The 57,671-nt window shown below is 48.2% G+C and carries 54 protein-coding genes and 1 pseudogene (1 of these 55 running past the window's edge); 36 read left to right on the top strand and 19 right to left on the bottom strand.

All coding sequences use genetic code 11. The features are described from left to right. The 3 genes in view from BM358_RS17820 to BM358_RS17810 are tightly spaced (at most 18 nt apart) and all read left to right on the top strand, a layout consistent with a single transcriptional unit that may run on beyond the window. Positions 1 to 1,310, top strand: the 3' portion of a protein-coding gene (locus BM358_RS17820; protein WP_028541461.1) for a DEAD/DEAH box helicase. The gene continues 82 nt to the left of window position 1, outside the view; the window shows 1,310 of its 1,392 coding nt (coding positions 83-1,392); its start codon lies off the left edge, out of view; it ends in the stop codon at positions 1,308 to 1,310. Between the two features lie 18 nt (positions 1,311 to 1,328). Continuing rightward, positions 1,329 to 2,075 carry an ABC transporter ATP-binding protein gene (locus tag BM358_RS17815; protein ID WP_013311782.1) on the top strand — a complete coding sequence of 249 codons (747 nt, stop codon included), beginning with the start codon at positions 1,329 to 1,331 and terminating at the stop codon, positions 2,073 to 2,075. A 2-nt stretch (positions 2,076 to 2,077) separates the two neighbouring features. Next, a complete protein-coding gene (locus tag BM358_RS17810) occupies positions 2,078 to 3,301 on the top strand; it encodes an ABC transporter permease (protein WP_028541462.1) in 1,224 nt (407 codons plus the stop codon). Between the two features lie 117 nt (positions 3,302 to 3,418). Here BM358_RS17810 and BM358_RS26665 read toward each other — a convergent pair whose 3' ends face one another. Then, the gene (locus BM358_RS26665; RefSeq protein WP_023990126.1) at positions 3,419 to 3,535 is read right to left on the bottom strand and encodes a hypothetical protein; all 117 of its coding nucleotides are present in this window, start codon (positions 3,533 to 3,535) and stop codon (positions 3,419 to 3,421) included. 206 nt (positions 3,536 to 3,741) lie between these two features. On the opposite strand from BM358_RS26665, the gene BM358_RS17805 reads away from it, so the two are divergent. Continuing rightward, positions 3,742 to 5,019, top strand: a complete 1,278-nt coding sequence (locus BM358_RS17805) for a sensor histidine kinase (RefSeq protein ID WP_028541463.1) — start codon at positions 3,742 to 3,744, stop codon at positions 5,017 to 5,019. A gap of 100 nt (positions 5,020 to 5,119) precedes the next feature. Here BM358_RS17805 and BM358_RS17800 read toward each other — a convergent pair whose 3' ends face one another. After that, on the bottom strand, positions 5,120 to 6,418 hold the full coding sequence (locus BM358_RS17800) for an aminotransferase class I/II-fold pyridoxal phosphate-dependent enzyme (RefSeq protein WP_023990124.1): 1,299 nt from the start codon (positions 6,416 to 6,418) through the stop codon (positions 5,120 to 5,122). A 179-nt stretch (positions 6,419 to 6,597) separates the two neighbouring features. On the opposite strand from BM358_RS17800, the gene BM358_RS17795 reads away from it, so the two are divergent. Then, complete coding sequence (locus BM358_RS17795) at positions 6,598 to 7,383, top strand: helix-turn-helix domain-containing protein (RefSeq protein WP_023990123.1); 786 nt, start codon at positions 6,598 to 6,600, stop codon at positions 7,381 to 7,383. A gap of 185 nt (positions 7,384 to 7,568) precedes the next feature. On the opposite strand, the gene asd is transcribed toward BM358_RS17795, so the two are convergent. Beyond that, the gene (gene asd / locus BM358_RS17790) at positions 7,569 to 8,366 is read right to left on the bottom strand and encodes an archaetidylserine decarboxylase (RefSeq protein ID WP_028541464.1); all 798 of its coding nucleotides are present in this window, start codon (positions 8,364 to 8,366) and stop codon (positions 7,569 to 7,571) included. An 88-nt stretch (positions 8,367 to 8,454) separates the two neighbouring features. Next, positions 8,455 to 9,582: a YheC/YheD family endospore coat-associated protein gene (locus BM358_RS17785; protein WP_023990121.1), complete on the bottom strand. Its 1,128-nt coding sequence runs from the start codon at positions 9,580 to 9,582 to the stop codon at positions 8,455 to 8,457. Between the two features lie 205 nt (positions 9,583 to 9,787). Between BM358_RS17785 and BM358_RS17780 the strand changes: the two genes are divergently transcribed. Together BM358_RS17780 and BM358_RS17775 are read left to right on the top strand one after the other, a co-directional pair. Further along, positions 9,788 to 10,951 (top strand): glycosyltransferase family 4 protein, encoded by a 1,164-nt coding sequence (locus tag BM358_RS17780; RefSeq protein ID WP_028541465.1) that lies wholly within the window; start codon positions 9,788 to 9,790, stop codon positions 10,949 to 10,951. Positions 10,952 to 11,064: 113 nt separating this feature from the next. Beyond that, positions 11,065 to 11,844, top strand: coding sequence for a WIAG-tail domain (locus tag BM358_RS17775; RefSeq protein ID WP_028541466.1), 780 nt, complete (start codon positions 11,065 to 11,067; stop codon positions 11,842 to 11,844). Positions 11,845 to 11,973: 129 nt separating this feature from the next. Here BM358_RS17775 and BM358_RS17770 read toward each other — a convergent pair whose 3' ends face one another. Both BM358_RS17770 and BM358_RS17765 read right to left on the bottom strand, forming a co-directional pair. Then, the gene (locus BM358_RS17770; RefSeq protein ID WP_028541467.1) at positions 11,974 to 13,773 is read right to left on the bottom strand and encodes a M4 family metallopeptidase; all 1,800 of its coding nucleotides are present in this window, start codon (positions 13,771 to 13,773) and stop codon (positions 11,974 to 11,976) included. A 467-nt stretch (positions 13,774 to 14,240) separates the two neighbouring features. Next, positions 14,241 to 16,019 carry a M4 family metallopeptidase gene (locus BM358_RS17765; RefSeq protein WP_023990117.1) on the bottom strand — a complete coding sequence of 593 codons (1,779 nt, stop codon included), beginning with the start codon at positions 16,017 to 16,019 and terminating at the stop codon, positions 14,241 to 14,243. A 559-nt stretch (positions 16,020 to 16,578) separates the two neighbouring features. Here BM358_RS17765 and BM358_RS17760 point away from each other — a divergent pair. The 18 genes from BM358_RS17760 to BM358_RS17675 all read left to right on the top strand — a co-directional run bounded on the left by BM358_RS17760 (position 16,579) and on the right by BM358_RS17675 (position 33,040). Further along, the gene (locus BM358_RS17760; RefSeq protein ID WP_023990116.1) at positions 16,579 to 17,517 is read left to right on the top strand and encodes a glycosyltransferase family 2 protein; all 939 of its coding nucleotides are present in this window, start codon (positions 16,579 to 16,581) and stop codon (positions 17,515 to 17,517) included. Next, positions 17,514 to 18,449, top strand: coding sequence for a glycosyltransferase family 2 protein (locus BM358_RS17755; RefSeq protein WP_023990115.1), 936 nt, complete (start codon positions 17,514 to 17,516; stop codon positions 18,447 to 18,449). The genes BM358_RS17760 and BM358_RS17755 overlap by 4 nt, the downstream gene beginning before the upstream one ends. Beyond that, the gene (locus BM358_RS17750; protein ID WP_028541468.1) at positions 18,446 to 19,246 is read left to right on the top strand and encodes a glycosyltransferase family 2 protein; all 801 of its coding nucleotides are present in this window, start codon (positions 18,446 to 18,448) and stop codon (positions 19,244 to 19,246) included. The genes BM358_RS17755 and BM358_RS17750 overlap by 4 nt, the downstream gene beginning before the upstream one ends. Further along, positions 19,243 to 19,974, top strand: a complete 732-nt coding sequence (locus tag BM358_RS17745) for a sugar phosphate nucleotidyltransferase (RefSeq protein ID WP_028541469.1) — start codon at positions 19,243 to 19,245, stop codon at positions 19,972 to 19,974. Before BM358_RS17750 ends, BM358_RS17745 begins: the two co-directional genes overlap by 4 nt. Before the next feature lie 72 nt (positions 19,975 to 20,046). Continuing rightward, on the top strand, positions 20,047 to 21,507 hold the full coding sequence (locus BM358_RS17740; RefSeq protein WP_028541470.1) for a glycosyltransferase family 2 protein: 1,461 nt from the start codon (positions 20,047 to 20,049) through the stop codon (positions 21,505 to 21,507). Positions 21,508 to 21,626: 119 nt separating this feature from the next. Further along, entirely contained in the window at positions 21,627 to 21,914 is a 288-nt protein-coding gene (locus tag BM358_RS17735; protein WP_013311765.1) for a hypothetical protein, read from the top strand. 29 nt (positions 21,915 to 21,943) lie between these two features. Next, positions 21,944 to 22,276 (top strand): alpha-helical endospore appendage domain-containing protein, encoded by a 333-nt coding sequence (locus BM358_RS17730; RefSeq protein WP_023990111.1) that lies wholly within the window; start codon positions 21,944 to 21,946, stop codon positions 22,274 to 22,276. Continuing rightward, positions 22,276 to 22,626, top strand: coding sequence for a hypothetical protein (locus BM358_RS17725; RefSeq protein ID WP_013311763.1), 351 nt, complete (start codon positions 22,276 to 22,278; stop codon positions 22,624 to 22,626). Before BM358_RS17730 ends, BM358_RS17725 begins: the two co-directional genes overlap by 1 nt. Then, positions 22,574 to 22,933, top strand: coding sequence for a FliH/SctL family protein (locus tag BM358_RS17720; RefSeq protein WP_028541471.1), 360 nt, complete (start codon positions 22,574 to 22,576; stop codon positions 22,931 to 22,933). Before BM358_RS17725 ends, BM358_RS17720 begins: the two co-directional genes overlap by 53 nt. Positions 22,934 to 23,113: 180 nt before the next feature. Beyond that, positions 23,114 to 24,205, top strand: coding sequence for a CgeB family protein (locus BM358_RS17715; RefSeq protein WP_023990109.1), 1,092 nt, complete (start codon positions 23,114 to 23,116; stop codon positions 24,203 to 24,205). 33 nt (positions 24,206 to 24,238) lie between these two features. Then, positions 24,239 to 25,372 carry a CgeB family protein gene (locus tag BM358_RS17710; protein WP_028541472.1) on the top strand — a complete coding sequence of 378 codons (1,134 nt, stop codon included), beginning with the start codon at positions 24,239 to 24,241 and terminating at the stop codon, positions 25,370 to 25,372. 60 nt (positions 25,373 to 25,432) lie between these two features. Beyond that, complete coding sequence (locus BM358_RS17705; RefSeq protein WP_028541473.1) at positions 25,433 to 27,094, top strand: glycosyltransferase; 1,662 nt, start codon at positions 25,433 to 25,435, stop codon at positions 27,092 to 27,094. 121 nt (positions 27,095 to 27,215) lie between these two features. Further along, positions 27,216 to 28,307, top strand: coding sequence for a non-hydrolyzing UDP-N-acetylglucosamine 2-epimerase (gene wecB, locus BM358_RS17700; RefSeq protein ID WP_028541474.1), 1,092 nt, complete (start codon positions 27,216 to 27,218; stop codon positions 28,305 to 28,307). Continuing rightward, positions 28,300 to 29,286 carry a polysaccharide biosynthesis protein gene (locus tag BM358_RS17695; protein WP_025722608.1) on the top strand — a complete coding sequence of 329 codons (987 nt, stop codon included), beginning with the start codon at positions 28,300 to 28,302 and terminating at the stop codon, positions 29,284 to 29,286. The genes wecB and BM358_RS17695 overlap by 8 nt, the downstream gene beginning before the upstream one ends. Next, positions 29,283 to 30,137 (top strand): dTDP-4-dehydrorhamnose reductase family protein, encoded by an 855-nt coding sequence (locus BM358_RS17690; protein ID WP_028541475.1) that lies wholly within the window; start codon positions 29,283 to 29,285, stop codon positions 30,135 to 30,137. The genes BM358_RS17695 and BM358_RS17690 overlap by 4 nt, the downstream gene beginning before the upstream one ends. After that, positions 30,098 to 31,096, top strand: coding sequence for an SDR family oxidoreductase (locus BM358_RS17685; RefSeq protein ID WP_028541476.1), 999 nt, complete (start codon positions 30,098 to 30,100; stop codon positions 31,094 to 31,096). The genes BM358_RS17690 and BM358_RS17685 overlap by 40 nt, the downstream gene beginning before the upstream one ends. Then, entirely contained in the window at positions 31,093 to 31,809 is a 717-nt protein-coding gene (locus tag BM358_RS17680) for a glycosyltransferase (RefSeq protein WP_028541477.1), read from the top strand. The genes BM358_RS17685 and BM358_RS17680 overlap by 4 nt, the downstream gene beginning before the upstream one ends. A gap of 28 nt (positions 31,810 to 31,837) precedes the next feature. After that, positions 31,838 to 33,040, top strand: coding sequence for a glycosyltransferase family 2 protein (locus tag BM358_RS17675; RefSeq protein WP_028541478.1), 1,203 nt, complete (start codon positions 31,838 to 31,840; stop codon positions 33,038 to 33,040). On the opposite strand, the gene BM358_RS17670 is transcribed toward BM358_RS17675, so the two are convergent. Next, positions 33,033 to 33,419 (bottom strand): hypothetical protein, encoded by a 387-nt coding sequence (locus BM358_RS17670; RefSeq protein ID WP_254348680.1) that lies wholly within the window; start codon positions 33,417 to 33,419, stop codon positions 33,033 to 33,035. The two genes, BM358_RS17675 and BM358_RS17670, sit on opposite strands and share 8 nt — an antisense overlap. Positions 33,420 to 33,585: 166 nt before the next feature. On the opposite strand from BM358_RS17670, the gene BM358_RS17665 reads away from it, so the two are divergent. From BM358_RS17665 to BM358_RS26565, 4 genes are read left to right on the top strand one after another with little or no spacing between them, the layout of a single operon-like run. Then, complete coding sequence (locus BM358_RS17665; protein WP_028541480.1) at positions 33,586 to 34,827, top strand: sialidase family protein; 1,242 nt, start codon at positions 33,586 to 33,588, stop codon at positions 34,825 to 34,827. Further along, entirely contained in the window at positions 34,827 to 36,053 is a 1,227-nt protein-coding gene (locus tag BM358_RS17660) for a sialidase family protein (RefSeq protein WP_028541481.1), read from the top strand. Before BM358_RS17665 ends, BM358_RS17660 begins: the two co-directional genes overlap by 1 nt. A 33-nt stretch (positions 36,054 to 36,086) precedes the next feature. Then, positions 36,087 to 37,307 carry a glycosyltransferase family 4 protein gene (locus tag BM358_RS17655; protein ID WP_028541482.1) on the top strand — a complete coding sequence of 407 codons (1,221 nt, stop codon included), beginning with the start codon at positions 36,087 to 36,089 and terminating at the stop codon, positions 37,305 to 37,307. 31 nt (positions 37,308 to 37,338) lie between these two features. Then, complete coding sequence (locus BM358_RS26565; protein ID WP_167348638.1) at positions 37,339 to 37,512, top strand: hypothetical protein; 174 nt, start codon at positions 37,339 to 37,341, stop codon at positions 37,510 to 37,512. 87 nt (positions 37,513 to 37,599) lie between these two features. On the opposite strand, the gene BM358_RS17650 is transcribed toward BM358_RS26565, so the two are convergent. Together BM358_RS17650 and BM358_RS17645 are read right to left on the bottom strand one after the other, a co-directional pair. Beyond that, entirely contained in the window at positions 37,600 to 37,995 is a 396-nt protein-coding gene (locus tag BM358_RS17650; RefSeq protein ID WP_028541483.1) for a hypothetical protein, read from the bottom strand. A 25-nt stretch (positions 37,996 to 38,020) separates the two neighbouring features. Then, positions 38,021 to 38,368, bottom strand: a complete 348-nt coding sequence (locus BM358_RS17645; protein WP_023990095.1) for a hypothetical protein — start codon at positions 38,366 to 38,368, stop codon at positions 38,021 to 38,023. A 244-nt stretch (positions 38,369 to 38,612) separates the two neighbouring features. Here BM358_RS17645 and BM358_RS17640 point away from each other — a divergent pair, with 244 nt between their 5' ends. From BM358_RS17640 to BM358_RS17630, 3 genes are all read left to right on the top strand, one after another. Beyond that, the gene (locus BM358_RS17640; RefSeq protein WP_023990094.1) at positions 38,613 to 39,260 is read left to right on the top strand and encodes a DUF1796 family putative cysteine peptidase; all 648 of its coding nucleotides are present in this window, start codon (positions 38,613 to 38,615) and stop codon (positions 39,258 to 39,260) included. After that, the gene (locus tag BM358_RS17635) at positions 39,253 to 39,879 is read left to right on the top strand and encodes a DUF1796 family putative cysteine peptidase (RefSeq protein ID WP_023990093.1); all 627 of its coding nucleotides are present in this window, start codon (positions 39,253 to 39,255) and stop codon (positions 39,877 to 39,879) included. The genes BM358_RS17640 and BM358_RS17635 overlap by 8 nt, the downstream gene beginning before the upstream one ends. Positions 39,880 to 40,010: 131 nt before the next feature. Further along, a complete protein-coding gene (locus BM358_RS17630; RefSeq protein ID WP_023990092.1) occupies positions 40,011 to 40,943 on the top strand; it encodes an NAD-dependent epimerase/dehydratase family protein in 933 nt (310 codons plus the stop codon). Positions 40,944 to 41,009: 66 nt separating this feature from the next. Here BM358_RS17630 and BM358_RS17625 read toward each other — a convergent pair whose 3' ends face one another. The 5 genes from BM358_RS17625 to BM358_RS17605 all read right to left on the bottom strand — a co-directional run bounded on the left by BM358_RS17625 (position 41,010) and on the right by BM358_RS17605 (position 46,603). Next, positions 41,010 to 41,336: a PTS sugar transporter subunit IIB gene (locus tag BM358_RS17625; RefSeq protein ID WP_023990091.1), complete on the bottom strand. Its 327-nt coding sequence runs from the start codon at positions 41,334 to 41,336 to the stop codon at positions 41,010 to 41,012. A gap of 29 nt (positions 41,337 to 41,365) precedes the next feature. Continuing rightward, positions 41,366 to 42,802 carry a glycoside hydrolase family 1 protein gene (locus tag BM358_RS17620; RefSeq protein WP_028541484.1) on the bottom strand — a complete coding sequence of 479 codons (1,437 nt, stop codon included), beginning with the start codon at positions 42,800 to 42,802 and terminating at the stop codon, positions 41,366 to 41,368. A 70-nt stretch (positions 42,803 to 42,872) separates the two neighbouring features. Continuing rightward, positions 42,873 to 44,168 (bottom strand): PTS sugar transporter subunit IIC, encoded by a 1,296-nt coding sequence (locus BM358_RS17615; protein ID WP_028541485.1) that lies wholly within the window; start codon positions 44,166 to 44,168, stop codon positions 42,873 to 42,875. Between the two features lie 18 nt (positions 44,169 to 44,186). Further along, entirely contained in the window at positions 44,187 to 44,555 is a 369-nt protein-coding gene (locus BM358_RS17610) for a PTS lactose/cellobiose transporter subunit IIA (protein WP_049828407.1), read from the bottom strand. 122 nt (positions 44,556 to 44,677) lie between these two features. After that, positions 44,678 to 46,603, bottom strand: coding sequence for a BglG family transcription antiterminator (locus BM358_RS17605; RefSeq protein WP_028541487.1), 1,926 nt, complete (start codon positions 46,601 to 46,603; stop codon positions 44,678 to 44,680). A 158-nt stretch (positions 46,604 to 46,761) separates the two neighbouring features. On the opposite strand from BM358_RS17605, the gene BM358_RS17600 reads away from it, so the two are divergent. Further along, a complete protein-coding gene (locus BM358_RS17600) occupies positions 46,762 to 47,160 on the top strand; it encodes an Rrf2 family transcriptional regulator (RefSeq protein WP_023990086.1) in 399 nt (132 codons plus the stop codon). Between the two features lie 113 nt (positions 47,161 to 47,273). Continuing rightward, positions 47,274 to 48,179, top strand: coding sequence for an NAD(P)/FAD-dependent oxidoreductase (locus BM358_RS17595; protein WP_023990085.1), 906 nt, complete (start codon positions 47,274 to 47,276; stop codon positions 48,177 to 48,179). A 112-nt stretch (positions 48,180 to 48,291) separates the two neighbouring features. Here BM358_RS17595 and BM358_RS17590 read toward each other — a convergent pair whose 3' ends face one another. Beyond that, entirely contained in the window at positions 48,292 to 49,320 is a 1,029-nt protein-coding gene (locus BM358_RS17590) for a LacI family DNA-binding transcriptional regulator (RefSeq protein WP_028541488.1), read from the bottom strand. Positions 49,321 to 49,565: 245 nt separating this feature from the next. Here BM358_RS17590 and BM358_RS17585 point away from each other — a divergent pair, with 245 nt between their 5' ends. After that, positions 49,566 to 50,846 (top strand): glycoside hydrolase family 140 protein, encoded by a 1,281-nt coding sequence (locus BM358_RS17585; RefSeq protein ID WP_028541489.1) that lies wholly within the window; start codon positions 49,566 to 49,568, stop codon positions 50,844 to 50,846. A gap of 277 nt (positions 50,847 to 51,123) precedes the next feature. Next, complete coding sequence (locus BM358_RS17580; protein WP_028541490.1) at positions 51,124 to 52,977, top strand: beta-glucoside-specific PTS transporter subunit IIABC; 1,854 nt, start codon at positions 51,124 to 51,126, stop codon at positions 52,975 to 52,977. A gap of 83 nt (positions 52,978 to 53,060) precedes the next feature. On the opposite strand, the gene BM358_RS17575 is transcribed toward BM358_RS17580, so the two are convergent. The 4 genes and pseudogenes from BM358_RS17575 to BM358_RS26935 form a co-directional block, all read right to left on the bottom strand. Continuing rightward, entirely contained in the window at positions 53,061 to 54,155 is a 1,095-nt protein-coding gene (locus BM358_RS17575; RefSeq protein WP_028541491.1) for a glycosyltransferase family 4 protein, read from the bottom strand. 51 nt (positions 54,156 to 54,206) lie between these two features. Next, positions 54,207 to 55,301 (bottom strand): tetratricopeptide repeat-containing glycosyltransferase, encoded by a 1,095-nt coding sequence (locus tag BM358_RS17570; RefSeq protein ID WP_028541492.1) that lies wholly within the window; start codon positions 55,299 to 55,301, stop codon positions 54,207 to 54,209. A 55-nt stretch (positions 55,302 to 55,356) separates the two neighbouring features. Then, positions 55,357 to 56,448, bottom strand: coding sequence for a glycosyltransferase (locus BM358_RS17565; protein ID WP_028541493.1), 1,092 nt, complete (start codon positions 56,446 to 56,448; stop codon positions 55,357 to 55,359). A gap of 191 nt (positions 56,449 to 56,639) precedes the next feature. Continuing rightward, positions 56,640 to 57,671, bottom strand: a pseudogene (locus tag BM358_RS26935) (collagen-like protein); the annotation flags it as partial.

Here is a 57,671-nt window from a genome sequence, read left to right as displayed (position 1 = left end):
CAGTTCAGGCAGAGGCTATACCGGAAATAATGAAGGGAAAGCATGTTTTGGCGCGTTCACAAACTGGCACAGGCAAGACACTGGCTTATTTGTTGCCGCTGTTGCAAGCGATTGATCCACAGAAAAAGGCTACGCAAAAGCTGATACTAGCTCCAAGCCAGGAACTGGCCATGCAAATTGTACGTGAGGGTCAGCGCTACGGAGAGCATCGCGGAATCCGTGTACTCGGTCTGATTGGTGGGGCGGCTATCAAACGTCAAATCGAAAAGCTCAAGGATCATCCACAGCTTGTCGTGGGCACACCAGGACGTGTACGGGAACTCATCGCTTCGAAAAAGTTGAAAATGCACAATATTACAGCCATTGTTATTGATGAGGTGGATCAGATGTTCCAGCTCGGCGGAGCAGGCGATGTAACAAACATATTGGGCACCGCCCAACGTGATCGTCAATTGGTATTCCTGTCCGCAACGCTGAACGATGAGATTCAGTCGCTGGCGAAACGAGAGATGCGTGAATATGTAGAAATTGGGATTGATCCCGACCAGAAGACGGCCAGTGGACTGGAACACTATTACTTTGTATCTGAAGAACGGGATAAAGTGGATATGCTGCGCCGTCTGGTGCGTCATTTTAATCCAAGAAAAGCGCTGGTGTTCGTGAATACAACCAATGCCATCGGGGAGATTGAAGCCAAGCTCAAGCATATGGGGCTGACTACGGCATCCTTGTATGGAGATGCGGATAAAGTCACGCGTAGCAACGTGTTGGCCCGATTCCGCGAGGACAAGCTCAAAGTGCTGGTCGCTTCGGATGTGGCAGCCCGTGGTCTGGATATTGAGGGCCTTGAAATGGTCATTCATTTTGACCCGGCTACGGATAGTCAAGCTTATGTTCACCGTGCAGGACGGACAGGACGGATGGGACGCAAAGGATTGGTGGCGTCGGTTGTTACCGACCGTGAAACGTTCATCATGCGTAAGTTCTCCCGTGAACTGGGCATTGACATCGCAGAGCGTGCGTTGCATGGAGGTCGAGTAGTTGTGCCGCGTCCGGCGGATGCTAAGCGTGCATCTGTAAGACCATCCGAGGCCAGATCCATATCTGACGGAGCACAGACGGAAAACCGTAAGGCACCTGTTCGTACCGAAAACGGACGTCCTGGCAGGAATTCCGCGAACGGTTCAGCTCCAGGCAAGAGCAAAGGAGCAGCCTTGTCCAAAGCAGGAAAAGCACAGCGTGAGCGTGATCGCAAAAACAAGGGTGCACCAAGATGGCTGAAGGAAAAAGGATCAAAACCGAACGAGTAAGGGAGAAGAGGGGGAGCCATGGAACAACAGCCTGTGTTGCAAATTAACGGACTGACCGGCGGATATAGCGCCAAGCGCCCGGTGCTGCATCAGATTTCGCTGGATGTGAAACCGGGCGAAATGGTAGGATTGATCGGTCTGAACGGGGCCGGGAAAAGTACGACCATGAAGCATATTTTGGGCCTGATGACACCGCAGGCCGGAGAAATTCGTGTGCAGGGTCATAAGCAGGATGAAAATCCCGAGGAGTATCAGGGAGCCATTGCTTTTGTACCTGAATCTCCAGAGCTGTATCCTGAAATGACGGTGATGGAGCATATGGAATTCACGGCCAGAGCGTACGGAGTTAGCGAAGCAGATTTCCGCACACGCAGTGATCAAATGCTGGACTTGTTCCGTATGCGGGATAAAAGTGGAAGTATGTCGATGCATCTGTCTAAAGGGATGCGCCAGAAAGTGATGATTATGTGCGCATTTTTAGCGGGACCGCCGTTGTATGTCATAGATGAGCCTTTTTTGGGTTTGGACCCGCTTGGTATTCGTTCCCTGCTTGACTTTATGTTAGAGATGAAGCGTTCGGGTTCGTCCATTCTGCTCAGTTCTCATATTTTGTCCACGATTGAAAATTATTGCGATCGTTTCATTGTACTTCATCAGGGTGCCATCATTGCACAGGGTACGCTGGACGAAGTGACAGCACAGGCGGGTAAGCCGGGCATGCCGCTGGAAGATGCATTTTATGAGCTGGTACAGGGCAGGGAATGAGCATGGATTTGCAACGTTTGCATAAAGAAAGACGTGTAGCGTTCTGGGGACAGGTGCTGCCCTATCTGGGCTATGTCATTCAGAGCGGTCTGGCGGTGGTCTTCGGCTTTGCACTGATTGCCTTTGCCGCATGGTACACGTCGCTGCTGATGCATACTCCACCGGATTTGCCCATCCGCTGGATCATGCTTATTGTGGCTATTCCGATTGCTCATGCGAGCTTTCGTACGTATTTAAACGCGGCGGATATTGTTTTCCTCCGTCCACAGGAGCACGCGATGCACGATTATTTTAAGGCCAGCCGGATTCGGGGTGTGGTGTATAAAATATTCGGTTTGCTATTGCTGTCTATTATCGTGTGGCCGCTGTATATTCGCAGTGATACCGCGCCTAAGCCGCTGCTACTGACCCTGCTACTGTTCGTGCTGTTAAAGCTGCTATTCAGCTACGGCGGCTGGCAAGAGCTTCGCATGGTATCGATTGGCGGGAGTGTAGGCTATCGTCTGCTTCGGTGGGTGTTGGCTGTGCTGATGGTAGCCGCATGGCTATGGCAGCCTCCACTACACAGCGTGCCATTTATCATATTGGTCGGTGTGGTGTACGTGCTTGTTCTGCGTTTTCCGGTCAAGCTGCTAGTGGCTTGGGAAAAGCTGATTCGTACAGAGGGTATGCAGGCTGCTCGGGTGATGCGCACTTTGGGCTGGTTTGTCGATGTGCCCGCCCTTACGCAGAGAGTGACGCCACGTCGTTGGCTGTCCTGGTTGGGAGGTAACATACCTTGGAACAGAAGGGGAGCGTATCGTTACCTGCTGTTTAAGACGTTCCTGCGTACAGAGCCAGCAGGTATTGTCATTCGGCTTGGAATTCTGGGGTTGTTAATTATATATATCACCCATGCTAGCTGGATTGGGATTGCAGTATATTTATTTTTCATATTCCTCATTGGTGTACAGGTCACTTCACTAAGGCAGTATCACAAGGATTCGTTATGGCTTCAGTTATATCCGATTCCTGCGCATAGTCGTCGTGCGTCTTTTCTCGACTTTGTTGTTCGGTTGACGTTGCCGGCTGCTGTGGTTCTGTGGCTTCCTTTTCTGGCAAAAGGAAAGGAAGATCTACTGTCTACACTGCTCACGCTGCTTGGGGGAGTTGCAGTAGTGTTCCTGTTACGAGGCGCTCAAGCCAAAAAATGGCGTTTGGACGGTCAGGATGAAGAAGAAGTGTAATGTGTATCTATGTGAATAAAGTAAAGGCTAATTCGCAAGCAGCAAGAGCTGTCTGCGAATTAGCCTTTTTTTGTATGCTCACTGCTATCGTAGCTGTGGGTGCAGATAATCGTCTGCTTATATGAAGATCGTTTTGCTGATGATAACTAATAAAATGAACAGTACCAGAATTGTTCCTGTGCTTGTAAATGCGCCGTAACCACCGTAACCGCCTCTTGTTTCTTCTGCTCCCATGCTCATTCTCCTCTCGGTCATTGTGATAAAGGATACATCGTATCTTATGAAGTGGATTTTCAGATTGCGTGGGCCAATGCTCAGGTGTGTTGCCGAATCGCCTTATATTTTTCATCAGATGTAGGGGAGGATAGAGGAAAAGGCACGTATTATCGAGAATAGAAGAAGTACGTAGTCATTATCACTTGGAAAGTGGGAAAGACGAGATGCTGGTAGATAAGCTGCTCGTGAACATATTTCTTGTGTTTGTACCGTTATTAGTATATAGCGCTTTGTCAGATCATCGGCATAGGAAACATACCCCGTTGCTTATGGGAGGGGTGTTGGGTGTGTCTTCTGTGCTTTGCCTTATGTTTTCGTACATTTGGTATGGATTATATTGGGATCTCCGATATGTTCCTTTGATCCTCTCTGTTTTATATTTTGGTCCTAAGGCAGGGCTTCTGAATATAACGCTGATAGTGATGGCTCGTATGTATATAGATCCTGAGTCTATGGTGGTGAGCTTTCCCAGCATGATGTTGTGTTATTTGGGCCCTCTCTTGGTAAGAAAAAAGTTTATGCAGCTCAATAGTATGTTGCTTCGGGTGGGCATGAATATGCTAATGAGTATATGGACCAATATTGCCATGCTTATATTTTTGTTAATACATTCCTGGGCCAATGGCAGGCTGGATAAGGATGAGGTCGAGCTGATCCGGGCAATACTCTGGTTCGGTGTGATTCAATTCCTAAGCATTGGAGCCTCCTCTTTCTGGATGGAGTTTAGTTTGGAACGGGAAGAAATGAGAAGAAAGATTAAATATGCTGAGCATCTGAATACCTTAGGTGAACTGGCTGCCTCTATGGCTCATGAAGTAAGGAATCCGTTGACCGTGGTTAAAGGGTTCCTGCAAATGGTTCAGTCAGGGCTAGAAGGGAAAAATCGCAGATATATTGCTTTGGCACTAGCAGAGGTCGATCGGGCTGAAAGAATTATTAGCGACTATCTGAACTTATCCAGACCGCAGATTGGGAACACAGAGCTGATGGATCTGTCTGGCATGGTTCAACAGATTGTTTTGCTTTTGAAACCGATGGCGACCAAGCAAGGCGTAAGACTGTATACTGAGCTAAGGAATGAAATATACGTACATATGGATCGTAATCAGCTGTTACAGGCGTTAATACATGTGACGAAAAATGCGATCGAAGCTGCGGATGATGGAGGCAGGGTATACATAAAGCTGGCGATTCAGGAAGAGAAGGCATGTCTGCATATTAGGGATACGGGAAAAGGCATGAGTCAGGAGCACCTGGAGCGAGTGGGGACTTTGTTTTTTTCAACCAAAGAGGTAGGAACAGGACTGGGAACGGTCGTCTCCTTTCGAATCATTGAAGCCATGAACGGAAGTATACACTATGAGAGTGAGCCCGGAGTCGGAACTGAGGTAGTCATCCTGCTGCCACTCGCACAGAAATCTTTGCTCGCTGCTGAAGGATAGTTTGTTTCGAAGTGTCATTCACAATGGTTCAGCCCATTAAAAAGCGGTATGCGCAACATCTGGCATACCGCTAATGATGCTATATTTAATCTGTTACATATTAGGTGTTCAACAAATCTTGTGCGCCACGGTAAACAATGTCATACAGGTCTTCCAGATACTCTTCCTCGATACATGAGAATGCGATTCGGAGGTCATATTCACCCAGCGCAATTGTTCCTACCCCATATTGTTCCAGCAAATGTGTGCGCAGTCGTTCAGCGGACAAGCCGTTCAGCTTGAGACACATAAAATAACCCGAATTGAAAGGATAGTAGCTCCATACATCTCCGTATTTTCCACTATCGAGCAACGCTTTGACTTTGTTAGCCCGTCCCTTCATAATCTGGAACTTTTCTTTCTTCTGTTGTTCAAAGTCCGTTGACTTGAGGGCATCCAGGACGAAGGTTTGAGATGGGTGAGGACCGCTCGAAATCGTTGCCCGAATAATCCCTAATGTTTTTTGTTCCAGTGCGCTCAGTACATCCTGATGTTCCGAAGCAAAGGTAATAAATCCGACACGGAAGCCCCAAACGAATTCTTCCTTGGTAGCTCCGTCAATTTTGACTGGTAGAATTCTCGGATGAAGTCCAGCTAACTGACCGAATAGTGATTCATGCAGGGAGTCCTCGAAGAACAGACCAAAATAAGCGTCATCCGTCACAACTACGACATTGATGCCCGCTTCCGCGGCTTCCTGGATGGCAGCAACAATTGCTTTACCCTCTTCCACTCCCGGTGTGTAGCCTGTTGGGTTATTCGGGAAGTTCAGCACAACGATCGCTTTGCCGTATTCTTTCTGTGCCAGTAGCGCGTCGCGTAATCCTTCACTATTAAAACGTTGATCCTCTGTGAACAACGGGAAATTCACCAAACGTCCATGACGGCGAATACCGAAAGTCAGCTCATAGTTTTCCCAGTTTTTGTCTGGATAAATGACAGCGTCCCCTTCATCCGTGAACAGGTCGGCAACGATGCTCAAACCGTGGGTCAGCGCGTTCGTAACTACGGGAAGGCCGTAATTTTTCCCAGCCAATGAAGGGTTTTCCTTCAGCATTTTGTCACGCCATACACTACGAAGTTCAGGTTTGCCCGCAGGGGGAGCGTAAGGGTATAAATCCTTGGGATTGTAAGCGGACAACTTCTCCTGAATGACCTCCAAATGCATAGGACCATTGCCTTCTGTAGCAATGCCAATCGTGGCGTTGTACTTTTTAGCAAGCTTCCCTGCTTCTGCGGATTGACTCAAAATCCCTTCTTTTGGGAAATAAATTTCTTTCCCTAAAAGAGAAAGCATTTGATATACATGCTCGTTGCCTGTCTGAATGTTTTGGTTTAACTGCGCTGCCAGTGGATTCATTCCCGTTTCATCCTTCCAAGTCATTTTGATTACATATTATAGCATTACACACGGTAAGCGTCACGCAAAAGCATCTGGAACATAAAAGCGCATTTTTTTGCTTAATGACGGCGCTGAGCTTATATTATAAATTAACGGGATAAAGGACAACCAAAGATGAACAAGAGGAGGTGCAGATTTTGCTGGATACATCTGCGTCATCGTTTATCCTGTTGTCGGCTTTCGCCAAAATTGTGTGCGAGCCGGGCTGGAAGTGGCAGGTACGCGAGAAGCCGATGCCAAACTATGATTTATTTTATGTATGGAGCGGAGAAGGAACAGTGATCTTAAACGGGACGTCGTATCCGGTAAGCAAGGGGAGTTGCTTCCTGTTCAAGCCGGGGGATGATACCCGTGCCACACATAACCCGCAAAAGCCGCTCATACTTACCTATATTCATTTTGATCTTATCGAACAGCCAAAGCTTATCCCTGCAAGCTACCGTATGCTGGAGGAAACGTTCGAGGTAGAGCATATGCTTGCCAGATACGTTCGACTACGTCTGGAGCGTGCTTACGGAGCTGACGAGGAAGGCAAGCTGATCCTGAAACAACTGATGATTCATCTGCTGCGTGCGGACCGCAAGGAGCCTCAGGAGCAACAGGCCAGTAACCAGCTCACCGAGGTCATTCGGGAAACGGCCAACTATGTGCGTCAGCATCCGGGACTTCCTCATCGCGTCGAGGATTTGGCTGCACGGGCGGGGCTGTCACCGCGTTATTTTTCGATTAAATTCAAGGAGCTGCTGGGTGTGTCCGCGCAATCTCATATTATCAGCATGCGGATTGAGCGTGCACAGCATCTATTACTACATGCCGGAATGAATGTGACCGAGGTGGCAGAGGCTCTGGGGTATCGTGACATCTTTTTTTTCAGCCGCCAATTCAAGCAGTATACGGGGAAAAGTCCGTCTGAGATCCGGTAATGCTATGGACGGTGGACAAGCTGTTTCGGATTTAGGCGTAATGGGATTAACGAATAACGAATATAAAGGATAAATTCCAAAAAGGACCCGAGCAGTTACGCCGGGTCCTTTTTTTATGAGCAATTTAGCATCATCCGATCCCGATGCTCATATGTGTAGCTATAATACGGTTACGGTAAATTCACTTATGCTTTGGGATCATGTCGAAAGCAACCCAGACGTTGTCCCATTTTCACCGCATCCCCCGGCTTCAATGCGGGGTCTGGATCAAACGTGCCGTTTTCAGTTAGCAAAACGACAGTTGATCCAAATTCGAAATAGGCGAGATCGTCTCCTTTTGTCCATGAGACGGCTTTATCATCCGTATATTTGATGCTACTCACATTCATTGCGCCAACCTTGACGACCGCCACCTCACCATATTCATGGGCAATGTACGTAATCTGTCGTTCATTGCGGCTAAGAACTGCTCGCATATGTTGCAAGCCGAAGTCATTCACTGGGTATACCTTGCCGCGCAGATGTTCTTTTTCTACCAGCGTACCGGATACTGGTGCATGAATGCGATGATAATCCGTCGGGCTGAGATAGAGTACAAAAGCATAGCCGTGTGTGTATTTTTCAAGACGCGGAGAGCGGTTAAGAAGCTCTTCCAGCGTATAGTCCTGCCCTTTGACATCCAAAAGAGTGCCGGACGTAATTGGGCCAGTGAAAGTAATCCGTGCATCCACCGGACTGGTCATCACCTCGGCGTTCGTATCAATCGGGCGCATGCCCGCTTTTAATTTGCGTGTAAAATAGGCGTTCAGGGAACGGTATTCCTTCCATTCCTGTTCCGCCTCATGCGTCTGGATCTGGTACGTACGTATAAAGGTGGGGATAAAAAGTCGGCTTGCACCGCTTTGCGCGAAGGAGCCTACAATCCGGCACACCCACTTGCGCGATGATAGCTCCGTCATGAGCCGCAGCCACTGTTTTGCCATTACAGATCCCCCTTGTTCATTTCCGAGCCGTCTTGGCCGGAACCTGTCCGGCCGCTCTGAACTATATTGACACAGAATGTGACGTAAATCAATACAGTGGACGGCCTGGTGAACGTTCGGTGTCTGACGAAGGCATCCGTTCGAGAAGCCAACGAGCGTAAGCCATCGGCTGAGTGTATGTTTCTTTCCAGACATTGTGCATGCCCGCCTGGCTGAAGCCATAGCGCTGATCACGACCGTTGCATTCGATAAAAACAATCTTGCCCTCATGGGTAATTCCCAGATCCAGACCGACGTCGGCGAGACGGGGAAGGGTTTGTGCCAGTCGGTGCACGATTTGTAACGAGAGTCGCTCCAATTCATTCATCAGCCGGACTGCGTTCGAAGTCTGAACCGTCTCGGTTTGTGATAATACCTCCAGTAGGGAACGGGCCGTACCGCCCTGTGCAACATTGGAAACGAAGGTGTGGGAAGGAGCAATTTTAGCATACATGCCTGTCACACCCCAGATACCGCCATATCCGCGCTGAACTGACACACGGACATCAAACGGACGATTATTGTTCAAAGCAAGCGGTATGGTTTCCTGTACGATATGAGGCACATGCAGCAGTCGTTTGTGTAGAAATAATGGGAGTTCCCCAACATTCAAACGTAGTGTGGACCAACGCTCAGGTATAGCCGGATGAGCACATTGCAAAGTCCAGCCTCCGCGGGAATGCCGCAGACGCATAATTCCTCTACCTACGCTACCGCTACTGGGTTTAATTACAACATCTCCGGTTTCCTCCATCAAGGTATGGATGGAGGAAAGGTTGCCTTGCAATGTTTTGGGGAGGTGGATGCGTAGCAAAGGGTCTTCTTGCAGAATTGCATGTATATGGTCTTTGTGGAAACGGTTTTGTTCATTAAAAATATAGAATCCCTTTTGTACAAGCTTGTTGATATCGCTAGCATTTTCATTTTGCCGATAGAGAGTCCGATTGTGGATGACCGGCGGCAACGGAAGAGTCATCTGCCGATACTCGTTGCCGTGTTTAACAAAAGCCCGGCATGTTCCGGTCGCTATATGAATATCCTCCAGACGAAGAAAGCAGGGGATGAGCTCGTAGCTTAACCCGGCGTCCTCGTAATTGGCGATAGATTCATATCGCGTCCTCATGGCGGGAATGCCCCGGTAGGTTGCCGGGTTGAGCATGACGCCGACATGCAACATGAGTATGTCCGCCCTCCTTGTAGTCACTCCAACTGATCATACTGTGATTCTAGTCCATCATATGTATCAAAGATCGGCCAGGCATGGACGCTAGCCTTGCGGTAAGCCCAAAGTTAGAAGCGAGGCACCTTTCAGGGAGGCGGACGATATGATACAAGATGATTGTTGAAGAGTGTTGGAATAGGGTCAGAAAGTAGGTGAGGTGATGCAGAGGCCGAAGGTAGCAGTCGTTACACCGGGCTCCTTTGTTATACCTTCGCCCCGCAGCAGTTCTGTGGAGCGGGTAATTGCCCACATGGTACCGTTGGCTAGTCATGAGCTCCAAGCGCAGATCTATGGCATAAAGGGAGCAGAGGCACCTGATCATGGCGATGTCGACGGAATTCCCTGCATGCGTTATAAGCGGGGAGCAGGTTATATTTCTGAGGTGATTGCTGATTTAAAGAGATGGTTACCAGCGGTAGTAGATGTACACAACCGTCCAGCAGTTGCGTATGCAATTCGCGAGGCTTTACCCGATAGTCGGGTTGTGCTGACTTTGCATTCGACCACGTTCATCCGGGAGCCCCACCTCAAACGGGAGGAGATGGGTAGGCTGCTGGCATCGATGGATCGCATTATCGTGAACAGTGCGTATTTGGGGGCAATCGTAGCTTCTGACTGTCCCGACGCGGTCAGGGAACGCATCGTCATAAACAAGCTGGGTATCCATCCTGGCGATTTCCTGCCAAGGTGGACTCCTGCAGCAGAAGCGGCCAGATCGGCGCGATTGGACGATTTCGGCTGGTCAAGCCGCCAAATCGTGTTATTCGCGGGCAGACTGATGCCAGGAAAGGGCGTTCACCGACTGCTCAAGGCCCTGCGGCATGTCGTCCGCACCTGCCCGGACGTACTGCTGCTCATTGCAGGCAGTGCCTATTACGGGCATGATCGCCTCACGCCGTACACGACGTCGTTGCATCGGCAGATGCGTAAACTAAGGTTGGGGAAGCATGTGCAATTCCTAGATTATGTTCCGCATCCAGCATTGGCCTCGCTATATCAGCTAGCCGATGTGACCGTTGTTCCTTCAGTGAAGGATGAGGCCTTCGGGCTGGTCAATCTGGAAGCCATGGCAGCAGGAGTGCCTGTGGTCGCTTCACGAATCGGCGGTATTCCGGAAGTTGTACAACACGGCGAGACAGGCTGGCTTGTGTATCCGTCTCACGGTGAGCAGGAAATGGCCGATGCCATCATCAGGCTGCTCCAGCAACCTGGCTTGCGACGACGGATGGGAGAAGCCGGGCTTGACGAGGTACGAAGACGATTTTTATGGCAGCACTCAGCACAACGCTGGGCACAAATCATAACGGACTGCGCAACGGAGTGACGTAGGCGCTGTTACGCGCATAGGCTATCTTATAGGCATTAGCCATGATTTCCAGCCGGGTGAATGAAGCGGGGCGACCGCTGGTTCACTCCTGTGCCAAAGGAGCGATCACCATGAACCATCGTACGAACCATAGCCCTAAGGATAAAAGAACAGCGCGGCGTAACCTTTCCAATGCAGTTCCCTCACCCCGTGTTAACAAGGAGAAAGCGGCTTCGACCTCCGGCAGTCATAGACTGAGCCAGCGCGGGACGGCAACGGTCCCTGCCCCCGTAGAGAAGGATACCTCGGTTCAAGCTATAGAGGAAGCGGCATGGAAGAAGCATAAGCTTCCCAAAACGCTAGAGGAAGCGATGCAGATGAATCGAGCATCTGTACTGCTGTTGTCTGTGCCTGAGTCAGATACGGAAGGCAGGATGGATAACGATAAACCGTCTATTACGACGGAAGATCAGGCAGAGCAAGATTCATTACTGGATTGTTCCATAACCAGTATTCACATTGCGGAAGGAAGACACCGCCCAAAGCAACGCGTGGTCTTGCCTGAGCAAGATATCGATCCAGCTTTCGATACGGAGAAAGAATTAGACTTGAATGCCATTCACGACGAATCAGCGACCAGTGACGAGGCTTCTGACGATCATATAGCTTCATCTCAATATGGGAGCATTTCTTTTCATCTCCCCGCACGAGCGGATAGGGGCGAAGTGAGCGTTATATTTGAGAAGCCTTTTATAGATACACAATATGTAATCACTGCCAGTGCGAGTATACCGGGAGTGCTGGTATCCGTCACACAACGTCAGAGGTATTCAGCAGTACTTACTGTGGAACGCATACACTCAGGTCCGATATGTGAAGGGTTGGTCCTTTGGATTGCGATGGGGCAATAATAAGAAGCCAGGAATATAAGTTGCCAATAATCAACTTCATACTAGAAAAAGGCGTCCCACAGTGGGACGCCGTATACATAAGAGGGAAGGGGGAAAACTTGTAATATCGGGGAAGTTTGTATTTATTACTTATCTCACACCTACAGCGTCAAAAGACTTAATAGCAGAGGTTACGGCTATTGAATTTTCACCATAACTATCTTTGGCCGCTTGGATAACAGCGGCACGCGCGGTGGAGAAGTTAGACGTGGAAGTCAGATAATTGGTGAAGGCATTATAATAAATATATACGGCTGCATCACGTCCGATTCCATCTACCTTGACACCATGGAAGGTGCCTCCTTGTGCCAGTAGATAGTAGGCTTTATTAATAATGCCACTATTAATATGGGCTCCACCATAATCCTCGTTGTTAGGATCAGGATAGAGATTGCTGTAGTGATCGACTTGACCGTATTTGACAGGATCGGAAAGGGAGCGAATGGCGTCGCCCTTAATATTAGGGGTATAAGCGACTTTGCCGAAGTCCCAATTGGTACGCTCAATGTCGTTGCCTATAATATCTGAGATGGCTTCACTTAATGCACCAGATTCAGCGAAATACACGAGCCCTGATGAATGCTCGGTCACACCGTGTGTCAGCTCATGGGCAACAATTTCAAGGTCGCTGCTGAAAGGGGCAAATAACGTGCCGTCTCCGTCTCCGTAAAGCATATGAGTGCCGCCCCAGTGGGCATTATTGTAGTTCTTTGCGCCGTAATGGACTGCCGAAGCGATGGCCATGCCATGCCCGTCAATGCTGTCGCGTCCAAATCTATCCTTGTAATAATCGTAAGTGCGGATAGCGTAAGCGTGGGCATCCACCGCAGCCGGATCTTCCCATACGTTATCTGAATCTGTATACAGGGTGCCGGGGAGCGTCTCGGTGTTGTGGACGTTATAAGTTAGGATTCCTTTACCACGAGTCGTATCCTTTAGTTGATACTTCTTGCCCGAAGCTGTTGTTTCAAATGTTTTGGTATCACCGAATACACCGCGCCCTGTGCCGATCACTTCGTTAAGGATGTCATACTTGAATACGATTTTTCCATCATTAGCGTCAATAAAGTAACGTGTGCGCAGCAGAGTGGGTTGTAAAGTATTAACTTCGGTTACATAGACTAGACGTGTTGAGTCTCCATCGGGATAGATATACAGTTCTGCTTTAGGGTCCACGCTTGGTTCCAGATTGGCAATTTTGGGGATAGAGGATGCAGGCTCTACCGCTTCCAATTTACTGTCCTCCAGTTCAGCTGCTTTATCCAAATCCAAGGAGTCCTTATCAAGAGAGATTGATAATTCATTGTTAGATGCTTTTTCGTAAGTGTCTTTACTTACACTACTTGTATCCTCGTAAGGTTCAGGAACGATTTGGACGGAGGAAGAGAGAGATTGAACCCGTATAGCTGCATCTTCATATGCGGTATATACAGCCTCAGTAGCACTGATTTTTGGAGTTGTATTTTCTTTAGCATCGGCTTGTTGATCTTCTGAAATGACCGCTCCCAAATAAGAGGTGATTTGACCAGACTTGTTTACATGGATGGTCTGTTCGGCTCCAAATACGGGAATTCCGTCTACGTATTGTTTTAACCGATAATGCTTTGTACCAAATTTGTCACTGGTACGATCCACGATACGAAATTGCTCGCGCACATGGGAACCGATGTGGGTATTGTCCAGACTCAATAATGTTTTTTGTTGTCGATTTAAAAAGCTCCAGACCAGATTGTCGCCTGTTACCGTTGAAGGGGACTTCCAGTTCACCGTTTGGAATGTTGGCGTAAACTGAGTCGGATCGGGAACAGAATTTTCAGCTGCGGAGGCCCCCGGCGCTATAGATCCTAATAACATAGCCCCTCCAAGAAGTGAAACCCATACTTTTTTCAATTCATACTCACTCTCCCTAATTAATGTTGGGGTGAAAAACACCCTGTTTGCAGAAGCTATTCGTCATATATGTAAGTCTTGTTGCTCCTTTGAAACGTGAAGAGGATTGAAAAAAATTACCTTATGTAAAATATTAAGGTTTATTTTTTTGCAATCTCATCGTCTTGGCTCTGATATTAGCACAGAGGTTGTCGAACGAGAAGGTTAATTTTACAAAATACCCCAAAATGAATCTTTAGTCCCTGATTTACTGTTTATTTGTCTTATTTAGTCGAAAATGATCGAAGGGACCCGATGAACAAGAAAAGGGCGCCCCTTTGAGGGGACGCCATAAATAAGGGGGGAAGGGGCGCAGACTTGTACACTGCACCCCTATTTTTTCGTCCATTGTATGAGTCAGGGCCAAGTGACAGTTGCACAACGGCAAAGGTCTATGGACGGGATATGAGGATTATAGCGTATATGATTTAGTTTACGCCTACAGCGTCAAAAGATTTGGCAGCTGCAGTTGCTTCTGCTGAGTTCGCACCGTACTGATCTTTTGCTGCTTGGATCACAGCAGCGCGTGCGTTGGAGAAGTCGGAAGAAGAAGTCAGGTAGTTCGTAAAGGCACTATAGTAAATTTGAACCGCTGCATCGCGGCCAATTCCATTTACAGTTACGCCATGGAAAGTACCACCTTGTGCTAACAGATAGTAGGCTTTATTGATAATACCGCTGTTCGTATGAACGCCGCCGTTATCGGAGCTGCCTGTATACAAGTTGGAATAGTGATCTGGTTGATCGTACAGGGTAGGATTGGACATAGAGCGCAGAGCATCGCCTGCAATGTTTGGCGTATAAATATCATCGCCTACAAGCCAATTTTTACGCTGAATGTCATTACCGATGACGTCCGAGAAAGCCTCATTCAATGCACCGGACTCTCCGTAATACTCCAAATTCGAAGTATACTCTGTGACACCGTGCGTAAGTTCATGACCTACCACATCGGGGTCCCCGCTGAATGCGATAAATGTGCTACCGTCCCCGTCTCCATAAGTCATTTGGGAGCCATTCCAGAAGGCGTTGTTGTAACGGCTACCGTAATGGACTGTCGAACGGAGTTGCAGCCCGCGTCCGTCAATGCTGTTGCGTCCAAATTTGGCCTTATAGTAATCATATGTTTTGGCAGCATACGTATGGGCATCCACGCCGGCTGGATCATTCCATACATTATCGGCATCGGTCAGAATGGTACCTGGGATGCTTTGACGGTTGGAGGCCGTGTAGGTCACAACCCCGTTACCGCGCGTTGTATCTTTTAACTGGTAGCTACTTCCGGAAGCAGTTGTGGTGAATGATTTGGTATCACCAAGCACACCTTTACCTGTGCCTGTCGCTTCATTAATGATGTCATACTGGAATACGATGCTGCCATCATTGGCATCAATAATGTAGCGAGTACGCAGTGGGGCAGGTTCTAAAACATTGACTTCTGTTACATAAACCAGCTGCAGGTCATCCCCTTTAGGATAGAAGTACAGATCGGCTTTAGGATCTACTTCTGGCTGCAGATTAGCGATTTTGGCAATGGAACTTTTTTCTGCTTCCACCGCTTCAATTTTGCTATCTTTCAGGGCAGATGCTTTATCAAGACTCAGCTCGTCCTTATCAGTAGATAGCGTTTTTTCGTTGTTAGCTGCTTCGGCGTAAGTGTCTTTGCTTACACTGCTTTGTTCCTCAACATCTTTAGAAATCGTATCGTCGGAGGTAGGGAGGGCTTCAATCCGTGCAGCTGCTTCTTTATATGCAGTGTAGACCGCTTCAGAAGCGCTGATTTTTGGAGTTGTACCTTGCGTAGCTTCAGCTTGCTGATCCTCAGTAACCACCGCTCCTAAGTAAGAGGTGACCTCACCAGATTTGCCCACATGAATAGTCTGTTCAGCTCCATATACGGGAATCCCGTTTACATACTGTTTCAGCCGATAATGGCTCACACCGGACTTGTCGCTTGTGCGATCAACGATTCGGAATTGTTCACGTACACTAGAGTCGTCCGCACCCAGTAACGATTTCTTTTGCCGATTCAAATAGCTCCATACAATGTCGTCCCCCGATACCGAGGAAGGGGCTTTCCATTGCTCGGCGTGAAAGGTCGGTGTAAGCTGAGTTGGCCCCGAAACGGAACTCTCCGCTGATGCACCAGACGCGACAGACCCTAATAACATAGCTCCTCCAAGAAGCGAAACCCATACTTTTTTCATTAAAAATTCACTCTCCTCGATTAATGTCAGGATGAATCATCCTGTCTTGAATAAGGCATTGCGCCATTTATGTAGGTCGTGTTGTCGTCTGGAATAGAAGAAAATGGAACATGAAGAGAAATACCGAAGTGTTTTTCATGAAGCGTACGTGAAAAGAGGGTACTGCAATATGAAGCATGTAGCCTAAAAAGGTGACAAACTCCTCCTTTCCTGTCGTATATAAAGAAAATAGAATAATGGTGGATAATGGAAAAAGTTGTCTTATGCAAAAAAAACAAATGTTGATTTTTTGAACTCCCATCATCTGGCTCTGATATTAGCACAGAGAATGACGGACGAGAAGATCTATGTCACAAATTTATCCAAAATGATTCTTTAGACCCTAATAACTCATTTATTTAATAGGATTAATAAGTTTTGTAAAATAAAGTCGAAAATTGCTGTGTCGAAAAGACTCCACGATTGCCGTTACACACGGCTTTTGGACCGCATAGGTTATGTTGAACTGTCCTAATCATGCTGTCCATCTATACAGCAGGAAGGGAGGTGAGACGGGAGCATGAAGAAGCAGGGAAGAGCTGGATACAAGATCAAACGGAGGCGGCATTCCGGCGCTTACTATCATTCCAAGATGTGGCTGCCGTTACGAATGCCGAACATGCATAAGAATCCGGTAACCCCTGCCATGAGGGAGGTACTCGACACGGAGAGAGGGGCACAGAGCGGAGAAGAGCGACCATCTGAACTGTCATCAGTGGGAAAGTTTTTCGTATCTGTCATTATCCCGGCCATGAATGAGCAAAAAAAAATCGGAGCTGTGATTCGCGAAGCGCGCCGTGTCCATCCACATACAGAGGTTATCGTCGTTGAGAACGGATCACACGATAGAACGGCGAAGGTGGCAGCAGCGGCGGGAGCTCGTGTACTTTCTTTCCCGGAACCGCTCGGACATGATGTTGGCCGTCGTATTGGAGCGGAGGCAGCATCCGGACAGATCCTGCTTTTCCTGGATGGGGATATCGTCATTCCCTGCGTTAGACTCCGGCCGTTTATACACGCCATATGTGCAGGGGCGGATGTGGTGCTGAATGATTACCATGGACCTGTGAATCGTACGCCCGTACATCCTGTAGTGGAGGCAAAGCATGTATTGAATATCTTGTCGAATCGTGCTGATTTAGGGGGAGCATCTATGACTGGCATTCCACACGCCATAAGTCAAAAGGCTCTAAAGGAAATAGGTCTAAAGCCCTTGGAGAAACCTCCTTTATTTCAAGCTATGTCCATCGCCTCCGGGTTACGAGTGGTGACTGTATATGGAATAGCTGTCGGTAAAATAAATGCGACACGTAAAAAACAGAACGGCAAGGACCCGCTGGCAGATGTAATTGTTCAGGATCATCTGGATGCCATTGCCTGGCTTACATCGCGTCTGGGAACGCGTGCGGGATATACGGATTTGGGGCGCAAACGGATCAGAGACGAGGTGAAACTGTGAGTAGACAGTATCGCAGAGGGAAGCGTGAAGAACCGAGCTGGGGGATCAGACGTGTTCAGCGAAAACGAGGAACGACGACTTCAATGCATAGCCGTAGGGTGAGAAAGCCCACACCTCGGGCGAAAGGAATGACCGAAGTGACTCCGCCTGTGGAACGCGAAGTTCCGGGAGATATTGTGTTACAGGGAACGGCAGCGGCTGTGGTCAGCGCCTGTAATGAAGAGTCAACGATTGACCGGGTACTGGGTGAGCTGGAAAAACTTCCATTTACGGATATCATTGTCGTATTGAACGGCTGCACGGACGGCACGCGCTCCACCGTAGCCAAACATCATCCCAGTGTGACTCTCGTCAACGTGCCGGATCGACTGGGGCATGATGTTGGCCGTGCAGTAGGTGCGCGTATGACGCAGGCTGATATTGTGCTGTTCGTGGACGGAGATTTGCCGATTCCAGCATCTGATTTGTTACCTTTTCTCCACGCGGTGGATCAGGGAACGGATGTTGCGCTTAATGATCTGGGCAGACATTTGCCGCCCTATGCCCAGCAGGACAGCGTGACACGGTGCAAAGCATTCCTGAATCGCGTACTACGCAGGCCGGATCTGGGAGCAAGCTCATTGACTGCCGTACCGCATGCCTTATCTCGGCGTTTACTGGATCAGCTTGGCTCAGCCGTGCTTGCCGTACCGCCAAAAGCCCACGCCATGGCAATTCTGCATGGCATGATCGTGGCGGCAGTACATGCTGTCGATGTCATTAAAACAAACCGTAAGCGGACCTTCAATGTTGGCAAAGGGAACGCTATGGAACAGTTGATCGTCGGTGATCATGCAGAGGCACTGACGGCGGTGTTTCAGGTAGCCGGGTATTCCCCGCTCGGGCCTGTTCCAACACGGGTAGACGTTGCCAAAGGGAGGAATGCACAATGAGTCTGACGAGCATCATTATTCCGACTTATAACGGCCTGCATCTGTTAAAGCCGTGCATTGAGGCGATTCGGACACATACGATAGATGTACCGTATGAAATCATTGTTGTGGACAACGCTTCGAATGACGGAACGGATGATTTTTGCGCATCCGAGCGGCTGATCAGCATACGTCTTCCTGAAAACAGAGGCTTTCCAGCAGCATGTAATACGGGGCTCCGGCTGTCTTCCGGTGACCAGTTCGTTATTTTAAACAATGATGTGACGGTTACGCGGGGATGGCTATCGAATATGTTGGCTGCATTGCAGAGCGAAAGCATAGTGGGATTGGTGGGACCGGTGACGAATTACGTCAGCGGTATTCAGCAGATACACGGATTAGAAGGAGATTTGGCCAGTTGTCTGAGATATGCGGAGCAGAATAATGCAAGTAATCCCTCCAGATGGCAGGAGGTCAAGCGGTTGGTCGGATTTTGTTTGCTGTTCCGGCGCGATCTGATGGAACGGATCGGATTGCTGGATGAACGGTTCAGCCCCGGACATTATGAGGATGACGATTATTGTCTACGCGCACGCGTGCATGGCTACAAGCTGCTCATGTGCAACGACTGTTTTGTCTATCACGAGGGGAATGCGAGCTTCTCACGCTCGGAAACTTCCTGGATGGAAGAGCTGATCGAGCGGAACTATCGTTTGTTTATAGAGAAATGGAGTATAGATCCCAGAATGTTCATCGAAACTGGAAACGCTGGGGTTGTATGCACTGAACATGCTGTCGAAGGAGGAAGGAAGATATGAAAGGGGTTATTCTCGCAGGAGGAACCGGATCGCGCCTTCATCCGTTGACTACATTACTCAACAAGCATCTGCTTCCGGTCGGCAAGTATCCCATGATCGTATATGGTATCGAGAGGCTGCGACAGGCGGGGATCACCGATATGCTTATTATTATTGGTAAACAATCGGCCGGACTGTATACCGATTTTTTGGGCAGTGGCAGCGATTATGGTGTCCAACTGACATACCGGATTCAAGAAAAGGCGGGCGGCATTGCGGAAGCACTCGAACTGGCAAGAAGCTATATGCAGGCAGAAGAGAAATTCACTGTTTTGTTAGGTGATAATTTGTTCAAGGAAGACTTGGGACCTGTGATCGAACGGTTCAAGCAACAGCCCCCGGGGAGCGCCAGAGTGTTGTTGAAAAAGGTGGCAGATGCTCGTCGTTACGGGGTACCCGTATTTGATCCTGAGCGCCCGGAGAGCATTATGCGGATTGAAGAAAAGCCACAGCATCCCCAATCCAAATATTGCGTTACGGGTATCTATATGTACGATACTGCCGTGTTCGATAAGATCCGGCAAATTACACCTTCGGCACGCGGTGAGCTTGAGATCACGGATGTTAACAACTGTTATGCCGCTGAAGGCAAGCTGGAATATGATATTTTACGGCGTTATTGGAGCGACGCAGGAACCTTCGATTCCCTCCAGGAAGCTGGAGTGAAAATGAAAGGACTTCTACCCTGATCTCAATGAAACACCATCCGGCCGGGCCAGGCATATAGTATAGGCATAATGCCACCCGGAGGAGTGAACGGCATGAAACGCCTGAATATGCAAAGGAAACACAGCAAGCGGCTCGGAAAGAAAGGCTATTGGTCAGGATTTAAAAGGGGCCAGGAGCAAGGCAACAGGTTGGGCCAGGCTTCGTTCGGCAAGGTTTTTGAAGGCGTCAGTATTATCATTCCGTCCTGCAATCAGCTTCAACAGCTCCGTGCATGCATTCACCGTATTGAGGAGAATACGAGCCATCCTCACGAAATTATTGTGGTGGACTGCGGCTCGACGGACGGGACATCCACCTATTTGCTCCGTAAAAGCATCGCTGTGCGTTATGCGCTGTTAAAAAAGGATGTTCAAATGATAGGTAGCCTGAATCAGGGGCTGATGATGGCAAAAGGCACAACTATTGTGGTACTGGATCAAAACTCCATGGTGACCCCCGGCTGGTTGGATCGGTTGTTAGCGTGTTTATACAGCGATCCGCGTATCGGTGTTGTTGGGCCTGTAACGAATGGTCCATTCAAAGAACAGCAGATTGAGGTTCCTTATATGAACGAAAATGGAGCACGTCAATTTGCCATGACCTACAATATGCCTAACCCGGATGCATGGCGAGAGACCGAAAGCTTAGCCGGATTTTGTTTATTGCTGCGCAGAGAGACACTGGAAAAAACGGGCTACTGGGACGAAGGCTGCCACAGTACTCAGGAAGCCCATGCAGATTGGCTACTGCGTGTGCGTTTGTTGGGGATACGTATGGCAATTGCTGGAGATGCTTTTATCCATTATGAGGAAAGAGATCGGGATACGGTGTATGCTTTTCCTCAAACGACCGAAAAAAGCGGTTCAATGGAGGAAAGCAGCCGGAACCGATCCTTTTTTGTACAAAAGTGGGGGGACGCGGATAAGCTGTTCCACAACCTGAAATTCAGTACAGCGGAGACGGACGGCCAGATATCAACAGGTAACGAAACACACGTATCAGCGGCAAGCTTTTATCCCATCGGAGCGGTTGTTCAGGGACCGTCTGGAGCAGTATTTCGGTTAGAGCCGGGAAGAAGGCGGTATCTGCATGGAGTCAGTGCTGCGGGAGGTGAAAATGTGCGCCCTGTTAGAGTGTCTCAGCTGGATTTGTTGGTGCTTCCCTTGGTAGGGAAGCCGGAGGCCACAGTTTCCGGCAGCATTGATGCACCTGTAGCTGAGCCGCCAGAGGAACCTATTCCTGTACTGGCGGCTCCCGATCTGGAGAACATGTCCATGCTGCCCACACTGAATATACCGGCTCAACGCAAGCGATGGATCGAGGTATTGTATGCTGAGGGCGGGCAACTGTATCAAATCGGTAACGGCTGGAAAAGGCCGTTCCTTACCCTGTACGCTGCGATGAGCTGGCGGGCAGAGGACTACCGAATTCAGTTTTTGTCTCCCGGAGATTTGTCGGCTTTGGTGGAGAAGCAGCCTATTATTGCTCCACCAGTGCTGCGCGGGCATCTGTAATGATCTGAATAGGCGCTTTTAGGCGGAACCGACTACTCGCTGCGGCATACGCTGTAGTAGCGGAAAGCCCGTAGGTAATTCGTGCGTTCCGCACGGCGGAGCACATAAAGGAGGGGCTTATGCATAACGAGTTAGATGATTTGCTGATCCACATTTCGCACTCGCAGCAGCAGATGTCAAGGTTGTTGGATGCGGAACGTCAGGTGGTTGTGCGCATGGCGCAGATCATACATGAACTGCCAGATGAGGAGCCGCGTTTTGATGGAATTCCGGGCATTCTCGACAGCTCGGGACAAGTAAACAAAAGCATTGTGGCCTATCTGAACGGTATTGCCGATCTTCAGGAAGCAATGGCTGAAATGCTCGTTCGTGTCGTGAAGGAAACGGCATACCCGGAAGAGGAGTAACGTAACAACCGAGGGCAGGGAGTGAACACATGAGTAGGGAACAAGCAATGATTCACATGCTGGACGCAGCCTCCAAAATGCAGCGGAATGTGTCTATGATTCTGGAGGCCAAGGCGGTCGAAGCAGAAAAAGTGCGTAATTGGGCGCTGAACCATCTGGCGCCCCACGCCTTTGAAACCGATGAAGAACAGCTGGGACGACCTTTGGAGATTCACGAGCAAATGGTGGAAATGCTGGAGGGATTAACGCGGCTTCAGACTGGACTTTGCAGCAATCTCAAAGCATTGCTGGATCAGGATGAGCAGCAGGGTGGCGGCATGGAAGGGATGATGGGAGGAATGGGCTCGGGGGATATGAACTAATGAGCATGAGGCGTGAACGTGAGATCAAGCTGGATATGATGGAGTCTATTGCTGCCAGCCAGCACGCCGTTGCTCGGATGCTGACCAGTCTTGCGGACTTGACGCCCCATGCGGATATGTCGGCTACCCGTCTGGAAGAAACCATTCGTATACTCAGCAACTACCAGGGAGAAATCACGCAAATGTTGGCGGGTATTCCATTAAGACGACAGGTATATGGGAAACCGACTAAGCCGTGGCTCCATGTGCCTGTTCAGAAAAATGAAACCACCACGAGAAAGCAAAGGAGGAATGAAAATGAGTACAAGGTGGGAACGCGCCACTCGGGACAAAGCCCGCAAAAGACGTAAAGATGCCCGGCGTTCCAGCATGCGGAGATTAAAACGGAGAAGAAGACGTCTCCTTGCTCTAAGACGCCGTAAAAGAGGACTTCATTCTGCACGTAGAAGACATCCTCTTTTGCGGCGGCGGAAAAAACCTCAAGCTAACCCGGCGGCAGCCCCTTCTGCGGACAATCCACAGCCCGGGACTGTTGTATTGGAGCATGATCCGCAGGCATTTCAGCAGGGATATGATGCAGCTTACAACGAGGGTTTCAATTCAGGCTTTGCCAAAGGTTATGAAGATGGACACCAGCTCGCTTACAAAGCTCAGTAAACTGTGCAAATCATCTATTACTGTTCTCCCCCGAAGCTAACAGCTTTGGGGTTATTTGCGGTTCGGCAGTTGGACGGGCAAACGCCAATTTTGTCCGGGCAGTGGCAGTCGTCCATGATGCGTTTGACCCCTCCGCATATAGTTTAGGAGTGACAGAAGTTTATCCCACAACAGGACAGGGTGAAGGATGTGAACGATCAACAAAGCGGAAATGAACGCGAAGCGTACCGATGCGGCTATCGGGAAGGACGCAGAATGGGCGGTTGCACGGCTGCTCTGTCACAGGTCGTGGCAATACAGCCTGCTGTTCGTCATTTGAAAGTGTTATATATTCCGCAAGGTTTCGCAGCTATAGACACAGGTGTGCAAGAGGCATTAGGTCAAATATGCAGCTCATGCGCCATCGGTACGCCTGCTACGATGCTAGCTGACGCCGAGGCTCAACGTCCAGACCTCGTGCTGGTCATGAACGGGCTGCATGTTTTTCCGGCGGATCATCTGGAGCAGGTACAGCAAATACGAGCCCTAGGCATTCGGACGGCCATATGGTTTGTAGATGATCCTTACTTTACGGAGGATACGGCGTTGATTTGTCAATCCTACGATGTCGTATTTACGCACGAAATTTCTTGCCTGCCGTTTTATCGCGATCAGGGAGTAACGAGGGTTCACTATTTGCCGCTGGCTGCGTCAACTCGTATCTTTTATCCCCGGCGGGTAGAGCGGGAACATCAGCATGATATTTGCTTCATTGGAAATGCCTTCTGGAACCGTGTGAAGCTGTTCGACTACCTTGCTCCCTTCTTGGCGGACAAAAGAGTGCTGATCGTAGGTGGGCACTGGGATCGGCTGACCCGGCGGGATGTGCTGGAACGCTTTATCCGTCCAGGTTTTATGGAGCCGGAAGAGACCGCTCAATATTATAACGGCTCCAAAATTGTCATCAATATGCACCGCCCGACAGACCCCGGACTGGATAATCGGAATACACACCAGCTTTCAGCGGAGTCCATCAATCCTCGGACATACGAAATTTCTGCTTGCGGCACGCTTCAAATGACGGATATTCGGAAGGATTTGAGCCGTTATTACCGACCAGGCTATGACATTGAAACCTTCTCTGGAGCAGAGGAGCTGAAAGTGAAGCTGGACTACTATCTCAAGCATGACTGGGAACGCGAACGCATGGCCTGGCGCGCATTGTACACGACTATGCAAAAGCATATGTACTCCAATCGTATGGAAGAACTGCTGGACAAGGCGATGGCCTAAAGTAAACACCATAAACAGTGAGGAGTGAAAGTGATGACGATATCTACGACAGGACCGTATGACCCGGCTGTTCACCAGACGGCGGCAGCCTCCTGGGAAAGGGGGAGAATTGCGGGAGTGCATGACGGATACGACGAAGGATATCTGCGCGGACGTGCTAACGCAATTGTTGGGCGGATGAAAGCAGTTTTCCCTTTTCGACAAATCCATGTACTGTATGTCGTCTCCGGCAAAGGCCTTCCGTATTCTCCGCTGGATGAGGCGGTCATTACCACGTTGCAAAGCATGACGGCTCAGGTTACCGTAACAGACCCACGTCAGCCGGTAGGAGATATTGCCGCTCAGCTCCGTCCGAATCTGATGCTGGCACTGGATGGAATGGATCTTCCGTTGGAGCAGGTTACTGCGGTACGCCAGTTGGGCATCCCCACCGCCATCTGGCTAACGGACGATCCGTATTACACCGACACGACGACCAAAATCGTTACGAATTATGATTATGTGTTCACGTTAGAAATGAACTGCCTGGAGCTGTACCGTCAGTTGGGTTGCACGTCTGTGCACTATTTGCCCTTTGGGGCATTTCTGACTCACTATTTCCCACTCAGCTCGCCCGCTTCGGTACGACGTGAGATTGGGTTTACAGGCTCAGCCTACTGGAACCGCATCTATTTCTTCAATCCGATTATGCCTCAGCTCATGGCCCGTAACATTAAAATCAACGGAATCTGGTGGGATCGTCTCCCGGATTATCAGTTGTATGGTGACAAAATTGAGCTGGGTCGCTGGATGTCTCCGGTCGAGACCAATGATTCGTATAACGGCAGCAAAATCGTAATTAATCTTCATCGTTCCCATCAGGATGATTCGGTGAACAACAACTCACTGAAAATTCCAGGGGCTTCGCCCAACCCGCGCACGTTTGAAATTTCTGCCAGTGGCACGTTGCAACTGACAGATACAAGAGATGATCTGGCTCGTTTTTACAAGCCGGGGGAAGAGATAGAGACCTACAGCTCTCAGCAGGAACTGCTGGAGAAGGTTGAGTTTTATTTAACGCATGAAAAAGAGCGCCATGAGATTGCCCTGCGTGCTCTGGAACGAACCCTGCGGGAGCACACCTATGGTCACCGGATTGACCAACTGTTATCGGTCATATTTCCATAAGGTGATTCACACGTCCGATGGTTGCTATTTTAAAGGAGGTGAACTCCGATCAAGCCGAAAATGATGCTATTCAGCCATGTTAGCAACGTCCGCAGTATTACGGGGGCAGAGAAACTGTTATTGCAATTTTGTCTAGACATGCGTACGTACTTCGATTGTATTCTCGTAACGCCTGGTGAAGGGCGGCTGACCTCAATGGCCCGCAAGCGCGGAATCACCGTTCTGACACAGAACCTGTTCATGCTGCATGGCATGTATACCCCATATGAGGGATTGGCGCAAGATGCGGAGAATTTGCGGACCCATGTGGCGTATGCACCGTTGTTCCAAATGCTTCGGCATGCTCGACCTGATGTGGTGCTGGTCAATACCTGTGTGAACGTCATGCCTGCAATGGCTGCCCAAGAGCTTAATATTCCAGTGATCTGGAAAATAACCGAGGTCATTAACCAGAATGCGCATACGCCCGTTTCTGTTTCTATCATAGAGCGCTATAGCCAATGGGTCATCGGCATTTCGCAAGCTGTAATGCGTCCTTTGCATGGTGGGGGACTGACACGTCCGCATACGGTGTTGTCTCCCTGCCGGGATATGGATATGCCGTCTCCCAAAGAGCATGTGCTGGAACGGAGAAGGAAACGTGAAAAACTGGGGCTGCGGGATTTTCATATTTGCATTGGTTATATTTCTTCCTTTATCTACGAAGCCAAAGGGCTGTTACCTTTTGTCCAAATGGCTCTAAAGCTGTGCGAAACCAATTCGCGGTGTCGTTTCTGGATCATCGGCAGCTCGGTGGATTCGGAATATTACGTAAAATGTGTCTCTTTAATCCGCCAATCTCGTTATAGCCGCCGCTTCCAGTTCAATTCATTCGAGGAATCCGTGTCAACGGCCTATAGCGCAATGGATATTGTTGTGATCCCAAGTATGGTGGAGGAAGGCTTTGGCCTGACCGCCCTGGAAGGGCTAGTTTACGGTAAGCCCGTGGTAGCCTTTGCGCAGGGTGGACTTGTGGAATTGATGGAGGCGACCGGAAATACAGATTTTTTGGTAGAGCCGGGCAACAGCGACATGCTGGCGCAAAAAGTGGGCTATCTGCTCGATCATCCCGAGGAAGTGGAACGGATTGGTGTGCGTAACAACAGCGCGGCTACACGTGTATACGGACCTGATTCCTACCGAAGCAGTCTGCACCTCATGGTCAGTCAATGGGTATGTCATCATCCGCATTGGTTCCCGTTGATTCAGCAGCCAGGTGGACCAGTATGGACGAGGGAAGGCGAAGGACTGCGTCAGGTCACTGCTATACCGGAGGGATATACCAGCACGATTCGAGAATTTCCCGAATCGGTGGTGTGTCAACTGCCTGTGCTGGGTCTGCCGCCAATCGAATATGCAGCCATTCAGGGCTTGCCACAACCACCATCCCCTTTACCTGAGTCACCGCCCGAATTGCTCCGCGGCAAGCGTAGTGTTCGGGCGAGATGGCCAAAGGGCCGCAAGCGTACCAGATTGCGGAATCGCAGGTATAAGAGAAGCGGCGGCAAGAGTCGCCTCAAGAAAATTCACGGGTCCCCGTTGTCGAAGGGACTTTATCCGAAAACCAAGTCCAGACAGAAGCTCAAGCGGAAATTCAAGCACCGGTCACGACGGCACAACGCGCACAAGCAGAAGCGAGTCACACTCAAGGCTGGACAGCATACAAAACAACGGTCCGGGTGAATCTACGCCGGACCGTTGAGATGAACGTTAAGCTGGAGCACAGCCAGTCTGCTGGATGGCTATCATTCATTGAACGCCACAATTCAATGAAACAACGACAGCAAAGGTGGGTTCCAAAACCATGAAAATATTGACCGTGCTCGGCACAAGACCGGAAATTATACGGCTCAGCCTGATCATTCCGAAGCTGGACCGCCATGCAGATGAACATGTGCTTGTGCATACGGGCCAAAATTACACCGAAAGCCTGAGCGGGCAGTTCTTCCGCGAGCTGGGACTGCGTGCCCCGGATTATGTACTTCAGGAGAAAGCGGGGACACTGGGCAAACAGTTGTCCGTCATGTACTCGCAGATGGAGGATATTTTAAACAAGGAACGCCCTGATCATGTGTTATTGCTCGGTGATACGAACAGCGCCTTATGTGCCTTGCTTGCGGAACGTATGGGTTACCCGGTCGTGCATATGGAGGCGGGGAACCGCTGTTATGATCTGGATGTGCCGGAGGAGAAGAATCGGCGTGTCATTGATGCAATATCTAGCATTAATATGCCTTATACGGAGCAAAGCAAGCAGCACCTACTACGTGAAGGCTTTCCAAGTCAACGAATTATACTGACTGGAAATCCGATCTACGAAGTGATGCAGCACTATAAGAAAGAGGTATCGGACAGTGGAATTTTGAAAAAGTTGGGACTGTCGCCGGGAGAATATTTCCTGGTCACTGCTCACAGAGCTGAAAATGTCGACCATCCACCGCATTTGCTGGCTATTTTAGATGGTCTTAACCGGGTAGCCCAGCAGTTCGGGCAGCGGGTCATTTGCAGTATTCATCCCCGCACTGCCGCCCGAATCGCAAGCCATCCGCCGATCCAGCTTGACCCGCTAGTGGAATTTCACGAACCGTTCGGTTTTTTTGACTTCGTTCTGCTGGAGCGGCATGCCCGCTGCGCTTTGACGGACAGTGGTACCGTACAGGAAGAATGCTGTGTCATGGGGGTACCGACGGTTACGATGCGCCGGACGACCGAACGGCCGGAAACAGTAGATTGCGGCAGCAATATCGTGTCTGGTCTTGATGGCGAGGTTATAGCAAACGCGGTAGCCATAATGACCGGGATGACCCATAAGTGGCAATGTCCTGCGGGCTATCTGGCGGAAGATGTGTCGGATAAGGTAGTTAAATTTCTGCTTGGAGGGAAACGGCATGTTTGAAAACCAACGTATCTTGGTTACCGGCGGTACCGGCTCCTGGGGGCATGAGCTGGTTGCCCAGTTACTGCCGCGTAACCCCAAAGAGGTCATTATCTTTTCACGTGGAGAATCCAGTCAGGTTGCCATGAACAGGCAGTTTGAGGATGAACGACTCAGCTTCTGTATTGGAGATATTCGGGATAAGGATGCGCTGACTACCGCTTGTCAAGGAGTGGACTATGTATTTCATTTGGCAGCGCTCAAGCACGTTCCCGTCTGTGAGGATCAGCCCTATGAGGCACTCAAAACCAATGTCGTAGGCACCCAAAACGTGATCGAGGCCGCTGTTGCCAATCAGGTAAAGAAAGTCATTTATATATCGACTGACAAGGCCGCAAATCCGTCTAATTTTTACGGGATGACGAAGGCGATTGGAGAAAAACTGATTGTTTACGCCAATCTGCTGAATAGCGATACACGTTTCGTGACGGTGCGCGGCGGTAATGTTTTGGGCACAAACGGAAGCGTGGTGCATCTGTTCCAAAGCCAGATTCGCCAAAAGGGCAAGGTTTCGATCACAGATATGAACATGACCCGCTTCTTCCTGACCTTGCGTGATGCGATCAGTCTCCTGTTCAAAGCCTCGGTGGAAAGTGTCGGCGGGGAAATTTTTATTATGACCATGCCAACCTGCCGTATTGTGGACTTGGCTGAGGTGCTCATTGAGGATTCAGGTGTGGAAAACGTAGAAATTGTAGAAAAAGGTGTGCGTCCCGGCGAGAAAATTCATGAAATTCTGATGAGTGACTTTGAAAGCCTGACGACGGTAGTCTATGACGAGCAATATTTGGTTATTCTCCCAACGCTGAATATTCCTCAATTAAAGGACCGCTATACTCAGTGCCCTCCGGTGTCGTTCAGCAGCTTTAGCTCGGAGTTCAATTTGATGTCCAAAGAGGAGATTCGCAGCATTCTCCAAAGCGGGGGGTTCATCAAATGAAGCTGCTTATTTTGGGTGGTAACGGCATGGCGGGCCATGTTCTGGTTAAGTATTTCCAAAACCAGAGCGGGTATAACGTGTTCTACACCACCCGTGATCCCGAAAATAAAGGCGGTCTGCTGCTGGATGTAAAGGACAGCTTTATGGTGGAGCAGCTGGTACGGAGTGTACGGCCAGACGTTATTATTAACGCGGTAGGCGTACTGAATCAGCATGCTGGGGAGAATCAGATCGCAGCATACCAAATCAATGGATTGCTGCCACATCTTCTCCGGCGAACAGCGGACAGTATCGGTGCCCGACTGATTCATATCAGCACGGATTGCGTATTCGAGGGAAATCGGGTACCAGGTTTATATAAAGAGACGGATCAACCCGATGGGACAAGTGCCTATGCTTTGACGAAAATACTCGGAGAAGTAAAGGCAGCAGGACATTTGACTATCCGTACCTCCATTATCGGGCCGGAAATTCGGCCGGGAGGCATTGGTCTGCTGCACTGGTTCTTGCAGCAGAGCGGAGACGTTAACGGGTATCGCCGGGTCTTTTGGAACGGGGTTACGACGCTGGAATTAGCGAAGGCGATACAGGTGCAGATGAATGAGCCGCTGGACGGACTCATTCATCTGGTTCACCCTGAACCGATCAGCAAGCATGATTTGCTGCTGCTGTTCAAAGACATCTGGAATAGGGAGGATATTCGGATCGTGCCGAAAGATGAGCCGGTGCAGGACCGGACGCTTCGTTCTACCCGGGCCGATCTGCACTACGATGTTCCTCACTACAGCATCATGCTGAAGGAGCTGCTGGAATGGACGGAAGCACAGCGGAACAACGTCGGCCTGTCATAGTCATTACTGGAGCGGCGGGCTATACCGGGATGCATGCCTGCCGCCATTTTGCAAAGCTCGGCTGGGAGGTAGCGGCGCTGACTCGCACTGTCGCTTCCGTCTCAGAACTGATCTTACTGGCTCGCGATGATGAAAATAACAGTCCAGAGGCGGAGACCCGTAACTGTATTACGCCTTATGTGTGTGACTTGCTCGACAAGAAACGTCTGGGCGAAGTCATTAGACAGATTGCTCCGGATTATGTGCTTCACCTGGGTGGTAAAAATTCCGTCCCTGAATCTTGGCAGAGTCCCCTGCTATACATGGAATCCAATGTACTGTCCACCCTGTATCTGCTCGATGTACTGCGACCTTTCCCCAAAGCTAGAATTGTCGTGGCGGGCTCTCGGCTAAAGACGGCTTTGCAGGCTCCGTATCATCCAACACATCCATACAGCCTTAGCAAAAGCCTTCAAGAGGCAGTCGCGCTCTCGTGGGGCGCGCTGTTCGAACAATCCGTTATGCTGGCAGAGCCTTGCAACTTGATCGGTCCGGGTCCATCTACCGGATTTTGTGCATTACTCGCGGGGTATATCGTTCAGACGGAACGTCTGGAGGGGCAGTCCGTAACTGAAACTGCCCCGTTCCGGGTATCTTCCCGACATGCGCAACGTGATTTCCTCGACGTTCGTGATGCCGTTCGCGCATACGGTGTGCTATTGGAACAGGGGGTGCCAGGCCGAGTTTACTCGGTCTGCACAGGCCGCATTGTGGAACTGGGCAATATCGTGGAACGTATGATTGCGCTGGCCAAAACATCTATTCCCATACAATGGGGGGATGTGGAAGAGTCAGCATCCACTGAGGCATACCGTGCGAAAGAGCTGGAGGACATGGGCTGGAAGCCGACCATACAGCTGGGGCAATCTCTGGAGGATATGATTCAATACCGCCGAGCTGGAAAGGAAGGAACGATATGAGACCGAAAGTAACGATCGTCATTCCCTTTTATAACTGTGCATATGTGGATCAGGCTTTGCAAAGTGCACTAGAGCAAACTTATGGGCCCCTCGAGATTATTGTTGTCGATGACGGGTCCACGGAACATGTTGATATGCTTCAGGCCTATCTTCCGTATATACATTATTTGGGCAAATCCAACGGTGGAACAGCCAGCGCCCTGAATCATGGTATCCGACATGCCAGCGGGGAATATATTGCGTGGCTCAGCTCCGACGATACCTATCATAGGGACAAAATTAATAATCAGGTTTCTTTTATGGTGGAAAACGGTGCGTACATCTCCCACACCAATTTCAATTTCATCAATCAATACAGCCAAGTCACAAGCTACCAGGCAGCCGCCGTGTTTCCGTCTATGACGGAGTTTTACCGTTTTTTTCAGCAAGGAAATCCGGTTAATGGATGCACGGTTATGTTTAAAAAGGAGCTGTTTGCACATATCGGTTTGTTTGATGAACTGCTACCGTACACACATGATCTGGATATGTGGTACCGAGTAATGATAGCGGGATATCCATTTCCTTTTCTGAACGAGTCCTTGGTTAACTACCGCTGGCATGATGAAATGGGAACCAAAAAACATTGGCCCGCTGTGGAGCGGGAGTACAACATAACCCAAGCGCGTTATCGAGATCGCTTCAGTCAGGTATTGAGCGGTTTATCCTCATGAAGCCGAAAGTCTGTCAGGGGGGATTGATATGGTAGATACGGGGATTGTTATGCCACTGTACAAACAGGATATCGGCTATCTGCAAGCTGCGATCTCATCCGTACTAGCCCAGAGCTACAGGGCATTTCGCTTCATCATTGTTATTGACGGAGCGCCGGAAATGGTGGGGCCAGCGCTCCACGCAGCAATGGGAGACCCGCGCGTTCAGTTGGTTACACTCCCTCAGAACAAAGGAGTATCCCACGCCCTTAATCGAGGATTCGATGAGTTGTTTAAAGATCCTGCGATCAAGTATGTGACCTGGGTATCCAGCGACAATGTTTATAATTTTTCCTTTATTGAACGATTGCGGCAGGAGCTGGAGCAGGGACCGGACTCACTCGGCCTTGTGTTCTCTACTTTCCGTCAGGTTGACGCATGTGGGAACCCGTTGTATGACGAGCAGCATCAGCAAGCTTTGATCCGGTACCAAGGCCAGCCGCATCATGAATTGCTGAATGCCAGCATTGTCGGGGTTTCATTTATGTACAAAAGCAAATATGCCCGCCTGATTGGCGGCTATCGGCTGCAACCAGTTGAGGATTATGATTACTGGCTGCGGCTGACCGAGACGTGCAGCATGAAATTCATCCCGGAGATCCTGATGGATTACCGGGTGAATTCCACATTTAGTGTATCGGCCGGCCTGCACAGCCAGAAGGAGCACCGACGCTGGCGGCACGCATTCCAAATCGCCAAGCATGAGGCGAGAGCACGTCGGGGCATCCCACTTGAAATGACGATTTTAATGCCTGTCACGGCTATGGCTCAAGCTGAACCATTGCTGGATAATCTGCTGGAGCAGCACTACAGCAATTGCGTGGTACGGTTGCTGGATTTAACGCCAGAACAGGGAGCCGCCGCTTTCCTGTCGATGATGCTCGATCCTCGGTTAATCGTAACGCCACGTCAGCATTATTCGGTCCAGGAAGCACTGGTTCAGGCTATTGGTGAAACAACGACACGCTTTGTTGTATGCTTCGGTGTCAAACCATATATTGCCGTGACGGATTTGCTGTATCTGACGGATTTGTTGCGCCCATTACAGGATACACATGCCTTTTCCTACTATACAGATGACCACTCAACCATCGGTAGCGGCCGAGGGGTTCAGTCCGTACCGCCGGAATGGAATTACGTGTATTACACCCACAGATTGCATCAAGCACTGGAGCAGGGCAACTTTAAATAACAGGAGACAGCGCCGGGATTGTGGTCAGTTCCGACTGAAGAACACGATGCTCCTGTACAACATTACCAAACTGATCCAGTCCAAAGTTGGAGAGCACAACATTGGAAGGTGCAGCGGAGACTACGTTGTATTGTACCTCGTAGGCAAGGACCCCTTGCACAAAGAAGGTACGTCGGGCAACAGAGTTTACAGGTAAGTTAACCGATGTCACGTATAAGGGGATCTTGGTATCCGGTACAAGCGAGAAAAAAATTTGGATGGTCACGGTTGCCGCGTTCACTGTATCCTCGTTGACCAAATTTACAACGACATTGGAGCAGGCAGTACCGAAATCTCTAGTGTTGGTCATATATCCGGTTGTAAAAGCCAATCGAATCATCCTCTCAAAAAACAGAATATTGGAAAACCCCTGAAGGGATGCTTCTATACTATGAATCTATTGAAAAGAAAGCTTGTATGGTTGTCTGTAGACTGTGCTGAAAAAAGTACATTTTAATAGAAATACTTCAGGCATGTCCATTTATATAATGAAGGGAATGCTTGCGATGCCTTTGAATTTTCAGGTAACACCCAGCGGTTTGCCCAAATTTGAGCCCAGTGTCGCCGTTAATTTGTTGAATCCGAATATCGTTGTAGCTGTTGCTGTTGACTTTAGTAGCGGGCCTCCGCTGATTGGACTGTATCGTTCCTTGGACGCCGGGGCGAACTGGACTGATACTTTACTGCCAATTCCACCGGGATATACAGGAGCCGAGGCAGGAATGGTAGCCTATCTGTTCCCGAATATTTTCATCATATCCGCACATGTGTTTCCAGGAAATGAGAACGGGGCTGTTGTGATCTATCGCTCTACGGACGATGGTGCCACCTTTGATCCTCCAGTGGTCATTAACCCGGGCTATGGAGATTACATTAATAATGACTGGACCAATATTACGACGGATAATGCAGGAGCAAGTCCCTATTTAGGGCACGTCTACGTTACGTATAACCGCCAATACAACGTAGAGTTTAATGCCCGGTCTGCGGCCTTTTACCAGCGTTCTACGGATGGAGGATTGACCTGGGATCGACCGTTATTGCTTTCCAATATCCAATCCTCCACGGAGCGGCCTGAGCCTGCGGTCGACAAATATGGCAGTGTCTATGTCAGTTGGATTCGTACAGGGCCGCAGACACCGGCTTTCTTTATCCGGCGCTCCTTTGATGGAGGGGCAACTTTCAGCGGGGATATTCTTGTGTCCAATATAACGCTGGTGCCCAATCCTTTGCCCGTTCCTGGTTATGACTTTCGGATATTGAATTTCCCTAGCTTGGCCGCGGACTGCTCGGGTGTGCCTTCCACAACAAATACGCTATATGCCGTTTGGCAGGATTTTGGTCAGGGATACAGCAATATTTTATTGTCCAAATCAAGCGATTTTGGCGGTACCTGGAGTGCTCCGATCATCGTGACGGACAGCCCGCCCGGCTCGCAAAATTTCTTTCCTGCGATTTCGGTGTCGCCTAAGACGGGATTGGTCGTTGTCGTGTACTATACCAATCGCCTGGACGGCTTTAATCTGGATGTGTTCACCGCCCAATCGTCAGATGGAGGCAACACCTTTACGAACAGTCGTCTCACAACGACCTCCTTTAATCCGAATGTCGGTGGAGGCGAATCAGAGCTGATCGGCGACTATATTGATGTCGCCATCGTACCGCCGAATAGTTACATTTCCGTCTGGACGGATACGCGTACAGGCAGCCTGACGATTTTTGCTGGTGTACCGGGAGGTGGGTCCTGATGCCGAACGTACAGCTTACGCCTAACGGAAGGCTGGCGCAGGAACCGAGTGTAGCTTTCAACCTGCTCGACGGTACCATTGTGTCTGCGGCTATCGATTTTACGACAGGGCCGCCGTTGACGGTGGTATACCGTTCAGGTAACGGCGGTGTCTCCTTTACACAGCAGATTTTACCGCTGCCAGCCGGCTATGTAGGGGCGGAATCCCATAGCGTCAGCTACGGTTTTCCCAACTTGTTTGTCATAGCCTGTCACGTATTTACCGCAGACGGCTTGAGCGGTACTATCGCTACCTATGTATCCAGAGACAACGGTAATACATTTGATCCGCCCGTGATTGCCCAGCGGGGGTATGGGACATTTGTCAATAATGTTGAGGTCGGCGTGAAATTTGATACTTCTCAGGTCAGCTCCTATACCGGAAACATCTATTTATGTTATACGCATCAGTACAATCCTGACTTTTTTGGCGGATCAGTCATGTTTTTCCAGCGTTCGCAGGATGGAGGGATCACGTGGGATACACCCGTGGTGCTCACCGCTGGCTCCAATCAGATCACGCGTGGGGAAATCACCGTGAGCATTACTGGGGTGATTTATGTCGGGTACATTGTAACTAATCCGGTTAACCAATATCAGGTCATTGTGTCCTTCAATGGGGGGACAGCATTCAGTTCTTCGCTGCCTGTATCTTCTGTTGTCCCGGTTCCGAGTCCGTTGCCCGTGCCCGGGTTTGGCTTCAATGTGCTGCCGATGGCCAACATTGCGGTGGATCGCTCTACTAGCCCGAATCAGGGAACACTTTATGCGGTCTGGCAGGATAATCGGGCAGGGTATGCGGATGTGCTGCTCGCCCGTTCGGTGGATGGTGGATTAAGCTGGACTGCGCCGCAATCTGTGACAGGGGCTAGTGCAGGGGCACAGCATTTTTTCCCGGCTATTGATGTTTCACCTGTGACCGGTGTGATTAAGATCGTATATTATACCAATCAAATAACGACCTCTTTATTAGACGTATTTGTGGCCGAATCAACGAACGGAGGGAATACATTTACGAACCTCAGAATAACAGACAGCTCCTTTAATCCTAACGGGATTAGTCCCGTTCCAGTCGTTACGATTGGTAATTTTATTGATGTAACGATCGTGCCGAATAATGGATTTTTTGCGGTCTGGACAGATGCGTTATCGGGTTTCCAGCAAATTTACGGAAGCAACGGAATGTAGCTCAGCGTACGAGACAGAGGAGGTGAGGCTGTTTTGAAAATTTTGTTGGCTACGTACTGGCCGATTCCTCATTTGGGTGGCGTATGGCCCTTTATGCTGCAAATTAAACGGAGGCTGGAGCTACTGGGTCACACAGTAGACTTGATGGGGAACGGACCGGATACACCTAAGTACCATATTGTTTTTGAAGATAGGGAGCTGCTGAAGGATCAACTGCTGCCCCTGCTGCATACGAAGCTGAATGAATCGGCTGTCCCTGTATTACATTTGGATTCATGGGTGCAGACGGTGGAAAAGGATCGATACTGTATGGAGCTGGCAGCGGCGTATTTCGGGGTTGAGCAGTATGATGTTATTCACACGCAAGATGTCATTGCGACGCGTGCTCTAAGTCGGGTCAAACGTAAGGACAGTGCGTTGGTAGCGAATATTCATGGCTCGCTGGCTCGTGAAGTTATGATGGCTCTGGAGAGGGATCATGAGGAGGGTTACCGAGAGACGTTGATGTGGAAATATTATTGGGCGCTGGAGCACTATGGCGCTCTATCCGCGGATATTACCATTACGTCTACAGAATGGATGAAACAGACGCTTGTGCGTGAGTTCGAAGTGCCTGAGCAGCAGATTGCTACTTTCCAATACGGATTGGATACCGAGCACTTCTGGGAAGTCCACGCCCGGGGAACGGACATAGTACGACCTGAGGGGAAAAAAGTTATGATTTGTCCTTCACGGCTGGTCTATATCAAAGGGCTGCATTATTTAATGAGCGCTCTTGGCCTGCTGAAAGCAAATCGTACGGATTGGGTTTGCTGGATTGTCGGGGAGGGAGATAAAAGGGAAGAGCTTCAAACACAGGCGAAGGAGCTAGGGTTGGAGGAAGACGTGTTTTTTTTGGGGCATCGTGAAGATGTACCTGCTCTTTTACAATTGGCGGACCTTTTTGTCCATCCGAGCATACAGGATAATCAGCCGTTTTCGGTCATGGAGGCGCAGATTATGGGGCTTCCGGCAGTGGTATCGGATGCGGGCGGACTGCCGGAAATGGTGAAGCATGAACACACCGGACTGGTCTCCCCGGTTGGCGATGTGGAGGCACTGGCAGCTCATTTGCAGCATTTGCTGGCTCAGGATGAAGTGCGGATAGCTATGGGGAAACATGCCAAAGCATGGGGGACCGTGCATTGGTCTCTGGATGTTATGATTGAGCGACTCGTGAATATTTATGGGCAAGCGCTGAATCAAGTACGTTGAGTATGTTGATTCAACAGTTAGGAGGCAGAGCATGACTTTTCCTGTCGTTGGAGACTTGTACAACCGTATTTTTGAAATCCAGCAGTCGCACCCGGATCTGAAGGTCGATTACGCAATATGGAACCGAATTAACACCTCGTTGCCGGAAGATTATAAGCTGCCAGACGCTGACATTTTGGAACGTCTGAAACAATCCGCACCATGAGGACACAGACCCTATAAAAAGGCAGGTCGGGCTTAAAACTCCCACCTGCCTTTAGTTTATTCCAGTTCATTGTCCAACAGTTTTTTGTCAATCTTCATAAACTGAGCCTCGAATTATGAGCGGCCCCGTAACAACAGCACGGCGGTCAGCTGATTGTACGGTCAAGCAGTATACATAAGGCTCTGCCTGTTCTCCCGTTTCCTCATAGCTTAACTCTGCAAATCCCTCCTGATAACAGGAATCCTGCAACCAATCCAGCATAGGTCCCCGCTCATCATTGCGACGCAATCGAATGTCCAACTCCCCGATATCCCAGTTGAGCAGCGGATTTTCCCATGCCAAAGAGACTTCAATGACAATACGTCCTTCAGATTCACTTGCAGGAATGATTAATGTAGAGAGCACGCTCTCCTGTTCGGTGACCTGAAAAGGCAGTGCATATGTGTCTGGCTCAGCTTTGTTTTGAACTGAATATTTCAACATACCTTCTTCCTCCTCTGCCCGTTCATTAGGGTGTCACGGTAAAATGACTGGCTGTACGCTTAGCGACAATGTTCCCGTTTTCCAAAAATTCAGCCAGGATAAACAGCGTTTCCGGATTGTAAATACTCGTTACCACTCGCAGGTAAAAAGGATTTTGGGCGGTCTCCATATCCTTGAGTTCTAGCACGGAGCCAGCTTCGGGAGAAGGGTTCAATCGAAGGAGCTGCCGTCGGAAAACGCCACTGTCATTTCCCATTTCCAGCAACACATCGACGGCTCTCTTTTCACGATTGAAAAGGGTCACATGGCAGCTTTGTATGTGGGCGCTGTGGTAAGCGAGATGGTGATCGACGGTTAAAAGAAACACGGACATATGATGATGCCTCCTTGAATTCCGTTAGGTTACCAGCCTTAATATGATATGAAAAATAGCCGGGATTGGACTGGATAGTTGTACGCCTCTTTGACAAAAAGCGCATCGGTGTCCAACCCTTTTCGCCGTGCTGTGCATGTAATGTAGAGTGGAACAAACTACGGCCTGAAGTCCCTTTTCGACTACAGAAGAAGGGCCAAGCAGGATCTGAGGGAAGGGTCGTATTAAAAAAGGAGGCGCGGCTATGAGACTCGCACAGCTGGCAGGGGAATATGAAGCGGTCTTCAGTCTGGGACAAAACTGTACACCTGCCATTCAATTGGAAAAGAACCGTTTGCGGCCGTTTGCCGGGGTACTGGATTGGATGATGTCTGACACGCTGTCCGATGTGAACCGCTTGCTTGAAAATCGGTTTGCCGGATTTATGGATTTGCCTAATTTAAGTGTCGTTGGTACGAGCCAACTGAATTATATGGTCAGAGATATCGCTTATAATGTGATCTCGGTACATGATTTTCCGCAGGAACGCAATACGTCCTCAGATCTGGTGACCTATCCCGAGTTCAAGGAAAAGATAGACCGTCGTATCGAACGTTTTTTTGCAAAAACACAGATGGCGAAGCGCAGCTTGTTCGTCCGTATGCTGGGAACCTATGAAGAAGTAGAGGAACTGGAACGTATTTTGTCGGGCATGGTAGCGAATGAATTTCGTTTGTTGGTGGTGAATTGTTCCGGCGTAACGGAGTTGACGGAGGTGGATTGGCAGCTTCCGCATGTATGCTCGGTGGAAATGCCTTTTGCCGATGTATGGAATTACAAGAGTGATCCGCACTGGCGTACCCTTTTTAAAGGGATGACCTTGTCTTCGGAAAGGGGAGGGCGTCGTGCTTGAGCGGTTGCAGGGGGATTATGATGCTGTATTCAGTTTGGGTGGACATTGCTTGCCTTCCATTCAGCTGGATAAAAACGGACTGCGTCCCTATGCGGGTCCGCTGGACTGGATGATTTCCGGTAACTTGTCACAGATCAGTCGCTTGCTGGACGCCCGTTTTGCCGATTTTATGGATGTTGATAGTCTACGTGTCACGGGGCATGATTACGGCGAGCATAACTTCATGGTTGAGGATGCATCCTATGGGATTACAGCAGCACACCATTTTCCGGTTAGCCAGAATACATCGGAGCAGCTGACTTCCTACCCTGCATTCAAAACGACGCTTGATCGCCGCATTGCACGTCTACTGGACCAATTCGCGCTTGCGTCCCGTCTGCTACTGGTTCGTCTCGGGGGTAGTCGGGAGCAAGCGGTGGAACTACATGATGTGTTATTACAGAGGATTACACATGATTTTCGCTTGTTATACGTGGATTATACAGGGACTGATGGTGTGACGGAGCTGGACTGGGGGTTGGAGCGGCTGGTTTCAGTGGAGCTGCCACCTGAGGATATATGGAACGGTCAGGATGAGATGTGGCGTTATATGCTGGAAAACGTGAGACTGCATGTCTGAGGTGCTGAGATTCTAGAGACACATTATAGATTGTCTTCGGACTGTGCTTGTGCCTGCGCCAAGCTATAGGGAGTCGCATAACATGATGCGAAGGGAAGTCATATGCTTCGGTACAAAAGGAGGGTGAGCTAGTGAAGGCTTTGGTCACCGGGGGAGCCGGATTTATTGGTTCTCAGCTGGTACGTGCGCTTGCTGATTCGGGCATCAGAGTGCATGTGCTGGATAATCTGACGACCGGGAATATGGCAAATGTGGACCCGCGCGCGGTCATGCATATTGCGGATATTCGCAGCTCTGAAGCTAGGACGCTGCTGATTCGGGAAAGCCCGGATATTGTGTTTCACTTGGCCGCACAGGCGGATGTGCAGCAATCCATCCATCGACCCGATGAGGACGCGGATGTGAATGTGCTGGGGACGATTCATTTGTTGCAGGCTTGTCATGAAGCGGGTGTGTCGAAATTTATATTTGCATCCACGTCCGGTGTATATGGAGAGTTGCAAAAGCAATGTATACAGGAAGACGATCCCGTGGAGCCCATTTCAGGCTACGGACTGTCCAAGCTGACCGCAGAATCGTATATTCGACTTTTTTATCGGCTGTACGGTATGAACTATACGATTTTGCGTTATGGAAATGTGTATGGTCCCGGTCAGGCCGCGAAGGGAGAGGGTGGTGTAGTCGCTCTCTTTATGGAGCGGCTGAAAAAAGGAAGTCCCTTGCTCATTCACGGCGATGGGACACAAACCCGAGACTTTGTGTACGTCAAGGATGTAGTTCGAGCGAATATGGCGGCTATCCATGCAGCGGACCAACGTACAGTACATGTAAGTACAGGACGAACGACGTCCATTAATCGACTGGCCTACGATTTACTAAAGCTGCACGGTTCGTCTGTCCGCCCTGTGTATTCACCAGCGCGAGCGGGAGACATTCACCATAGCTGTCTTAGTAACGCAGTCGCCAGACATTGGCTTCGTTGGGAACCGCTATACGGCATTTCTGCCGGTTTACAGGAAACGTATGTGAGCAGTATGGGTTCAGGCAAAGAAGGTATGTCTTGATAAAGAGCGCGCAACTCAAGAAAGAGACTGAGGTAACTCTCAGCCTCTTTTTCATTTGAATAGCAATTAGATGTTCTCGCCAGCCAGCTTCAAGGCTTGATCTAGGACAGCTGCACCGTTTCCTCTACCATAAGCCAACGTGTCAATGACATCTACAGGGATACCATAGGGAGCTGCAATTTCGGTTACTGCCTTTTTACGCATCCGCACTTGAGGTCCGAGCAAAATAGCAATCACAGAATCTGTAACGGCTTCTAGCTCTTCCTTGATGGTGCTTTCGGGGATGGCTTCGATGTTCAGCTCTATGGATCTTGCTGTTGCTTCTTTTTTCATTTTAGAAACCAAAATGGATGTGGACATACCCGCAGCACATGCCAAAATAATTTTTTTCATATTTGAGCGCCTCCAGAATTCATTTTTAACTATTTATACTCTTCATCCAGATCAGCAATAAATGAGCGTTCCTTGATAGCGGCTTGATACCAGTAGCCGGATTTCTTCAAATGCCGACTTCGATCATTGTCAAGGTTAATTTCCACCAGTCCATAGCGGTTTTTAAAAGCATTCATGGGAGAAACGTTGTCTGTAAAGGCCCACAGCATATAACCTGTACAGTTGGAGCCCGCTTCTACAGCTTGTAATGTGTAGTATAAATGCTCAGTTATAAAGTCAATACGATAGTCGTCCTGAATAATGTGTTCCTCATTTTTGAAAGCAGCTTCATTCTCAATGCCCATACCATTTTCCGCGACAAACCACTCGATATTGTGATATTCGTTCTTGATACGCATTCCCATATCGTAAATGATTTTCGGATAAATCTCCCAGCCCCGTGACTTGTTCATTCTTTTACCCGGAAGATCAAAATGCTCATAGTAGTAAGAGGGGTGAAAGGGGGTGTTTTCGTTCCACGCTTTACTCTGTGCTTTTACCCGATGGGGATAATAGAGATTGATCCCGACGTAGTCAACGGTATTTTCCTTAATGACTGCCAGTTCTTCCGTTGTAGCTTCAAATGTAATATCATGCTTGCCCATGAGATCGAACAATTCTTGCGGGTATTCGCCTTTAATAAGCGGGTCCAGAAATACTCGATTGTAAAATAAATCATACACATGTGCCGCATACTGGTCATGAGGGGCGCTTGATCGGGCATAAGTGACTTCGGGATTCAGAATAACGCCTATTTTAGCCCCTTGCTGACTATAGTTTTTTGCTTTGAAAAGCTGTACGCATTTCGCGGTAGCCAGCGTTTTATTATAGTTCCATTGCATCCACTTCCGCGTATTTTGTTCATAGGGATAGCGAAGGGCATCTAGATAGACACGAGTCTGTACAACAATGGGCTCATTAAACGTAAACCAGTGCTTGACCCGATCGCCGTACCGTTCAAACACTTTCTCCGCATATTTTACAAACAGCTCCACCACATGCTTGGAAGACCAGCCCTCATATTTGTCCAGCAAATAGGCGGGTACCTCATAGTGTTCTAGACAAATCATCGGCTCGACTCCGCTTGCAATCAGCTCATCAATGACCCGGCCCATATAATCCGCATACGTTTCATCCACCACTACATTCTCATAATCCGTTAAGAAGCGGGACCAATTAATAGAAGTACGATAATGGGTTAAGCCAATCTGCTTCATCAGCGCAATATCTTCGGTATAGCGATTATAAAAGTCGGTTGCAACCGCGGGTCCATATCCATTGTGCCAGACATAGCGGTCATATTTGTACCATTGGTCTAGGTATGAGTCCTGACCTTCTTTTTTACCGCTCCAGCCCTCTGTCTGCCAAGCGGAAGCCGCTGCACCCATGATGAAATTCGACGGAATTTGTATCGTATGTTTAGCCATGACATGTTTCTCCTTTTCATTGTATAAAGAATACGTTTTCAATTAATTGATGTATTTCTATAGTAACGCATTATTCAGCCGTTCGCTTGTTGGCAATTTTGACGAATGGGAAATAAATGATAATGGCTACCACAATACAAATGATCTGAGTTACGACGGCGCCAATGCTTCCACCTGTAGACAGGTAGGCATTAATAATAGGCGGAGTAGTCCATGGAACCATGACGACGGCTTTACCTGCAAATCCAAGCAACGTCGAGAAGTAACCAATCGTTCCTGTGATGAGCGGAGTAATAATGAAAGGGATAGCCATCAATGGATTCAGCATAATCGGAAGTCCAAAAATGACAGGCTCATTAATATTAAACAGACCCGGACCCAATGAAAGCTTTGTTATTTCCTTCATATCTTCACGCTTGGAAGCGATCATAATACAAATCAAGAGGGCCAGCGTAATTCCTGAACCACCGATACTCATGTATACGTCCCAGAAAGGCATCGTAATAATGTTCGGAATGGGCAGTCCTTGCTCATAAGCAGTCATGTTGACGGTAATCGCGCCAAGCAGCAGGGGTTCACGAATGGGCTTTACCATTTGGTTCCCGTGAATACCGATCACCCAGAAGATTTGCGCAACCAGCATCAGCACCAGTATACCTGGCAGTCCCTGTACTACGGTCTCCAGAGGTTTTTGCACCACATTATAGACGGCATCGTACAGGTAGAGACCTGTAAACTTATGAAAAAAGAATCCAAACATTGAGAAGACAGTCACCGTAATAATGGTAGGAATGAGTGCCGAGAAAGAAACGGCCACATTGCTGGGAACACTCTCAGGCATTTTAATTTTTAGTTTATCGGACTTGCCCAGTTTGCTGTATAGCTCAACGGATAGGATGCTTATGAAAATACCTAAAAACAAGCTCTTGGTATCCGTAAATTGACGGGCTATGACGTCTGTTACCTTTTGCATGTCACCGTTAACCATCAACTCTATCGTGGTCGGTGTCACAGAGATAAAACAGATTAAAGCAAGCAAACCGGGGAAGAGATTTTTCTCACCGTTAATTTTTCCTAGCTCTAGACCAATCATGAAAATAGCCAGAATGGTAAGGATATTCAAGCTGGCATAGTTAATGCCTGAGAAAATCGGTTTGTACTCAGCCAGGAATGAGAATGGCCTAAAATGGGCCAAACCATTGACCGGGTCCATGACCATATTGGAAATCAGTACAGCAAAGGCACCGACAATAATAACGGGCATCAATGTGATAAAAGCTGATTTGATCGCTATAATATATTTAAAATTGTTGATTGCATTTGCTACCGATGTGAGGCCGTCAACCAGTTTGTCTTTGAAAGCCATAAGATAGCGCCCCTCCCTCTACGATTTCGGTACGAATTGATCAATGCGTTCATACAGGTCTACAAACTCTGAGGCCATATCACGTATGGTGATGGCATTCATCAAATGATCTTGAGCATGCACCATCATGACGGACATCTCTGTTTTTTCACCCGCTGCTTCCTTACGGATGATTCTGGTTTGAATTTTGTGGGAGGACACCAGTTCTTTTTTTGCTGAGGCTAATTCTTCTTTGGCTTCACGGAATTTCCCCGCCTTTGCAAGCTCAATCGCCTCCATGGCCGAGCTGCGTGCATTCCCTGCGTATAATATAATTTGGAATACAATCTCTGTATCATCCATGTCCTCCATGTTCACGTCGTGCTCTGTAGATTCATCATTATTCACGTGATCTTCTCTCCTTTCAATGATCCCTTCGTATGGCTATTATAATTTGGAATCGCTTTCAACATAACGCACATTATTTCCTCTTCTTAACGGAAATAAATCGTTCTTCATACTCCTCATGTTCAACAATTTTTATGCAACACTTCTATGAATTCCGTATACGATTTGCAGCGAATAAGCTGCTGGACGAGCTGTTCATTATTTAAAATATCAAGCAAAATATGATACATAGTCTGTAAATCTTCTGATTTAGTACGCTGTATGCAGAGCATACAAATAAATTGTACCGGCTTGCCGTCCCAGTCGATAGCTTTTTGTAATGTACAGATGGCCCAAAACGTAGAATCTGCGAAAGGTTCCATCGGATGCGGGATCGCGACAAAGTTGCCAAATGAAGTGGGGGAAACGGCTTCACGTTCTATTACAGATTGCAGCAGGGGGCCTTTTACAAGATCTGCTTCGTGTATTTTTTCGGCTATAAATTCAAGCACTTGGAGTTTGTTCTCAAACTTCTGCTGAAGAAAGACCAATTTTTTTCGTACATACTGCACAGCAGGAAGTCTGGCCTCAGAAATGGCTTGCTCAATTTTAGTAATATCGGAACCGCCTAAAAATGTATTCACATGGATCATGGGGATAGAAAGCGGTTCTGAAATGGGGATCGTGCTAATAACAAAGTCCAGTGTATCCAACGGCATTTGTTTCAGCTTATAAAATTCAGTGGTTCCCACGATATCCAACCTGGAACCGAAGACCGATTGAAGCTTGTAATACAGCAGCTTAGCGCTACCGAGTCCAGAAGCACATACGATCATACATCTTTTGGGCGCGTCCTCCATTTTCTTTCTTTCCATCGCGACTCCGATATGAATGGCTAAATACCCAATTTCATTTTCCTCGATGTGTATATGAAGCCGCTGCTTGATGACTTCCGCAGCAATGATACCTGCTTCAAAGGCAAGCGGGTAATTGGCTTTGATTTCATCCAGCATAGGATTACGCAAATTCATTCCGTATTGATAGCGGTTAATCACCGGTTTGAGGTGAAGGCAAAAAGCAATCAGCAATTCTTGATCGTTTTGAATGTTCATTTTCAACTGCTGATCAATTTGGTCCAGTATTTCAATAGTCAGTTCGTAGATATCTTTATCAATGATCTTTTTAATCTCCACTTCATCCATACGGGCACTAACGACGGTCCTTATACCCAACAGGTGAACAGCAATGTACGCAACTTCAACAAGTGGAAAGGAGTACTTCATGTTTTGTTCCAAGGCGGATACGATCTCAGTCGCCACCCTAAACTCTTTTTGCGCTTCGATTTTTTTCATCTCCTGAGGATAATACGAAACATACCTTTCTTCGCGAATACGCTTACATGCTATAGCAATATGAATGACCAGATTGTTCAGGGCAATGTCCGACAGCTGAATATCATTGATCTCAATACGATCCAGAATCACTTCTCTTATGAATTCCATCTCTTCGTTAGAGATCAGAGGAGGGGGGGACATCTGCTGGTTGCCTATTTCATCTATCCTATTAAATATATAGTCGGAAATGCAATAACGCAGCCTGGCCTCATTACCTTTGACTCGAATACCATGATAGGGTCTATTCTCCAGGGAAAGTCCGTAAGTTGCCAATAACTTGCGTAGTTCTTTGAGGTCATTCTGTAAAGTAGATCGACTAACATACAGGATCTCGGCTAAATCATCAAGTTTGACATATGCATTGGTAAGCAGCAGCTTTTTCATTAAAAAACGATTTCTGGCGTCAGAAGAATTCGCTAATGGATAGGGTACATTATTTTCATAATTCTTTAATTGCTTCAGCAGTTGATGAAATGCTTGTTCGTCCCGAACCTCTAACTTGTAGCCTGTTCCTTTAAGGGGTTTAACTGCTGCTCCATGTTTTGACAACAGCGCACCCAATTCCTTTAAATCCGTTCGTATCGTTCGAGAAGATACCTTTAATGCATTTGCCAAGTGTTCTCCATTGACCATCTGTTCAGCAATCAATATACGAAGAATATCAAAAATACGCACAACGAGCCCCCTTTCTTAGCTGTTCTGATGAACAGTATACAACGGTTAGAGCGTAACCAAAAGAAGGGTTGACAACAGCGTAAATCCTAGATGACCTTGACACACCAGCAGATTCAGAGATATAGTAGACACAATAAGTCTTTGATTGAGGTGTAGTTATGAAATTTACAAAAGCTACAAATTATGCACTGCACACCATGCTCATGCTCGTTGCTGATTCGTCGGTTAAGCCGGTAGGTGTTCAGCAATTGGCCGAATCCCAAAATGTTTCACCAACTTATCTTTCAAAAATTTTGACGAGGCTTGTGAAGGCTGGAATGATCGAATCCGTTTCTGGAGCCAATGGAGGCTATCGCCTATCCCGTCATAAAGATGATCTTACTTTTTTGGATATTATCCATGCCATTGAAGGTACGAATTCTTTGTTTGAATGTGATTTTGTCCACGGATCTGAGTGCCTGATTCAAACTGTAATGAGGGAAGCAGAGGAGAAAATGGAACGACATCTTAAAAATACGAAATTGGTCGATTTGGCGCAAAAGCAAACGCAAGTTTAAAAGTAAGCGACTTTATATAGAAAGAGGGTGGTTGCCAGTTATGTAAAGCGTTTTTTTTGGTTTTATTACAGATATAAAGAGTCTTTAATATCTTCGAAAAGGAGTTGGGTGTTATGCTGTACGATTGCGCTATTATTGGTGGAGGGCCCGCCGGATTGAATGCAGCCCTCGTGCTGGGCAGGGCAAGAAGAAATGTGGCTTTGATTGATAATAATCGGCCCAGAAATGCGGTTACGCATGCGTCGCATGGTTTTATTACGAGAGACGGCGTAACGCCAGCCGAGTTCCGCCGTGTAGCTTATGAGGAAGTGCTGCGTTATCCGTCTGTCCATCATCTGCAAACCGAGGTTGTTTCAATTACGAAAAACGAATCCGGATTTGAGGTGCTTGATTCGTCAGGCCTTCGCGTTCAAGCGCGAAAATTGATATTAGCGACGGGCGTAAAGGAGATATTCCCCGAGATCGAAGGTTTTTATCCGTTATACGGGAAAAGTCTGTTTAATTGCCCTTATTGCGACGGCTGGGAGTTGCGGGATCAACCGCTTGTCCTTGTCTCTGAATCGGCGGCTATATTTCATACAGCCAAACTACTCCTTAACTGGAGTAAGGATTTGATCGTATGTACGAACGGTCATGCATCCCTGTCGGATGAGCAAAAAGAACGGCTTCAATCCAAGGGAATTGTGGTAATGGAGCAACCTGTTGCGGCGTTCATCGGTCACAATGGAAAGCTGGAGCATGTGCGCTTTACGGATGGCACTCAAGTCCCGAGGGTCGGCGGTTTTGTGTCTCCCCAGTTTGTACAAAGTGCACCGTTTGGAGAACGTTTGGGCTGTGAAAGAACGGAGTCGGGCGGGATCAAGACGGATGAAGCGGGGAGAACCTCCATACCCGGTGTATATGCTGCCGGGGATTCTTCGTACTTCATGCCTTCTCAGTTGATTTTTGCTGCGGCCGACGGCAGTCGAACCGCTGCGAGCGTAAATATGGATTTGACAGAGGAAGATTTCAGCGAATGACGAGAAATTGGAATGTCTAATATGGAATCCGATGATAGAAAAGGCCGCCAACATGGCGGCTTTATTCTAAAATCATAGAGAGAGCAAGCAATAATAAACCAATGATCATAGGTCATTCTGTGGCTAAACAAGATCTTCTTTCAATAACCTCTGTATTCACAAGAACCTGAGTATGATGCCTCTGATGATTGTTATGCCTCTCCATAAGCAAGTTTACAGCAGTTCGGGCCAAAATATCCTTTTTCACATGAATGGTTGTGAGTTCCGGGCTAATGACCTTGGCCTCATGAATATTATCAAATCCCATGACGGAAATTTGTTCAGGCACTCGAATGTTCATTTCCTGAAACGTTTTAATTGCACTGATCGCCATATAATCATTTTCGCAAAATAGGGCTGAAGGTAGCTCATTCAATTCATGAATAGCTGTTTTAAATGCGTCCTGTGACATTACAAGCATGGGATGCATATCAAATATAAGCCCATTTTCTATGGAAAGATTGTGCTCCTCTAAAGCTGCCATAAACCCTTCCTTTCGTTTTTTAAAGTTAAGAATTCTGGTACTGGATTGTACGTATCCTATCTTTCTGTGTCCTGACTGAATTAAATATTGGCCTGCCTGATATCCACCAAGATAGTTGTTAATAGATACGAAACTGGCGTCGACGTGTTCAAAGTAGGTATCTAAAATCACGATATTGGAATGAATGGATTGTATAGAATGAATAATCTCGGAAGTTAAATTGGTGCCAAGCAGAAGTATGCCTGAAGAAGGCTGATCTTTTTCCAAAATAGATAATTCTTCTTCGAGGCTATGGCTATCAAAAGACGAAAAAATCAAGGTGTTTCCATGTTCTCTCACCTGATTGGTAATATGATGAATTAATTCATTGAAAAATGGAAGTGAATCATAATGCTCTGTTACAATGTCTGTATTTTTACAGGCCACAAAGCGTATCACATGATGATTTTTAATGACTTCCTTGCTTGTCTTCATGGTGCGTGGTTTATATCCATGCTCTTGGGCTATTTTTAGAATTTGCTCCTTGGTTTCTTCACTGACTCCGGGTTTGTTATTAAAAGCAAGAGAGACAGCAGATTTCGAAACACCTGCAAGCCTTGCAATATCATCAATTTTCAATGTAGAACCCCCTATTGAACTAAACTACATAAATTATATCATTACTCTACAAGAAAGTTTAGATTATAAACTAAACTAAACTAAATAAATGAAAAGAAAAAAATGTTGACCTTTTATTATTTATAGTGTTAATATGCAAGTGTAAAGCGCTTTAATTTAGTTTATTTGCGAAAAAACATATAAATTTAGTTGTTTATTTTAGTTTTTTGTTTAGGGGAATTTGTGAATGTAGCAAGAAAGGAAAGGTGATTCATTTGAGTTTAAACATTGCTGAAAATCAAAGAAGTTTTACAAAAGAGGACAAACCTTTTTTTTATTTGGCAGATACGGTTTGGAGTGTATTTACCAACGCGACGATAGAGGAGTGGAACGATTATCTTGACTATCGGAAGATGCAAGGTTTCAATGTGTTGCAAATCAACATGCTCCGACAATGGGACGCAAGTGAATCGGATCTGAATCTACAGCCGTTTGCATTACTGGAAAATGGGGATTTCGACTACCATACATTAAACGAAGCTTATTTTGACCGGGCAGAAATCATGTTGAAAATGGCTGTAGAGCGTGGATTTGTTCCGGCACTGGTTCTGTTGTGGTGTAACTATGTACCGGATACATGGGCCGAAATGTTCCAAAAGGGTAACAAAATGCCATTTGAATGCGTTGAACCCTATGTAACGTACGTCGTAAACCGTTTTTCTCCATTTGATCCTATTTTTCTGGTTAGCGGGGATAGTGATTTTCCGACTGAACGCGCCAATTCCTATTATTTAAAAGCACTGGACATTGTACAACAATTAAGCCCTGCAAGCTTAACTACGCTGCATATTCAAGGGAGATTGAGAGAAATTCCTCCAGCCTTTGAGAAACACAAGGGTCTTGGATTCTATATGTATCAATCAGGACATAACTCCCAGTTTCAACATGTAGCCCATGAGATTGCTCAACATTTCTATCATAAGCCGGATATACGGCCTGTCATTAATGGGGAGCCATGTTATGAACAAATTAGTTACAGCCGCAATGTGTATGGCAGATACACTGCACTGGATGCCAGAAAAGCAGCATGGCAAAGTCTCCTTGCAGGCGGGGGAGCGGGAATTACCTACGGGGCGCATGGCATTTGGAGCTGGCACAAGAAAGGAAAGAAATTCGGCATTGTAGAAGGGGAAGGATTCGATAGTCCCTACGATTGGAGAACCGCATTGCGATTTGAAGGTGCGTGGGATTATTCCTTTATTAAATATTTGTTTGAAATGTATAACCTTATCGGCATAAAGCCGCTAGATATTGTTTTAAACAAGACAGAGGAAATTAGAGCTGCGGGGAACGAGAATACCCTTATCTTGTATGTCCCGGTTAACACGAAGGTGCGACTAAGTATCAACGTGCAGGATTACAAGTTTACAACGATTGATTTAGCCGGGAAGCGGTTTGCCCAAACTGACGTGTCCGTCCAAAAGGATCAATCGGTGCTAGACATGCACAGCTTTGAAAGTGATGTTGTCATCATCGGAACGAAATAAAAACAGAGAAGAATGTGGATGGAGTGAAGCAACATGTGGAAAATCGGCGTTATTGGAACGGGATATTGGTCGGAAAAACATATAAAAGCATGGCAGTTTATCTCGGATGCAGAAATCAAAGGATTTTGTGATCGAAATTAAGATTTACTTTTTCAAAAAGCAGCTCAATTCCATATACCTACTGAATTGGGATAAGTGCCGTAATTGTCGCAGTTATAGCACATCCAGCTACTACGGATAGAATAATAGAAAGCGCATCCAAGAAGGAGTGAACATGATGGATCATAAAAAAACAGCCAAAGAAGTATTAAGTGCCGTGGGCGGAAATGAAAATGTGAACAGTGTCATTCACTGTGTCACTCGATTGAGATTTAAACTGAAGGATAATCTATTGCCAGATAAAGAAAAGATCAAGCAGATTGACGGTGTCATTACCGTTGTGGAAAGTGGTGGCCAATTTCAGGTGGTCATCGGAAATGAGGTTCCCAAAGTATACGAAGCTCTTTTGGATACAATGGGAGTAAAGCATGGAGATCAAATGGTTGAAGACGATCAAAAAAATGAAAAAGCGAGCCTATTTAGCCGCTTTGTCGATGTAATTTCAGGTGTGTTTATGCCCGTTGTGGGTGTGCTCGCTGCTGTGGGGATTCTAAAAGGACTATTGGCTTTATGCACATCCCTGGGCTGGATGACTGATCAGATGGGCACGTATAAAATTTTATATGCGACAGCAGATGCTATGTTTTATTTCTTTCCGGTTATTCTAGGGTTTTCAGCAGGTAAAAAATTTGGAGGAAACCCGTATCTGTCTGCCGTTTTGGGAGCAGCGATGGTGTACCCGACCATTACTTCCGCCTTTACGGATAAAACGGCGCTGTCCTTTTTGACTATACCTGTCGTTCTGATTAATTATACTTCTTCTGTTATACCGATCATTATTGGAGCGTTCTTGGCAACTAAGGTCGAAAAAATGATAAGTAAGTATGCACCTGCCTCCATTAAAATGTTCATAGTGCCTTTTCTGACTTTGGTCATCATATCACCGCTTGTTTTTCTGGTTGTCGGTCCGATAGCAACTATAATCAGCGATGGGTTAGCCAAAGGCTCTATGTGGATTTATCAGTTAAGTCCGGCTGTAGCTGGCCTCGTTCTGGCCGGGTTCTGGCAGGGCATCATTATCTTCGGTCTGCATTGGGCATTCATTCCAATTCTCCTGAATAATGTAGTTACGAATGGTTTTGATCCGATTAACGGTATGCTTTTCTGTACGACTTTTGCGCAAACAGGTGCGGCATTTGCCATCGCTTTGAAATCACGGGACCCTAAATTAAAACCCATTGCCACTTCTGCCACAATTGCGGGTTTGATGGGGGTTACTGAACCAGCTATTTACGGGGTTACGCTACCCGCCAAGAAACCGTTTATTTTAGCCTCGATCGCTGGAGGTATAGGAGGAGCTGCAGCAGGCTTACTCGGCTCAACGGCATATGGATTTGCTTCGGGCGGCATTTTTGGTATCCCTCTATTCATTAATCCAAAAGGCATGGATGCAGGCTTCATCGGCTTTATCATATCTTTGGTTGTAGCTTTTGTAGTCGCATTTATTCTGACCTATCTTTTCGGTTATAAAAATGCAAAACCTGCGTCTGAGATTAAAATTGCAGATGAAAACAAAGAAGAAGAAAAAGCGGTATTCAGTCCTCTACACGGTGAATTGATTCCTTTAACTGCAGTAAAAGATGAAGCTTTTTCCAGCGGTGCGATGGGCCAGGGGGCCGCAATTATTCCGAAAGAAGGAGTAGCCTATGCGCCATTTAACGGAACTGTTGTTACCGTTTTCAAAACCAAGCATGCCATCGGGCTTATTTCTGAGGATGGAGTTGAACTGCTCATTCACATTGGAATTAATACGGTCAGCTTGAAAGGAAAACATTTCACTTCCTTTGTATCTGAAGGGGATACGATTCAAAAAGGGGACAAGCTGGTTGAATTTGATCCCAAGGCTATAGAGGATGAAGGATATGATATTACCACATCCGTCATTGTAACCAATACAGCCGTGTACACGGATATTTTAGTTGAAGATCCCAAGGATATTCATGCAGGAGACCGCTTACTAAAGATTAGATAGATTCCAATATTCAAGAATAAAAGGCAAGTTAAAGCTGACGATGGCCCGTATATAAAAAGGGTTGTCGTCAGCTGTTTTTTTAGTTACCTCACACCCAGCGTGTTCATCATCTGCCGGAAGGAGCGCACATATTTGTCTGGTGCCAACAGGTTAACGATTCGCTCCAGCCCTTTTCTGCGGATAGATTCGCGTTGAGGTACGTTGTTCATCAGGTCTAGTCCTTGCAGTATCGCCTGCAAGATGTCTCCCTGCTGATAAAATTTACCGGTTTCGTTGTGGTCAATGAATGCTCGTACTCCGTCTGAATCAGAGCTTAGTACCGGGCAACGACAGGCCATCGCCTCAGCAACCGCATAGCCGAAGCCCTCCACCAGCGAGGTCGATAGCAGGTAGCCGCCTGAGTCGCCAATCATGGAGTAATACAGGGGCATTTTGGCATGAGGCACGCTTTTAAAGCGCTCGATAATTGAGGACATGCCAAGCTGAGCAAGCATGTTCTCGAATTGTATTTTATCCTCCGGCTGAGACAAGGTGTCATCATAAAACATCCAGATTCGAAGATCCGCACGGTTTTGCAGCATCCAGTAAGAAATGTCGACAAAATGCCTCCAGTTCTTGTTGGGCTCCAATCGCCCAACCCAGGCAATAATCGGATTGGTTGGAGGAGTGTTAGGTACATAATTAAATACGCTGGTATCCAGTACGTTTGGAAACACGTAGCGATTAAGCCATGGACACATGCTGGAGAATAAATTCACTAAATGAGTCGTATCTGGCAGGAGCACCGCATCGGCGTACTTTTGAAGATACGGAGCCGCATCCGCGACTACCCATGCCGCTTCCTCGTGTGGGCCAAAGCCTTGCGATTCATAGATTAATACCCCCTGATAGCCCAACATTCGCAGTCTGGGGAGCATGGGATAGTCCGAAGAGACGATAATTGCATCATAGCGATGAGCCTCCACCAGTTTTCGAATTTCTTCTTCAGAAGAGGTCATGAACACTGGAATATCGCCGTGTAGGTTTTGCATCCCGGTCCCCTGCTGATAATAGAGAAGGTGACACTCAATCCCGTCCTGCATGAGCACTTTACAGCGTTGGCGGTTCAAGGTTTCCACACCGCCGCTGGGTATATAAAAAGTAAATAGAACTTTGATCTCAATAACCTCCTTTGCCAAACGCAAGCTCCTATACCAAGTTATTCAACCCACAGGACGGGGTGTGGGTTTCTATGGAAGCCTGGATTGAATCAGCGCATAATTATGGCTAAGGCGAGGGTCTTCCGGGGAGCGCTCTGTTGCTTCTCTCGCAAATTCACAAGCTTTGTGTAAAAGGCCTAACTCGTAGCAAGCGAGGGCACCAAGATCATACAGTGTGGCGTCCCAGCAAAAATCCTCTTGCATGTACGTATCCGGTCGTGTTGAAATACGTAACGCTTCTTCAACCATATGATAGACAGCGGACCAGTTCCGTGTATGATAGGCCAGCTGAGCCATTTCCGTGTAAGGTTCACGTAAATACGGTGCTTCCGCAATAGCCCGGTATAACCAACGTGTTGCCTCCTGCCATTGTTCACTTGCTTTATAGGCTCTAGAAATAAAGCGCATCGAAGCGCTGCGTTCATCTGCCCAGCGTGCCTGCGGCATGGCAAGATGTTGTTGCAGTGTAGCAATGCACTCGTCCCAACGGCCATGATACATATATTCCCGCCCCAAGTAATGCATGTTGCGGTCATCCTCAGGAAACTCGCGCACAGACTGCTCCAGCAGTGGAAGGTATTGGCTGCGGGACTTGTGCGGATCGGGATCATGATACAAGCGTAGCTGGTCGGATCGGATGCTGCGTTCTTCACCCTTCCCGATATATTCAAGCACCTCGTGAACCGGGCGTACCCAGCGGTAACCGTGACGAGTGTGTATTTTTTCTTTCCAGAACCATGTATAAACGGTATCTTGCCCAGGCTGTCCATGTGTAAAGGCATATAGCATCCGGGTAGTTCCTTCCCTCCAGTTGCGTTCCAGCCGCGACCGCCAACCTTCCTCCCAGACTTCGTCCAGATCCGTACAGACACAAATATCTATATCGTCAGGGACCAGCCGTAGGGACTCATTGCGAGCCTTGTCAAAACGCCAAGGAGTTACCTGGATACGATGCACCTCTGCACCCGCTTCGCGTAGCAGAGAAACGGTATCGTCTGTAGAGCCGGTGTCCGCTACAATGACAACATCGGCTTCACGCATGCTGTGCATCCATCGTTTGGCGAATCGGGCTTCATTTTTGCTAATGGCATAGACAGCTATCTTGTACCGATTCGATTGATGCATTCCGCTTGCTCCTCCTTTGACTTACTAAAAGATTGAGGGGGGTATGGGGGACACTTTATTGGGGAGGATTCAGGATTGAGCTGAAAAATTGTCGATTATGCAGGATATGCGGGTCGTTGGGAATATACGTGGCAGCTTGCTCGTTGTGCCAATTCGCACGTGTGTAATCCTTCAGCCGAAAATGGCAAATGCATAGCTGGATATGAGGAAACCACGTTTGGTACGCGTCCTGTACTGGGCCCATCGTGTCGGGAGGATTGAGAGTGGTAGCCATGTCGTACCAATAAATAGCTTTGGTGATCTCATTTTTATGCAAAAAATAATGACCTATCCGACAGCATAGATCTGCCCTGGGTGTATCGAAGGTCAAACTATGGAGAGCCGCGGTAATACTTTGCTCCAGCTTGCCCAGTTGTTGCAGGCAGTCAGCCATTTTGCTACATGCACTAATCGCGTCCTCTACCCAGCATTGTCCGGTATCCAGAAAATCCCGGTAAGTCTGCACGGCCTGCTCATATTTTTTATTGTCTCTTAACTCGTTAGCGTAATAGTAAAGGTCACGAGGAGAGAAGACATGACCTTGGGAGAGCAATTTCTCATAAATTCGCAGGTTTCGCCCTGGAGAGGCCGTGTGTGTTCTAGTGTGAGTTATGGCGATATCGGCATGTTGAATATTCCCGTCAACGGCGAGGTACTCATGCACGGCTCCATGCCAACGGAACCCGGCTGACCTTCGGATCAAGCGGTTTCGGCGAAAATGTAGGGTGACATTGCCATGATCATCAAAGCCATAATGATAATTCATAGACACGGAATCGACGGTTGGTACGGCTGAGGAATCAAGGGTTTGCTTCAGCTCAAGCAGCTTGACGGCATCCTGCTCCTTCAAAATATCATCGGCATCAAGCCAGAGAATGTACTCCTGCGTAGCTTGCTCAAACGAATAGTTACGTGCAAGGGCAAAATGATCTACCCATTCAAATGGAAAAATTCGATCTGTAAAGTTGCGACATATGTCAATGGTCCGATCCTGTGAACCTGTGTCCACGATATTGATCTCATCCACAATATGATGGACCGATTCCAGGCAACGGCCAATGGTATGTTGATCATTTTTGACGATCATGCACAGGCTGATACTGATCAATTGAGCATCACTCCTTTGGGAACCATTTAAGGATTCCGATCAAACATAAAGTTGGATTTAAAAGAGGTCTGATTTATAGAAGCCCTGCCGCAATCGCGGCAGGGCATGGATGACAAAGCCTTAACATGCTGTGCGGCTTTGTCGATAAGGTATGGTACATCGCTTAAAAATGATGTGACAGAAAAAGGAGGTTAGAGTCCGGTAGGCCCCGTAGGTCCAGTCGGCCCTGTAGGTCCGGTAGGTCCAATCGGTCCTTCTGGGCCTGTGTCTCCTGTTGGTCCAATCGGTCCAGTCGGCCCTGTAGGTCCAGTAACACCAGTGTCCCCCGTGGCGCCAGTAGGCCCGACAGGTCCGGTAACGCCAGTGTCGCCTGTAGCGCCAGTAGGCCCGATAGATCCGGTAACGCCAGTGTCCCCCGTGGCGCCAGTAGGTCCGACAGGTCCGGTAGCACCAGTGTCACCCGTAGCACCAGTAGGTCCAGCAGGTCCGGTAGCACCTGTATCACCCGTGGCACCAGTAGGTCCGACAGGGCCAGTAGCACCAGTGTCGCCTGTGGCGCCAGTAGGCCCGACAGGTCCGGTAAATCCAAGGCCGAATGGTCCGGTAGGTCCAGTCGGCCCTGTAGGTCCCGTGTCGCCCGTAGGTCCGACAGGTCCAGTAGCGCCTGTGTCGCCAATAGGCCCGATCGGTCCGATTGGTCCAGCAGGTCCGGTAACACCAGTGTCCCCCGTGGCGCCTGTAGGTCCGACAGGTCCGGTAGCACCTGTGTCACCCGTGGCACCAGTAGGTCCGACAGGTCCAGTAACACCAGTGTCACCCGTAGCGCCCGTGGGCCCGACAGGTCCGGTAGCACCTGTGTCGCCCGTGGCTCCCGTAGGCCCGACAGGTCCGGTAGCACCTGTGTCACCCGTGGCACCAGTAGGTCCGACAGGTCCAGTAACACCAGTGTCACCCGTAGCGCCCGTGGGCCCGACAGGTCCGGTAGCACCTGTGTCGCCCGTGGCTCCCGTAGGCCCGACAGGTCCGGTAGCACCTGTGTCACCCGTGGCACCAGTAGGTCCGACAGGTCCAGTAACACCAGTGTCACCCGTAGCGCCCGTGGGCCCGACAGGTCCGGTAGCACCTGTGTCGCCCGTGGCTCCCGTAGGCCCGACAGGTCCGGTAGCACCTGTGTCACCCGTGGCACCAGTAGGTCCGACAGGTCCAGTAACACCAGTGTCACC

This window comes from Paenibacillus sp. cl130 (assembly GCF_900116035.1).
Taxonomy (GTDB): domain Bacteria; phylum Bacillota; class Bacilli; order Paenibacillales; family Paenibacillaceae; genus Paenibacillus; species Paenibacillus polymyxa_B.
This window is presented reverse-complemented; position numbering and strand designations above follow the sequence as displayed.

Excerpts from the sequence above, each read along its gene's own strand:
- BM358_RS17765 (WP_023990117.1), bottom strand. The coding sequence starts at position 16,019 with ATGAAAAAAGTATGGGTTTCGCTTCTTGGAGGAGCTATGTTATTAGGG.
- BM358_RS17665 (WP_028541480.1), top strand. The coding sequence starts at position 33,586 with ATGCCTTTGAATTTTCAGGTAACACCCAGCGGTTTGCCCAAATTTGAG.
- BM358_RS17595 (WP_023990085.1), top strand. The coding sequence starts at position 47,274 with ATGCTGTACGATTGCGCTATTATTGGTGGAGGGCCCGCCGGATTGAAT.
- BM358_RS17760 (WP_023990116.1), top strand. The coding sequence starts at position 16,579 with ATGAAGAAGCAGGGAAGAGCTGGATACAAGATCAAACGGAGGCGGCAT.
- BM358_RS17785 (WP_023990121.1), bottom strand. The coding sequence starts at position 9,582 with ATGTTGCATGTCGGCGTCATGCTCAACCCGGCAACCTACCGGGGCATT.
- BM358_RS17615 (WP_028541485.1), bottom strand. The coding sequence starts at position 44,168 with ATGGCTTTCAAAGACAAACTGGTTGACGGCCTCACATCGGTAGCAAAT.
- BM358_RS17780 (WP_028541465.1), top strand. The coding sequence starts at position 9,788 with ATGCAGAGGCCGAAGGTAGCAGTCGTTACACCGGGCTCCTTTGTTATA.
- BM358_RS17675 (WP_028541478.1), top strand. The coding sequence starts at position 31,838 with ATGGTAGATACGGGGATTGTTATGCCACTGTACAAACAGGATATCGGC.
- BM358_RS17645 (WP_023990095.1), bottom strand. The coding sequence starts at position 38,368 with ATGTCCGTGTTTCTTTTAACCGTCGATCACCATCTCGCTTACCACAGC.
- BM358_RS17800 (WP_023990124.1), bottom strand. The coding sequence starts at position 6,418 with ATGAATCCACTGGCAGCGCAGTTAAACCAAAACATTCAGACAGGCAAC.
- BM358_RS17680 (WP_028541477.1), top strand. The coding sequence starts at position 31,093 with ATGAGACCGAAAGTAACGATCGTCATTCCCTTTTATAACTGTGCATAT.
- BM358_RS17815 (WP_013311782.1), top strand. The coding sequence starts at position 1,329 with ATGGAACAACAGCCTGTGTTGCAAATTAACGGACTGACCGGCGGATAT.
- BM358_RS17720 (WP_028541471.1), top strand. The coding sequence starts at position 22,574 with ATGAGTACAAGGTGGGAACGCGCCACTCGGGACAAAGCCCGCAAAAGA.
- asd (WP_028541464.1), bottom strand. The coding sequence starts at position 8,366 with ATGGCAAAACAGTGGCTGCGGCTCATGACGGAGCTATCATCGCGCAAG.
- BM358_RS17745 (WP_028541469.1), top strand. The coding sequence starts at position 19,243 with ATGAAAGGGGTTATTCTCGCAGGAGGAACCGGATCGCGCCTTCATCCG.
- BM358_RS17710 (WP_028541472.1), top strand. The coding sequence starts at position 24,239 with ATGACGATATCTACGACAGGACCGTATGACCCGGCTGTTCACCAGACG.
- BM358_RS17620 (WP_028541484.1), bottom strand. The coding sequence starts at position 42,802 with ATGGCTAAACATACGATACAAATTCCGTCGAATTTCATCATGGGTGCA.
- BM358_RS26665 (WP_023990126.1), bottom strand. The coding sequence starts at position 3,535 with ATGGGAGCAGAAGAAACAAGAGGCGGTTACGGTGGTTACGGCGCATTT.
- BM358_RS17740 (WP_028541470.1), top strand. The coding sequence starts at position 20,047 with ATGAAACGCCTGAATATGCAAAGGAAACACAGCAAGCGGCTCGGAAAG.
- BM358_RS17725 (WP_013311763.1), top strand. The coding sequence starts at position 22,276 with ATGAGCATGAGGCGTGAACGTGAGATCAAGCTGGATATGATGGAGTCT.
- BM358_RS17670 (WP_254348680.1), bottom strand. The coding sequence starts at position 33,419 with ATGATTCGATTGGCTTTTACAACCGGATATATGACCAACACTAGAGAT.
- BM358_RS26565 (WP_167348638.1), top strand. The coding sequence starts at position 37,339 with ATGACTTTTCCTGTCGTTGGAGACTTGTACAACCGTATTTTTGAAATC.
- BM358_RS17690 (WP_028541475.1), top strand. The coding sequence starts at position 29,283 with ATGAAGCTGCTTATTTTGGGTGGTAACGGCATGGCGGGCCATGTTCTG.
- BM358_RS17570 (WP_028541492.1), bottom strand. The coding sequence starts at position 55,301 with ATGCATCAATCGAATCGGTACAAGATAGCTGTCTATGCCATTAGCAAA.
- BM358_RS17685 (WP_028541476.1), top strand. The coding sequence starts at position 30,098 with ATGGACGGAAGCACAGCGGAACAACGTCGGCCTGTCATAGTCATTACT.
- BM358_RS17695 (WP_025722608.1), top strand. The coding sequence starts at position 28,300 with ATGTTTGAAAACCAACGTATCTTGGTTACCGGCGGTACCGGCTCCTGG.
- BM358_RS17600 (WP_023990086.1), top strand. The coding sequence starts at position 46,762 with ATGAAATTTACAAAAGCTACAAATTATGCACTGCACACCATGCTCATG.
- BM358_RS17640 (WP_023990094.1), top strand. The coding sequence starts at position 38,613 with ATGAGACTCGCACAGCTGGCAGGGGAATATGAAGCGGTCTTCAGTCTG.
- BM358_RS17810 (WP_028541462.1), top strand. The coding sequence starts at position 2,078 with ATGGATTTGCAACGTTTGCATAAAGAAAGACGTGTAGCGTTCTGGGGA.
- BM358_RS17660 (WP_028541481.1), top strand. The coding sequence starts at position 34,827 with ATGCCGAACGTACAGCTTACGCCTAACGGAAGGCTGGCGCAGGAACCG.
- BM358_RS17580 (WP_028541490.1), top strand. The coding sequence starts at position 51,124 with ATGGATCATAAAAAAACAGCCAAAGAAGTATTAAGTGCCGTGGGCGGA.
- BM358_RS17625 (WP_023990091.1), bottom strand. The coding sequence starts at position 41,336 with ATGAAAAAAATTATTTTGGCATGTGCTGCGGGTATGTCCACATCCATT.
- wecB (WP_028541474.1), top strand. The coding sequence starts at position 27,216 with ATGAAAATATTGACCGTGCTCGGCACAAGACCGGAAATTATACGGCTC.
- BM358_RS17705 (WP_028541473.1), top strand. The coding sequence starts at position 25,433 with ATGATGCTATTCAGCCATGTTAGCAACGTCCGCAGTATTACGGGGGCA.
- BM358_RS17805 (WP_028541463.1), top strand. The coding sequence starts at position 3,742 with ATGCTGGTAGATAAGCTGCTCGTGAACATATTTCTTGTGTTTGTACCG.
- BM358_RS17750 (WP_028541468.1), top strand. The coding sequence starts at position 18,446 with ATGAGTCTGACGAGCATCATTATTCCGACTTATAACGGCCTGCATCTG.
- BM358_RS17730 (WP_023990111.1), top strand. The coding sequence starts at position 21,944 with ATGAGTAGGGAACAAGCAATGATTCACATGCTGGACGCAGCCTCCAAA.
- BM358_RS17735 (WP_013311765.1), top strand. The coding sequence starts at position 21,627 with ATGCATAACGAGTTAGATGATTTGCTGATCCACATTTCGCACTCGCAG.
- BM358_RS17775 (WP_028541466.1), top strand. The coding sequence starts at position 11,065 with ATGAACCATCGTACGAACCATAGCCCTAAGGATAAAAGAACAGCGCGG.
- BM358_RS17650 (WP_028541483.1), bottom strand. The coding sequence starts at position 37,995 with ATGTTGAAATATTCAGTTCAAAACAAAGCTGAGCCAGACACATATGCA.